General features: G+C 39.5%; 46 protein-coding genes, 1 pseudogene and 1 CRISPR repeat array (2 of these 48 running past the window's edge). Of the genes and pseudogenes, 13 read left to right on the forward strand and 34 right to left on the reverse strand.

Going from position 1 to position 57,671, the window contains the following annotated elements; genetic code table 11:
- From MSVAZ_RS03040 to MSVAZ_RS03070, 7 genes are all read right to left on the reverse strand, one after another.
- A protein-coding gene (locus tag MSVAZ_RS03040; RefSeq protein WP_048117896.1) for a tryptophan--tRNA ligase crosses the window boundary here: on the reverse strand, positions 1-36 show its start. Its footprint begins 1,440 nt before the window's first position; 36 of the gene's 1,476 nt are visible here — the first part of the coding sequence; the start codon lies at positions 34-36; the stop codon falls past the left edge of the window.
- Positions 29-241 (reverse strand): hypothetical protein, encoded by a 213-nt coding sequence (locus MSVAZ_RS03045; protein ID WP_048117899.1) that lies wholly within the window; start codon positions 239-241, stop codon positions 29-31. Before MSVAZ_RS03045 ends, MSVAZ_RS03040 begins: the two co-directional genes overlap by 8 nt.
- Before the next feature lie 93 nt (positions 242-334).
- Complete coding sequence (locus MSVAZ_RS03050) at positions 335-1,561, reverse strand: radical SAM protein (RefSeq protein ID WP_048117902.1); 1,227 nt, start codon at positions 1,559-1,561, stop codon at positions 335-337.
- Positions 1,562-1,962: 401 nt separating this feature from the next.
- Positions 1,963-2,574 (reverse strand): translation initiation factor IF-2 subunit beta, encoded by a 612-nt coding sequence (locus MSVAZ_RS03055; protein ID WP_048117905.1) that lies wholly within the window; start codon positions 2,572-2,574, stop codon positions 1,963-1,965.
- Positions 2,575-2,609: 35 nt separating this feature from the next.
- Complete coding sequence (locus MSVAZ_RS03060; protein ID WP_048117907.1) at positions 2,610-3,131, reverse strand: 50S ribosomal protein L16; 522 nt, start codon at positions 3,129-3,131, stop codon at positions 2,610-2,612.
- Positions 3,132-3,531: 400 nt separating this feature from the next.
- A complete protein-coding gene (locus MSVAZ_RS03065; RefSeq protein WP_048117909.1) occupies positions 3,532-4,668 on the reverse strand; it encodes a DUF1786 domain-containing protein in 1,137 nt (378 codons plus the stop codon).
- 547 nt (positions 4,669-5,215) lie between these two features.
- The gene (locus tag MSVAZ_RS03070) at positions 5,216-7,195 is read right to left on the reverse strand and encodes an amylo-alpha-1,6-glucosidase (protein ID WP_048117912.1); all 1,980 of its coding nucleotides are present in this window, start codon (positions 7,193-7,195) and stop codon (positions 5,216-5,218) included.
- 520 nt (positions 7,196-7,715) lie between these two features.
- Here MSVAZ_RS03070 and MSVAZ_RS03075 point away from each other — a divergent pair.
- Together MSVAZ_RS03075 and MSVAZ_RS03080 are read left to right on the forward strand one after the other, a co-directional pair.
- Positions 7,716-8,897 carry a glycosyltransferase family 4 protein gene (locus tag MSVAZ_RS03075; RefSeq protein ID WP_048117915.1) on the forward strand — a complete coding sequence of 394 codons (1,182 nt, stop codon included), beginning with the start codon at positions 7,716-7,718 and terminating at the stop codon, positions 8,895-8,897.
- A gap of 282 nt (positions 8,898-9,179) precedes the next feature.
- Positions 9,180-9,719 carry a MogA/MoaB family molybdenum cofactor biosynthesis protein gene (locus MSVAZ_RS03080; protein ID WP_048117918.1) on the forward strand — a complete coding sequence of 180 codons (540 nt, stop codon included), beginning with the start codon at positions 9,180-9,182 and terminating at the stop codon, positions 9,717-9,719.
- Positions 9,720-9,800: 81 nt separating this feature from the next.
- Here the strand turns inward: MSVAZ_RS03080 and MSVAZ_RS20710 are convergent, their stop codons facing one another.
- The gene (locus MSVAZ_RS20710) at positions 9,801-12,404 is read right to left on the reverse strand and encodes a tetratricopeptide repeat protein (protein WP_052727861.1); all 2,604 of its coding nucleotides are present in this window, start codon (positions 12,402-12,404) and stop codon (positions 9,801-9,803) included.
- Positions 12,405-12,781: 377 nt separating this feature from the next.
- Positions 12,782-13,483 (reverse strand): putative Ig domain-containing protein, encoded by a 702-nt coding sequence (locus MSVAZ_RS03090; protein ID WP_048117921.1) that lies wholly within the window; start codon positions 13,481-13,483, stop codon positions 12,782-12,784.
- Between the two features lie 809 nt (positions 13,484-14,292).
- On the opposite strand from MSVAZ_RS03090, the gene MSVAZ_RS03095 reads away from it, so the two are divergent.
- From MSVAZ_RS03095 to MSVAZ_RS03105, 3 genes are all read left to right on the forward strand, one after another.
- Positions 14,293-14,814, forward strand: a complete 522-nt coding sequence (locus MSVAZ_RS03095; RefSeq protein ID WP_048117924.1) for a cob(I)yrinic acid a,c-diamide adenosyltransferase — start codon at positions 14,293-14,295, stop codon at positions 14,812-14,814.
- A 427-nt stretch (positions 14,815-15,241) separates the two neighbouring features.
- Positions 15,242-18,553 carry a DEAD/DEAH box helicase gene (locus MSVAZ_RS03100; RefSeq protein WP_048117927.1) on the forward strand — a complete coding sequence of 1,104 codons (3,312 nt, stop codon included), beginning with the start codon at positions 15,242-15,244 and terminating at the stop codon, positions 18,551-18,553.
- A gap of 1 nt (position 18,554) precedes the next feature.
- On the forward strand, positions 18,555-19,505 hold the full coding sequence (locus MSVAZ_RS03105; protein WP_048117930.1) for an SWIM zinc finger family protein: 951 nt from the start codon (positions 18,555-18,557) through the stop codon (positions 19,503-19,505).
- A gap of 158 nt (positions 19,506-19,663) precedes the next feature.
- On the opposite strand, the gene MSVAZ_RS03110 is transcribed toward MSVAZ_RS03105, so the two are convergent.
- Genes MSVAZ_RS03110 through MSVAZ_RS21480 form a run of 4 tightly spaced genes read right to left on the reverse strand, consistent with a single transcriptional unit; the run spans position 19,664 to position 22,449 of the window.
- Complete coding sequence (locus tag MSVAZ_RS03110) at positions 19,664-19,915, reverse strand: FeoA family protein (protein ID WP_048117933.1); 252 nt, start codon at positions 19,913-19,915, stop codon at positions 19,664-19,666.
- Positions 19,909-20,076: a toprim domain-containing protein gene (locus MSVAZ_RS20715; protein ID WP_198146783.1), complete on the reverse strand. Its 168-nt coding sequence runs from the start codon at positions 20,074-20,076 to the stop codon at positions 19,909-19,911. The genes MSVAZ_RS03110 and MSVAZ_RS20715 overlap by 7 nt, the downstream gene beginning before the upstream one ends.
- Positions 20,073-22,271, reverse strand: coding sequence for a ferrous iron transport protein B (gene feoB, locus MSVAZ_RS03115; protein WP_048117941.1), 2,199 nt, complete (start codon positions 22,269-22,271; stop codon positions 20,073-20,075). Before feoB ends, MSVAZ_RS20715 begins: the two co-directional genes overlap by 4 nt.
- A 49-nt stretch (positions 22,272-22,320) precedes the next feature.
- A complete protein-coding gene (locus MSVAZ_RS21480) occupies positions 22,321-22,449 on the reverse strand; it encodes a hypothetical protein (protein ID WP_269746807.1) in 129 nt (42 codons plus the stop codon).
- Between the two features lie 488 nt (positions 22,450-22,937).
- On the opposite strand from MSVAZ_RS21480, the gene MSVAZ_RS03120 reads away from it, so the two are divergent.
- The 7 genes and pseudogenes from MSVAZ_RS03120 (at position 22,938) to MSVAZ_RS03150 (ending at position 34,671) form a co-directional block, all read left to right on the forward strand.
- On the forward strand, positions 22,938-23,483 hold the full coding sequence (locus MSVAZ_RS03120; RefSeq protein ID WP_232316199.1) for a cupin domain-containing protein: 546 nt from the start codon (positions 22,938-22,940) through the stop codon (positions 23,481-23,483).
- 1,124 nt (positions 23,484-24,607) lie between these two features.
- The gene (locus tag MSVAZ_RS03125) at positions 24,608-25,336 is read left to right on the forward strand and encodes a GAF domain-containing protein (RefSeq protein ID WP_048117944.1); all 729 of its coding nucleotides are present in this window, start codon (positions 24,608-24,610) and stop codon (positions 25,334-25,336) included.
- Positions 25,337-25,848: 512 nt separating this feature from the next.
- A complete protein-coding gene (locus MSVAZ_RS18670) occupies positions 25,849-28,596 on the forward strand; it encodes a histidine kinase dimerization/phosphoacceptor domain -containing protein (protein WP_198146784.1) in 2,748 nt (915 codons plus the stop codon).
- A gap of 382 nt (positions 28,597-28,978) precedes the next feature.
- A pseudogene (locus tag MSVAZ_RS03135) lies at positions 28,979-29,884 on the forward strand (cation diffusion facilitator family transporter).
- A gap of 5 nt (positions 29,885-29,889) precedes the next feature.
- Positions 29,890-30,987, forward strand: a complete 1,098-nt coding sequence (aroC, locus tag MSVAZ_RS03140) for a chorismate synthase (RefSeq protein WP_048117947.1) — start codon at positions 29,890-29,892, stop codon at positions 30,985-30,987.
- A gap of 668 nt (positions 30,988-31,655) precedes the next feature.
- A complete protein-coding gene (locus MSVAZ_RS03145) occupies positions 31,656-33,953 on the forward strand; it encodes a DUF3160 domain-containing protein (protein WP_048123614.1) in 2,298 nt (765 codons plus the stop codon).
- A gap of 181 nt (positions 33,954-34,134) precedes the next feature.
- Positions 34,135-34,671: a hypothetical protein gene (locus MSVAZ_RS03150; protein ID WP_197078815.1), complete on the forward strand. Its 537-nt coding sequence runs from the start codon at positions 34,135-34,137 to the stop codon at positions 34,669-34,671.
- A 129-nt stretch (positions 34,672-34,800) separates the two neighbouring features.
- Here the strand turns inward: MSVAZ_RS03150 and MSVAZ_RS19975 are convergent, their stop codons facing one another.
- From MSVAZ_RS19975 to MSVAZ_RS03160, 3 genes are all read right to left on the reverse strand, one after another.
- A complete protein-coding gene (locus MSVAZ_RS19975) occupies positions 34,801-34,986 on the reverse strand; it encodes a hypothetical protein (protein ID WP_048153613.1) in 186 nt (61 codons plus the stop codon).
- The gene (locus tag MSVAZ_RS03155) at positions 34,983-35,186 is read right to left on the reverse strand and encodes a hypothetical protein (protein WP_048117950.1); all 204 of its coding nucleotides are present in this window, start codon (positions 35,184-35,186) and stop codon (positions 34,983-34,985) included. The genes MSVAZ_RS19975 and MSVAZ_RS03155 overlap by 4 nt, the downstream gene beginning before the upstream one ends.
- A gap of 474 nt (positions 35,187-35,660) precedes the next feature.
- Positions 35,661-36,017 (reverse strand): hypothetical protein, encoded by a 357-nt coding sequence (locus tag MSVAZ_RS03160; protein WP_232316200.1) that lies wholly within the window; start codon positions 36,015-36,017, stop codon positions 35,661-35,663.
- Positions 36,018-37,051: 1,034 nt separating this feature from the next.
- Between MSVAZ_RS03160 and MSVAZ_RS03170 the strand changes: the two genes are divergently transcribed.
- On the forward strand, positions 37,052-37,450 hold the full coding sequence (locus MSVAZ_RS03170) for a cupin domain-containing protein (RefSeq protein WP_048117956.1): 399 nt from the start codon (positions 37,052-37,054) through the stop codon (positions 37,448-37,450).
- A gap of 226 nt (positions 37,451-37,676) precedes the next feature.
- On the opposite strand, the gene MSVAZ_RS03175 is transcribed toward MSVAZ_RS03170, so the two are convergent.
- The 18 genes from MSVAZ_RS03175 to MSVAZ_RS03260 form a co-directional block, all read right to left on the reverse strand.
- A complete protein-coding gene (locus MSVAZ_RS03175) occupies positions 37,677-38,633 on the reverse strand; it encodes an Acg family FMN-binding oxidoreductase (RefSeq protein WP_048123621.1) in 957 nt (318 codons plus the stop codon).
- 228 nt (positions 38,634-38,861) lie between these two features.
- Positions 38,862-39,713, reverse strand: coding sequence for a UbiA family prenyltransferase (locus MSVAZ_RS03180; protein ID WP_048117957.1), 852 nt, complete (start codon positions 39,711-39,713; stop codon positions 38,862-38,864).
- Positions 39,714-40,005: 292 nt separating this feature from the next.
- Positions 40,006-40,641, reverse strand: a complete 636-nt coding sequence (locus MSVAZ_RS03185; protein ID WP_048117959.1) for a class I SAM-dependent methyltransferase — start codon at positions 40,639-40,641, stop codon at positions 40,006-40,008.
- A gap of 233 nt (positions 40,642-40,874) precedes the next feature.
- Complete coding sequence (locus tag MSVAZ_RS03190; RefSeq protein ID WP_048117962.1) at positions 40,875-41,690, reverse strand: class I SAM-dependent methyltransferase; 816 nt, start codon at positions 41,688-41,690, stop codon at positions 40,875-40,877.
- A gap of 660 nt (positions 41,691-42,350) precedes the next feature.
- Positions 42,351-42,479: a class I SAM-dependent methyltransferase gene (locus tag MSVAZ_RS21010; protein WP_231592396.1), complete on the reverse strand. Its 129-nt coding sequence runs from the start codon at positions 42,477-42,479 to the stop codon at positions 42,351-42,353.
- A gap of 348 nt (positions 42,480-42,827) precedes the next feature.
- The gene (locus MSVAZ_RS03200) at positions 42,828-43,394 is read right to left on the reverse strand and encodes a GNAT family N-acetyltransferase (protein WP_048117966.1); all 567 of its coding nucleotides are present in this window, start codon (positions 43,392-43,394) and stop codon (positions 42,828-42,830) included.
- Positions 43,395-43,443: 49 nt separating this feature from the next.
- Positions 43,444-43,737, reverse strand: coding sequence for a DUF1330 domain-containing protein (locus MSVAZ_RS03205; RefSeq protein WP_048117969.1), 294 nt, complete (start codon positions 43,735-43,737; stop codon positions 43,444-43,446).
- Positions 43,738-43,796: 59 nt separating this feature from the next.
- The gene (locus tag MSVAZ_RS03210) at positions 43,797-44,183 is read right to left on the reverse strand and encodes a hypothetical protein (RefSeq protein ID WP_157205999.1); all 387 of its coding nucleotides are present in this window, start codon (positions 44,181-44,183) and stop codon (positions 43,797-43,799) included.
- Positions 44,184-44,385: 202 nt separating this feature from the next.
- Complete coding sequence (locus MSVAZ_RS03215; RefSeq protein ID WP_048117975.1) at positions 44,386-44,796, reverse strand: type II toxin-antitoxin system death-on-curing family toxin; 411 nt, start codon at positions 44,794-44,796, stop codon at positions 44,386-44,388.
- Position 44,797: 1 nt separating this feature from the next.
- On the reverse strand, positions 44,798-45,049 hold the full coding sequence (locus tag MSVAZ_RS03220; protein ID WP_048109045.1) for a DUF7557 family protein: 252 nt from the start codon (positions 45,047-45,049) through the stop codon (positions 44,798-44,800).
- A 313-nt stretch (positions 45,050-45,362) separates the two neighbouring features.
- A CRISPR array of direct repeats spans positions 45,363-50,088; the repeat unit is 37 nt; unit sequence GTTTCAATCCTTGTTTTAGTGGATCTTGCTCTCGAAT.
- Positions 50,089-50,201: 113 nt separating this feature from the next.
- Positions 50,202-50,957, reverse strand: a complete 756-nt coding sequence (gene cas4 / locus MSVAZ_RS03225) for a CRISPR-associated protein Cas4 (protein WP_231592401.1) — start codon at positions 50,955-50,957, stop codon at positions 50,202-50,204.
- 14 nt (positions 50,958-50,971) lie between these two features.
- On the reverse strand, positions 50,972-51,262 hold the full coding sequence (cas2, locus tag MSVAZ_RS03230; protein ID WP_048109044.1) for a CRISPR-associated endonuclease Cas2: 291 nt from the start codon (positions 51,260-51,262) through the stop codon (positions 50,972-50,974).
- Between the two features lie 102 nt (positions 51,263-51,364).
- Positions 51,365-52,336: a CRISPR-associated endonuclease Cas1 gene (gene cas1 / locus MSVAZ_RS03235; RefSeq protein ID WP_048117978.1), complete on the reverse strand. Its 972-nt coding sequence runs from the start codon at positions 52,334-52,336 to the stop codon at positions 51,365-51,367.
- On the reverse strand, positions 52,324-52,983 hold the full coding sequence (locus tag MSVAZ_RS03240) for a CRISPR-associated endonuclease Cas6 (protein ID WP_048117981.1): 660 nt from the start codon (positions 52,981-52,983) through the stop codon (positions 52,324-52,326). The genes cas1 and MSVAZ_RS03240 overlap by 13 nt, the downstream gene beginning before the upstream one ends.
- Before the next feature lies 1 nt (position 52,984).
- Positions 52,985-55,417 (reverse strand): CRISPR-associated helicase/endonuclease Cas3, encoded by a 2,433-nt coding sequence (locus MSVAZ_RS03245; RefSeq protein ID WP_048117984.1) that lies wholly within the window; start codon positions 55,415-55,417, stop codon positions 52,985-52,987.
- Positions 55,392-56,093, reverse strand: coding sequence for a type I-B CRISPR-associated protein Cas5b (gene cas5b / locus MSVAZ_RS03250; RefSeq protein ID WP_048117987.1), 702 nt, complete (start codon positions 56,091-56,093; stop codon positions 55,392-55,394). Before cas5b ends, MSVAZ_RS03245 begins: the two co-directional genes overlap by 26 nt.
- Positions 56,094-56,102: 9 nt before the next feature.
- Positions 56,103-57,086, reverse strand: coding sequence for a type I-B CRISPR-associated protein Cas7/Csh2 (cas7b, locus tag MSVAZ_RS03255; protein ID WP_048117990.1), 984 nt, complete (start codon positions 57,084-57,086; stop codon positions 56,103-56,105).
- Positions 57,079-57,671: the end of a TIGR02556 family CRISPR-associated protein gene (locus tag MSVAZ_RS03260; protein WP_048117993.1), read on the reverse strand. Its footprint extends 1,276 nt past the window's final position; 593 of the gene's 1,869 nt are visible here — the last part of the coding sequence; its start codon lies beyond the right edge, outside the window; the stop codon is at positions 57,079-57,081. Before MSVAZ_RS03260 ends, cas7b begins: the two co-directional genes overlap by 8 nt.

Raw genomic sequence — 57,671 nt, forward strand, 5'->3', positions numbered from 1 at the left:
CTCGCTTGAACTCCATGGGTCAAGTTTCTCAGTCATAAAGTCCCTCGTTGGCTGCCGATTTTCTGGGAAAAGCCTCAGGCAGGCAGCTTTCTCTTGCTGAATAATTTAAGATATGAACGCAGTTCCAGCTAAACTGCTCTTTAAAAATACGTGCTAATATGTAAATGTTTATCTTCGGGCAGGCAGTTCCAGACTCATACTGGCTTTCCAGAGGTACGAGGCTTTTAATTCTGGTCTGCATATCCCGACTAAAAGCAGGTTTAAAAAATATAAATGTATCAGAGAGACTCTAGAGAAAAATACTGTAAAGGGACATCCTGCAACTTATTCCTTTTTACTTTTCGCAAACCTTTTCAAAAGGATAAGGCAGCTTTGCTCCTTTGGGAATCCTGTCAACAAACTCCATAAATTCCGGGTCGTGCATAGGGGCCAGATTTTTCTGCTTCTGGAAATAAGAGTAACTCCTGATTTTCTGCCAGGCCTCTTTTAAAGATTCCTCTTTTATATTCCCAAAACTGAAAGGCGGATAAGGGCCGGCTTTTGCATCTCCGTCTACCGTTATATGCATCCAGCGCCTGCCTTCCATTGCACCCATCATCTGACCTTCAAAATAAGTATTTGCAAACATCCGCGGGCCGTCCGGGCTGGAATTTATCCTGTGGTACATCTCAAGGATGCTTTTCCTATCTTCGTCAGTGATTACAGGCTCATCCCTGGTTTTGGGCATTGCTTCCCAGACTGAAAATTCATGGACTCCGAGTTCTGATGCAAGGTTATAGAGCGCAGGCAGTTCCTGTATATTTGAGGGAGACGCATGTGTTGTCATTACAACCATGAGCCCGGCTTCAAGTGCCAGTTTTATGGCAGAAACCGCCCTTTCGTATGCTCCACTGGAATTTCGGGCAGCGTCGTGTTTTTCAGGATCAGGTGAGTAAATCCCTACCATAAGGGAATGGAGCCCGGCGTCTTTCAGGCGGGAAGCTGTTTCTGCTGAAAAGTCCGTACCCCAGGTGGAACAGTTTACTATAGCCCGCTTTTTGTCCACATACTTTATCAGCTCAAAGACTTCTTCCCTCAGGAGAGGATCATTTTCAGTAAATGTGATAATGAAACTGCCGGATTCAAGGGCTTCATCAATTATTCTTTTTAATGTGCCGGTATCCAGCTCATCTGCAATCGTTCCTGGTGGATATCTCGAACTGTTCTGGCGAGTAAGTTCAATGGATACGGTTTCAGGAATGTATTTTCCGAGAGCTATCTGTATTTCCGCAAAAATAAGACGTTTAAAGGCCGGGCTTGGGATCGGAGGGAGCCAGGCTGAGGCAATAACCTTGTCCTCCTCTACAAGGGCTAGTTTTTCCTCTCTCAGGCGGGAATTCATCTTTTTCAGGATAGGGTTGAAAGCTACTTTCAGGGTCCCGTTTGCCGTAAGCTCCAGAATGTCCCCGGCATTCCTGAGGTTTACTGACAGCCCGGGCATTGAGAAAATTTCTATCTTTTTTTCCTCTGCCTGAACTTTTCTCAATGAAACTTCCGGTGTATCCTTTTTTTCAGAAGTCATTCTTTCTTCACAGGTTCCTGATTTGCTTGCTGGATATTTAAAATCAACCCTTTTTAAAACAATCCTTTTTAAAACAACCTTTTTTAAAATAACCCTTTTTTAAAACAATCCTTTTTTAAAATAATCCTTTTTTAAAATAATCCTTTTTTAAAACAATCCTTTTTTAAAATAATCCTTTTTTAAAACAATCCTTTTTAAAACAACCTTTTTTAAAATAACCCTTTTTAAAATAACCCTTTTGAAAAAAGACTTGGCCAAAAAACAAGTCGTCCCTGGATTTTCTGGAGGCTTAACTCTGGAGTGCAAGCTTAAATCTAAAAGAAAAATTTAGGCTACCCAGGCACGAAAATATAAGTAATCGACCTGAGCTGCTTTTTAAGATATTTAAAAAAGCTTAAACCTCAGGCTGCTCTCTCTGAGAAAGCGAGGTTTCCGCTGATTTTCTTTATTTTTACTTTGACCACGTCGCCTTTTGAGGCTCCGGGCACGAAAACCGTATACTTATCTATCTTTGCAATTCCATCGCCTTTGGACCCGACTGCATCGATCCGGAGTTCGTAAGTTCCTCCTTCTTCGATGGCATCCCTGACAACCACATTGCTTACCTTTCTCTTTTTGACGGGTCTGTGAGCTCCGCACGCAGAACATCTCAGGATAAGTACTCTGTCCACCCTGACAAGCTGGGTGTCCGGGCGTCCGCATTCCGAACACATAACGTATTCGTCCACATAAGCCTGAATGTTATCAGAGATCTGGGCTCTCGTAAACCTTCCCTGGAAGACTGCGCGTGTGCCTTCTATTTTCCCTGCAGTCCCAAGTTCCCTTGTGAGATATTTCATCAAGTGGTCAGGGTCCCGGTTAAGGATATCTGCAATATTTCCGAAGTTCTCAAGAATTGTAGTCTTTCCTTCGGAAAAAATTCTGGGCTCAGGGATTACGAATCGAGCATCCGTAGTCTCGGTGTCAGGCATTTTTGCCATTGCACGGTTCAAAAGCTCTTCGTAATCGTACATAATATTACTCCTTTTGATGTTAACGGTTTAACTGGTTACTGTACCAGTTCTGCCCCTTCATCGATAACGACTCTACAGGGAGTTGGCAGCTTCTGTCCTGCGTGCCAGAGAGCTTTCTTTGCGGCTGCAAAGTTCTGCTTTTCAACAGCAACTGTGAAGATCTTCTGGAATGGGTTTACTCTTGCTGCAGTACCTACGTTCTTTCCAAAAGCCCTGCGCATTCCACTGGATACACGGTCAGCACCCGCGCCGGTTGCCTGCTTGTTTTCCCTGAGGACTTCGTGGGGATAGACACGGAGCTTCATGTAATAGCCCATCTTCCCTGTATCTTCAGTCAGGTGCCTGTTTGCTGTAATACGGGCTGCTTCAAGAGCAACGTGCCTTATCTGACATTTTTCTTCTACAAGCAGGGAGACTTTAATCGGGAAGGAGGTGTTTGCTTTGTCTCCCATATCATAGTGAATAATCTGGCTGCCTGGAACACCGCCCATATATTTTCTTCTGGTAAATGAGCGCTGCCTCACGTTTCTGTACATACTTCCTGGCTTTCGTACCATAAGCTTGATTCTCCTGAAAGATAATGAGTTTAATTTAGCTTGATTTAACTTAGTTAACTTAATTTAGCTTAGTTCAGCTTGCTTAATTTAACTTGATTTAGCCTGATTAGTTTAATTTAATTTCGCTAAAGCTTGTTGTTACGGATTCCTTTTCGGTTCCTTTCCGCATATAAATGTTTGCAGTAAGTTCGTGAAAAACCATCTAGCAAACGATTCAGTATGAGATATGTGCATATAGAGATACCTGCCTGTATTTACATTTATCTGTAAACCTGCCCTGGTGGACTTCAGCAAGCAGCTACTGTATTTTCCTGGCTCCCTGATAGGGATTCGGAATTAAATTTTCATAACCCCTGAAAATTTGTATATCCTGGGCTTAAGCGACTTACTCCCTAACTACTTAGTGGTTTATAAGGTTTATTGATGGTTCAGGGTACTTCTCCAGAAATCCTGCAAGTAGCCCAAAACAGCCTGAAAGCATCATACTCCCGAAAGGTGCGGCAAAATGCAGTTTGTTTGATATCTCCTTCCTGATTTCGGATTCAGAAAGCTTTTCAAGAATTTCTCTTTTTGGACCCGTAACTAATATAGATCTAACCTGCTCAAACCCAATTTGTTCAAAGCCCGGAGTTTCCCTTCTATATGCTCCATGCCCTCCGTCTTCGAAAACTTCGTCAAAACCGAGTTTTCCGTCGGCAAGCTTTATGATGTATTCCTGGAGTTTTTCAGGGTCCATGAGGAAAGTGTGATGCTCAAAAACGGCCATGATCCTGTTTTCATTCACAAGCGCTCCCAGAGTATGACCGTTTCCAATGTTAACCACAACAGATGGCTGTACAGCCGCAGGATCAGTAAGTGCTCCAAAGATGGCTGCTGGTCCGGTATCCATGAAAACGGCTTTGGTTTTCCGGTTCCCTGCAGCTTTGAGAAGATAATCTGCCTGGGCTTTCATACGGGTAAAAGCCTCAGGAATTTCCTCGGGCCTGTAGACGAAGTTCTCAAGTTCTCCTCCCTTATCAATGAGTTCTCGAAGCAGTTCAAAACGGTAGATCCTGTTGCTCTTCTCAGGAGCATTCCCATGATCCTGTACTGCCACGGCAAAATTTGCAGGCATCTGAACCTCAAAGGCAGAAAGCGCAGTCGAAGTCGATACCGGATCGAAATCCTGCATAACAATTTCCTGTGCATTCTCTTCAGATGCAAGTTTTTTTGCTTCCGCTTCGGAAATGATTTGAATCCCGAAAGCCTTCACTTTTTCAATATTATCATTGATAGTCAGACCAGCCTGTTCAGTAGCATACACCGAAAAACCTGCCTTTAGATGAGCCCTGATAGCAAACGTAGAAGGGCCTCCTCCCATTATGTTTCCGGTAAATACTATTGTCTTTCCTTTTTTGGTCGCTTTCCGTACCTTTTTCGCAATAATCTGAGTGGGAGCGGGCATGACCATAAGCAGGCTGTTTTCCACTTCTTTTTCTGAATTGAAGAGTAGAATATCCTGCGTACCTGTTCCTACATCCGCTGCAAGTATAAGCATACCTGTGCATTGGCTAATAAATTATTAAAATATAAGCAAACAGGTGGGAAATATAAGCAAATAAGTGGGAGTAAGCAGGTCACTGGAGAGCAGAACCCTATATGAAATTGGTCAGAATACTGAGTTAATCAGGATACTGAGTTAGCTCAGATGCTTAGTGCATCGATTCTCAAATAAGTACATAATAAGGAAATAATTACGGCTTACGACTCAAATATTATTTTCAAGTCACATGGAATTTTGTAACACGGAAAACGCAGTCTGTCGCATAGTGATTCAATCTGGATATTACAACCACGGAAAACACGGAAAGCACGGAAGAAACACGTCTTTACTACTGATTTCCGTGTCTTCCGTGCTTTCAGTGGTTTTCAAAAAATTCATTTCGGACATACTTTGGAATCGATGCACTAGTTGGTCAGAAGTCAACAGTCAAGTGCCGAACCAAAATCATAATTTCCTGAATTATATAATTAGGAGTGCTTTTATGCAAGTTTTCACTGTTTTTTGACTATCAAAAGTAAAGGCTATACACACAACCCCGTTTTCAAGGTTTAATCCCAAGTACATCCTCTACATATGCCCGCAAAATTTCCGCGACGCTCCAGGCCTGGGCGATACAACCTCCGGGGGAGTGTGGATAGTCGCCGTCAAATACTTCAGAAATGGAACCGATGCCTGCTGTTTCAAGCTGAATATCAAAGCCCTTGAGAAGAGTCCGCATATTCTCCACGCTATCTTCCGAATAATTATTGACTTTCCTGTAGGCTTTCACATAAGCTCCAAGAAGCCAGGGCCAGGCGGTCCCATTGTGGTAGGCTGTATCTCTGGTTAAGGCATCTCCATGATATTGTCCTTTATATAAGGGGTGGTCTTTCGAGAGAGTCCTGAGGCCAAAGGGGGTCAAAAGGTCTTTTTCAACTCTGTCCACAACTGCTTTTTCTTTATCAGGGGGGAGCATGGTATAAGGTAGAGATACGGCAAAGATCTGATTAGGTCGGATAGCAGGGTCTTTAACCTCGTTTCCTGTTTCATCCTTATATACGAGGTCAAAGAGACAGTTGGTTTCAGGGTTCCAGAAAGTGTTCTCAAAACTCGAGACAACACCGGTTGCAAGAGTTTCGTATGGAGAAACCTCTTCACCGAGAAGCGTGCCAAGGTAAGAAGCGGTTTTCAGGGCGTTATACCAGAGAGCATTTATCTCACAGGCTTTACCTGCTCTTGGGGTCACTGCCCATTCTCCGATTTTTGCATCCATCCAGGTTAGCTGGGGTCCATGCTGGATGAGATAATCTGAATCCATGCCGATTCCAAAATCTGTGCCTGTAAAATAATGATCTATAATGTTAACTACTGTGTCCCATATATCCGAGAGGAAAAGGAAATCGTTTGTATATGCAAAATAGCGGCTAAGGGAATGAATAAACCAGAGAGGAGCATCCACTGTATTGTAAATTGGTTCCCCTCCGAAAGCCGGGAAAGTGTTAGGGATTAAGCCTCTCCGACAGTACCTGGCAAAATAATTGAGAATGGTTCTTGCTTCCTCGAAACGATAAGGAACTAAAAGCAAGCCAGGCAGAGAGATCATGGTATCCCTTCCCCAGTCAGAATACCAGTGATACCCTGCAATTACCGTATCCTCATCTGAAATATGGCTTCTCACTACGAAAGTATCAGTCGCCCTGGTAAGTTTAAGAGCAAAAGGATCAATAAGTTTCGAATCAAGGACAAGAAGGTTCTGCCGATTTGCTTCCCTGGTACGGAGTTTATCAACTTGCTTGAGATTAAGAGAAGAAATATCTCTTGTTGAAGCAGCAACAAAAAAACGGAAATTTCCCAATCCGATCTCGCTTTCAAAATAACCCGGACTGAAGTTGTCTTCTTCCGAGTTAAGCCCTCTTTCCTTCTCAGCGTCATACTCTAAGTTATAGTACCATGTGGGATCAGGATGATACTGGAGGTCGGATGAAAGCGAGAAAGTAAAACCATTAGAGCTTGCCAGTTCCACTCCAGCAGGAGTAGCTTCCTGGGTAAAGGAAAGGTATCCGGCGCGGGCAGTGATATTAAAGTCTCTTGAACTTACTAGAGGAATAATTCTTAGTAAAGCTTCCTCTCTTCTGGATTCTATATCATAGAGAACACAGGTTGTGTTACTGTTGCGCACCATGAAGACGGTTTTCTTTACGGTTAAATCGCCGGGATGGTAAACCCAGGTAGGAAATGGGTTTTGAAAGAATTCTGAAAGATAATTAAAACCCGTAGGAGAAATAATGCCTGGATATTTATGGGTTGCAAGTTTATAGGTTTCTTCGCTGGTAGAAATTTCCTCATCAAGGGACGAAAGTAGCAAATATCTACCTGGATAATTCTGTGGAGCTGCGACAAGCAGTCCGTGATAAGTCCTTGTTCTTGCGTTAATTACTGTAGAGGAAGCAAATCCTCCAAGACCATTTCCTATAATCCATTCTTTTTTTATTCCTTCGTCATATGTAGAAAGAAAATCTGCCCCAAGCCTGATCCCACTCATGTATACTTAATTTGAGTCGAGTCATTAAATATCTGTGTGTTTGAAAAAAAGTAATGCGTTGCTGTAAACAATTAATTCATTTTTATGTACCTGTGAATTCTATACTTTTCGCGCGGTCTGCTGTTGTATCGTGTATTGAACTTCCAAATGGTTTTGGATCTGCGAAATTATTCTGTGAAATTATTCTGTGAAATTATTCTGTGAAATTATTCTGTGAAATTATTCTGTGAAATTATTCTGTGAAATTATTCTGTGAAATTATTCTGCGAAATTATTTCAGGATACAACGACTTGAAATCTTTTTCTTATTAAGATATTCTTAATATTCTGATTCTGGCTACCGTATGACAAATTACCTTGACCTATAACCTTGACCCATAACCTTGACCTTAAGCTCCTTTATATTTTTATGGAAAATATTATAAATTTTGAACTATATTATTAACACATAACAGGCAATGGAAAGCCTGAATTCTTTGATACTTATTTCCTTAATTTTTCAAAAATGAGTAGTGGGTCTATGAAAATGATTAGAATAGGGATGTTTTCCTGGGAAAGTTTGTACTCAATACGTATAGGAGGAATTTCTCCCCATGTATCCGAACTCTCTGAGGCTCTTGCAGCAGAGGGACATGAGGTCCATCTCTTTACGCGAGGCCGTGGAGACGATAATGAAATAATCAACGGCGTCCATTATCACAGAGTCGCCTGTGACCAAAATGGGGGAATTGTTGAACAGATGGACCGGATGTGTGATGCTATGTACTACCGGTTCCTGGAAGTAAGAGAAAAAGCAGGTGAGTTTGACATCCTTCACGGGCATGACTGGCATCCGGTAAATGTTCTCTGCAGGATAAAAGCTCAGTTTGGGCTGCCCTTTGTGTTGACCTTCCACAGTACTGAATGGGGACGTAATGGAAATTGTTACGGAGACTGGTGGGAGACAAAGGAAATATCTCACAGAGAGTGGCTCGGAGGGTACGAATCCTCTGACGTGATTGTGACCTCGCCAATATTGAAGGAAGAAATCAAGCAAATTTACAAAATTCCCGATTATAAAATCTGGAAAATTCCTAACGGCATAAACGTGGGAAAGATAAAAAGAAATATTGACCCCGGAGACGTGAAGAGGCACTATGGCATTAACCCTTTCCTTCCGGTTGTGCTTTTCACGGGAAGGATGGCATATCAGAAAGGCCCTGACCTCCTAGTCGAAGCTGCGGCAAGAGTCCTGAAAAAAAGGGATGCCCGATTTGTACTTATCGGAGATGGGGGAATGCGCTCTCATTGTGAATACCAGGCTCAGAAACTTGGCATCGGGAACTCGTGCAATTTCCTTGGGTATGCCCCGGATAACACCGTAATAGACTGGTTTAACGCCTGCGACCTTGTATGCGTGCCCAGCCGGAACGAGCCCTTTGGAATCGTTGTTCTTGAAGCCTGGGATGCAAAAAAACCGGTAGTTGCAAGCGATGCAGTAGCTCTTGTGGAGAATTTCAAGACAGGTGTTGTTGCTTATAAAGAGCCCTCTTCTATTGCCTGGGGACTCAACTACGTCCTTGAGGGGCTTGGCCGTAACAGAATGGGGAAAAAAGGGCATGATGTTCTCAAAAAGAAATATAACTGGAAAAGAATAGCTGAAAAGACCCTTGAAGTATATGAAAAAGTAATTGAAAAAAAGCCTTATCATAAAAGTATGTGAAAACAGCAGAAGAATCTCACCGAATAAAATTTCACCTGAAAGAATAAGAATAAACAACTTATAGCTACTGAATAAACAGCTCCATAGAAATGCTATTCTGGTTCTGTAAAATCTTCGGGAAATTATAATTTACCCCAGCCAAATTGAACCTATATAGCTGTTCAGCCTCCGAAGATTTTACAAGTCCCTGTTATAGTCATGCCTTTAATTGCTGCAACAAAAAATACTTTATATCTCCTTGATTAGTTGCATTGTTTAGACTCGTGACTATAGGTGGTTTTCATGAAAGAATCTACACCGGAAATTCATAAAAAAGAAGCAAAAAAATTCTTTTCTTTTGCCTTAATCACAATTTCGACCTCAAGATATGAAAAATACGGAAATCCCGCCTCACCTGAAGATGCCGATGACATTTCAGGCAAAAATATGAAAGATCTTCTCGAAGCGGCCGGCCATAAAATTTCTTTCTACAGGCTGGTTTCCGACAAAAAAACCTCAATTACAGATGCAGTTCTTGCTGCTCTTGACAGCCCCGCAGATATTATAATTACTAGCGGAGGCACAGGGCTTGCACCAAAAGACATTACAATTGAGTCTGTTACCCCACTTTTTGAAAAAGAAATCTCAGGCTTTGGGGAACTTTTCAGGTACAAAAGCATTGAAGACATAGGAACGTCGGTAATCCTTACCAGAGCTGTAGCAGGCGTGATTAAAGGAAAAGCGGTATTCTGTCTCCCGGGGTCGCCAAATGCTGTGAAACTGGCAATTTCTGAGATTATAATTCCTGAAGCTGGGCACATTGTCAGGCATGTAAAGGAATAAACCTCTACATGTTTTAGTAAACGGGCTTCTTATACGAGATATCGCGTGGAGAAGTAATAATCCAAATCGTACTTTCAAAAATCATTTTTCTTCATCTCCTTCACTCATCTTTGAAAGAAGCAAATTATAATTGTTTTTTATTGTTACTGTATTGGGATGCTTCGGTCCCAACTTCTTTTCAATTATTTCCAGTGCCCTTTGATAAAGTGGGAGTGCTTTTTCGTATTCTCCCATACTTTCATAGAGTCCTGCGAGATTGTTTAGTGTTGTTGCAACAGATGGGTGTTGCGGCCCGAGCACCTTTTCACGAATGTCCAGTGCCCTTTGATAAAGTGGGAGTGCTTTTTCGTATTCTCCCATACTTTCATAGAGTCCTGCGAGATTGTTTAGTGTTGTTGCAACAGATGGGTGTTGCGGCCCGAGCACCTTTTCACTGATCTCTAGATCCCTTTGATAAAGTGGGAGTGCTTTTTCGTATTCTCCCATACTTTCATAGAGTCCTGCGAGATTGTTTAGTGTTGTTGCAACAGATGGGTGTTGCGGCCCGAGCACCTTTTCACGAATGTCCAGTGCCCTTTGATAAAGTGGGAGTGCTTTTTCGTATTCTCCCATACTTTCATAGAGTCCTGCGAGATTGTTTAGTGTTGTTGCAACATCTGGGTGTTGCGGCCCGAGCACCTTTTCAATTATTTCCAGTGCCCTTTGATAAAGTGGGAGTGCTTTTTCGTATTCTCCCATCTGACGATAGAGTCCTGCGAGATTGTTTAGTGTTGTTGCAACATCTGGGTGTTGCGGCCCGAGCACCTTTTCAATTATTTCCAGTGCCCTTTGATAAAGTGGGAGTGCTTTTTCGTATTCTCCCATCTGACGATAGAGTCCTGCGAGATTGTTTAGTGTTGTTGCAACATCTGGGTGTTGCGGCCCGAGCACCTTTTCACTGATCTCTAGATCCCTTTGATAAAGTGGGAGTGCTTTTTCGTATTCTCCCATCTGACGATAGAGTCCTGCGAGATTGTTTAGTGTTGTTGCAACATCTGGGTGTTGCGGCCCGAGCACCTTTTCACGAATGTCCAGTGCCCTTTGATAAAGTGGGAGTGCTTTTTCGTATTCTCCCATATTTGTATAAAGTATACCGAGATAATTCAAAGTAACTCCAACGAGCAAATGCTCAGGGCTGACATTTACTTCGAGTATCTGAAGAATTTCCTCATAAAAGGGAGAAATCAATTGCCAGAATGCTGCTCTATAAAACGGATCAGATACAGAAATAAACCATTCGCATAATTCTTCTGCTTCCAATGATTCTTTTGCATGGTAGAAGGCTTCGGTAAGGGCGGTTTCGTGTTCTGGAGTGATTGCCTTGATATCAATATTTTCTAGCTTTTTGCTGTAAAAATCAAGTAAATACTTATGGATATTCTTTCTATCTGTGGGATCATGGAATTCCTTAAGGCTTTTTCTCATCAGCTGGTGAACAGAACATTTTCCATCGGTATCTTTTTTGATAAAGGAAAACTTAATCAGTTCTGAAAATGCGCCAGCAGGATATCCTGAATCAAACTTTTTCATCAATATTTCGAAAAGGGCTCTGTCCCAGGAATTGGGTACTGAAAGCACTTTGAGGGCTCGAATTTCATTATCATTCAGGTATTTCACGAATGTATTGAATATCTCTTTCTGCGTCTTTCCGAAGTCCTCAGAGACTGGCTGCCTGTTCTTTCTAATTTTTTCATAGGTATCAACAGACAGGTTAAGGTAGTATGGAACTCCTTCACTGGCTTTAATAATTATATTCCGAATGTCCTTATTTTCAATACCACAATCTTCTAAAAATTCTTGACAATATTTCTCTGGAAGTTCATCTACCGGATGTTGTTCCAGATACATTTTCCAGTCTTCATCACAATCGGGAACCCATAATAATTCATCCCTTCCACAGATTACCCATGAAACTCCTTTCATGTTTGGGATCAGGTTTTCCCTTATCCACTCATCTTTTTCATGAAAACCGCCTTTCTCTCTCAGACCATCCCAGAGAGCTTCGTAAGTGTCAATAAATATGTAAGCTTTTGAATTCGTACCTAAATAACTTGTAAAATCTGCAGCAAAAAAGCCAGGCAATAATTTTTCTATTTCAGGGGCTTCCATAGAAACAAGTTTATTGATGTCTATGGCTTGTTCTTTATAATATCTCTTTATGTTGTCTGGTGCATTATTTATAATATCCCAGATCAATCTTGTAGGCCCAAATTCATTAAGGACATCTATTATTTTACTGAAAAATTTTCCTTCTTTAATCACAGGATAGTTCTCTTCTAGCAGGGGAATTTCAGGGTGTAGTTTTTTCCAGTATATGGCATGAGCAATGTTGAAAAGGTAAAACTTAGCTTTGTATTTCTCCTGAATCTTGTTTCTCAGGGCGATTAAAAAAGTTCCGACTTCTCTATAAGTTTTTGTGTTCAGATCAATAGCTGCCCAGAATATTTCGGGATACTCTTCATCCAGTATCTTTTGCAATTCTTTCTGCAGCTTGCTTTTCCCGATTCCGGCAATTCCGTGATAAAATAGTACGTTATATTCTAGATTTCCCGAATTCTGGATATTTTCTCTGAAAGTCTGAATGCAGGCTTCCCTATCAACAAATACTCTCTCTTTCCCAAAGTACGTTGTAGGACCGATGGGCATGTATATCTCCACAGGCCAGTTTTCCGATCAACTAAGCTTCCGACCTGTTGAACTATTATTCAACTCGTCCTATATTACAGTACTGAAATCTTTCAATTAATTTCAAAAATCCAATACATGAAGCCCATCAACATTCAGAAAAAAAGATAGCAGAAATAATTATGGGAATTGAAAGGACATCTGCGGAAATCCAGGTGAAAACTTGAATTTATTCTTTAATATCCCTGAACTCGTAACAAAGAAGATTTAGTCTGTAATTTTTAATATTGGCTCTTCGCCATTCTTTATGGATAAAATGATTTTCAATTCAAGACCGCATTGGTTTTTATGAGGACGTTATGAAGATCTCCACACAAAACAACGAAGAGCCTTAATATTTATCTAGAGACTTCGTGATGAGCAACCGCTTTTTTGTAAAGCTCAGATGGTAGACTCGAGGATCCATGAAGTTCAGGTGGTTTATAGTTCTTTGGGACAAGGAATGCAGCGACTTTTGTTGCGTATACATCTCTTCCGCCCGTATCTATATCGCACTTCCATTTACCATTGCAGTTAATTGTTGTTAATGGTTGAGCCCAGGTGGGTTTATTCCACCATCCTAAATTTGGAACGTATATAAAGACAGCAACCCTATAGGCTGAATTACTTACACCTTTAACTGTGCCTGAAGCGTATCCTGAGGTTCCATAACGTGACACGGAAGTAATTTTTATTTTTGGATTCTCAGCTAATACTGTTATTTTTACTTTCTCAGAGTCTTTTAGACCTTTGGCTTTCGCGCTGAATGTTACAATATAGTTTCCCTTCTGACCAACGGCAGGTGTCCAGGTAAACTTGCCAGTGCTCGCAACCAACCTGGCTCCACGTGGTAGACCTGTAGCAGAGTATGTTACTTTATCGCCATCAGGGTCTTTTGCTGTGAGAGTAAAGCTTAACGTTTTCCCTTCATAAACTGTTTTACTGCCTATAGGATTAAGTACTGGAGGATGGTCAACAGAAGCTGAGGTAATTCCTGTTGTCATCAACATGAAACACATTAGTATTGCAAAGAAAAACGGTCTATTCAACTTAGTCTTCATTTAACCACTCCTATACATCACGTATAACACAATTTATAACACAAATTTTCGGTTTATGATGTCCGCGCTCATAATTGAGGTTTCTAGCATTGCGATATTTCCTCAACGCTCGAATCTAAATCTTCATTATGGGGTTTCGATTCCAAAATTAGTTCCTTATTCTGGAAAAATCATTGATCTTCGGATATATTAAAAAGTTAAGTTTTGTGAACACATATTTCAGAATCGCTTCCGAATGCAGTACTAGAAGAATTTTTAGAAAATTAAGATTCGTGTCTGAAAATATTGTGGCTCTTTTTATTCAGTTGATACTATATTATCCGCCTACTATTTTGTTGATCTTTTACCAATAATGCTCTTAATAAAAAACAAAACAACAGTAACAAATATCATCTATATCGCTCAAATACTTATATTTATTCATTATATACAACGAAAAATGACTAAATATTTCATAAAAAGTAGGCTTTCGGCAAATCAAGTACTTGAATTATATTATTGAACAGGATCACAGATCAGTAAAGCGGATAATTTATCTAATGTAAGGCTTTCAGTCTTTTTATATATCCATTGTTCCGGACCTCAATGAAACTGGAACTGATTTGTATTCCTTGCACAAAAACGCAATCATTTGTCATACTGAATTTTTAATCATGGCAATGTCAACTATGTAAAAATGGACAACCAAAAGCCCTTTTATGGAGAAAAACTAATTTTTTATGGGTTATGGAGACCCTGATACAAAAATAACATATTCCTGCAACTACACTCTTTTTTTGGGGAGAAAGTACACTTTCTGAGGGGTTAAATTGGTTAAAGGCCTGGTTTATCTTTACACGGGGGAAGGAGAAGGAAAGACCACAAACGCCTTTGGACTGGCTCTCAGGGCTGTAGGCCACGGGTACAGTGTAATAATAATCCAGTTCATGAAGGGCAGGAAGTACATAGGTGAGTACAAAATAAAGGACAGGCTAGCTCCGGAATACGAGATCTACCAGTTTGGAAGGGAAGATTTCATAGACTTCAAGAATCCCGTGCCTCTGGATTATGAACTGGCGAGAAAGGGCCTCGAATTTGCAAAAAAAGCCCTGAAAAGGAAGCCCAGGCTCCTGATACTGGACGAGATAAATCTTGCAGCCCACTTTGGCATTGTGAAAACCGAAGATCTCCTCAAACTGCTGGATGATATACCGGAAGAAACTACAGTTGTCCTGACAGGGAGGAGGGCTCCTGGAAAACTGATAGAAAGAGCAGACCTGGTAACGGAGATGAGGCTTATAAAGCACCCTTTCGAGAAAAACTTCCCGGCAAGGGAAGGGCTTGAATATTAACTTCTAAACTATATTTTCCCCAAAATATACGTTTCATCGGGTGTATATTCGAGAATGATATAGGAGAATGATATAGGAGAATGATGTAGGAGAATTACACGTTGTTATCAAACTTGCGAGTTAGGCAGTTAAAGGTTTAATGTTATTGATTTTCAGTTCAAGCGTGTAAGTTCTGAAGCGAGTAAGTTCTGAAGCGTGTATGTTCTGAAGCGTGTATGTTCTGAAGCGTATAAGTTCTGAAGCGTATAAGTTCTGAAGCGTATAAGTTCTGAAGCGTATAAGTCCTGCAATCGTGGAAAATAATTATGGAAATATTAACTATGTAACAGTGGAAGACTTTTTTATAATATATGCCGAAGAACAAATGGAGTTTTCACGCAGCTCATTCCGATTCCTTTTTATATTTCTTTGCTAATATACAATATCCATGATAATTCTTCATGCAGGCAGAATTGGAAAACAGTTCTTCTTATGGGGTGAAAGCCCGGCTGAAAACGAAATTCAGGGTGCCCGGCGGGGGAGAAAACCTAAAAATCTGACGGCAAAGCCTTATCCTTATGATTCGAGTTTTGAAAACCTGTTTTCTGCTCTTGAGCTATTGCTGGGTAGTCCTGACCGAAAAGAGGGCAAGAAAATCAACGTCTGGATGCCGACTATAGGCGGGAATCCTATTCCTTCCAGCTCTCTGATTGCTGAAATTCCGGATTCGAAAGCCGAACTTTCCCTGGCTCCCTGGACGGTTAATGCATACTCTCTGGAAGCTGAAGAAACTCTTGTTCTTCTCTGCGCCTGCATGGGAAAACGAGTTTTAGCCCCTGGCATCATTTCAGGAAGTGACCTACTCTGGTGGGCAGACGCCCTTAAATTTGCAGGTTCGCTGGTCGCAGGACAGAAATACCTGCCTGGAGTCAGGGAAGAAGAAGGAGAGTACAGGGCTTTCTGGGAACCCGTATTTTCCGGAGAAAATGCAGAAGAGCTGGCAAAGCTGGCAAAGCAAATGCCTCCTGCTTCCAGGGCTCTTGCTCCTGAATCCTCTGCCGTGCCGCCTGAAATGCCTGCAACTTTAGTGGCAAGGCAGTTTATTGAAGCCTCTCTTGACTGGATAGTCCGATCCGAAATAGGAGAAGGGTTTGTAAAAGAGACGCGCAAAAGAAAGTCCTTTGATAGTATCCATGATGCCTGGGTTTCTGCCCTGAAAAGCCCGGACGGGCTGATCTCTGGAGATGATACCGAACTTATTCAGCTTGAGGCTCGGGCCCGTGAATGGCAGCGTCCCCTCACAATACTTACTACTTCACCTTTCAGGTTCTGTTTTCGGCTGGAAGAACCAGTTGAGGACGAAGAAATCGAAGAAACCACAGAACTCGAAAAAATCACAGAAAACAAAAGAAGCCGGGAAGAGATAGCTGATATCGAAATTCCCAAAGGGCTGTGGTACGTCCGCTACCTGCTTCAGTCTTACGAGGACCCAAGCCTTCTGATCCCTGTAAAAGAAGCCTGGAAGCCAAAAAAGGGCAGCCCGTTGAAAAAATATGATGTGAAAAACATTCGTCAATTTCTGTTATCTTCCCTCGGGCAGGCTGCCGGTATTAATGCAGGAATCGCTTCCAGCCTTGAGGCTCCCAACCCAGCCGGATATTCCCTTGATACGAAAGAGGCTTACCGTTTCCTGACTGAAAATGCAGTGAACTTAAGCCAGGCCGGGTTTGGAATACTTCTTCCTGGCTGGTGGACTCGCAAGGGTACAAAAACTCACTTAAAAGCCCAGGCAAAGGTTAAGGGCAAGAAGTTACAGGCCGGAAACGGGCTTACCCTCGACAAAATCGTCAGCTTTGACTGGGAAATTGCCCTTGGGGACAGGGTGTTAACAGCCAAAGAGTTGCGGGCTCTTGCAAAACTCAAAGCTCCACTTGTGAAGGTTCGCGGGCAGTGGGTTGAGGTAAACGATGCTGAAATCAAGGCTGCTCTTGAGTTCTGGAAGAAGAACCCCCATGGAGAAGCAAACCTGCGCGAGGTTCTAAAGCTTGCTGTGGGCGTATCCGAAAACGCCGAAGGTCTGGATTTTGAAGGGATCAATGCAGAAGGCTGGATTGGAGAATTAATCAGTCGCTTAAAGGACAAAACCGGATTTGAAGAACTTCCGGCTCCCAATGGTTTTTCAGGAACTCTTCGGCCTTATCAATTCCGAGGTTACTCATGGCTCTCTTTTTTGAGGCAATTAGGCATAGGAGCCTGCCTTGCAGACGACATGGGGCTTGGAAAAACCATCCAGACGCTTGCTCTTATCCAGTATGACCTGGAACAGGTTGAAGAAGGGGCAGCCGGACGTGAAGATTCAAAACTCATTAGCGTCCCTAACGTTTCTACTGCTCCTACTGCTCCTAACGTTTCTAACGCTTCTACTGCTTCTAATGTTTCTACTGCTCCTAACGCCGCAAAACCTGTAGCCACAAAACCGGTCCTTCTGGTCTGTCCGACTTCGGTTATCAATAACTGGAAAAAAGAGGCTGCTCGCTTTACACCTGAACTTTCGGTAATGGTACACCACGGCACCAGCCGGAAAAAAGAAGAGGAATTCAAAAAAGAAGCTATGAAACATAGTATTGTTATCTCAAGCTATGGGCTTTTGCAGAGGGATGCTACGTTCTTAAAAGGTGTTCCCTGGGCTGGAGTGGTACTTGATGAAGCCCAGAATATCAAAAACCCTGAAACTAAACAGGCAAAAGCTGCCAGGGCTCTGGAAGCCGATTACCGCATAGCTCTTACAGGGACTCCGGTTGAAAATAATGTAGGCGACCTCTGGTCCATCATGGAGTTTTTAAATCCCGGCTTCCTCGGCAGTCAGGCCGGCTTCAAGCGGAACTTCTTTATCCCCATTCAGGCCGAAAGAGACCCGGAAGCTGCAAGAAGGTTAAAAGAAATTACAAGTCCCTTCATCCTGCGTCGCCTGAAGACTGACAGTTCTATTATCTCTGACCTGCCGGAAAAAATGGAGATGAAGACCTATTGTACGCTGACAAAAGAACAGGCCTCACTCTATGCGGCAGTCCTCGAAGATATCGAAGAGGCAATTGAAGAAGCTGATGAAGAGGGAATCCAGAGAAAAGGAATAATTCTATCTGCCCTTTCCAGGCTCAAGCAGGTCTGCAACCATCCAGCACAGTTTTTGAAGGACAACTCCGGAATTCCAGGACGGTCAGGAAAACTCGAAAGGATTACCGAAATGCTGGACGTGGTTCTGGAAAACGGAGAAAAAGCCCTTGTTTTCACCCAGTTTGCGGAAATGGGAAAAATACTAAAAGAGCACCTGCAGGCAAGCTTCGGCTGTGAAGTCCTTTTCCTGCACGGCGGGGTTCCCAGAACGCAGCGGGACCGGATGCTTGAGCGTTTCCAGGAGGGAAAAGAGTATCTCCCGATTTTTGTCCTCTCTCTTAAAGCCGGAGGCACGGGGCTTAACCTTACTGGGGCCAACCATGTATTCCATTTCGACCGCTGGTGGAACCCGGCTGTTGAAAATCAGGCAACTGACAGGGCATTCCGTATAGGCCAAACAAAAAACGTTGAGGTGCACAAGTTCATCTGCGCGGGTACGCTTGAAGAAAAGATCGATGAGATTATTGAGCATAAAGTGCAGGTCGCAGAGAACGTTGTCGGGACAGGGGAATCCTGGCTGACAGAACTTTCCAATGAGGAATTAAAGGATATTTTCACTCTTAGAGAAGAAGCGGTAGGTGAATAATATGGCAGCTTACTGGGATGGCTATGGTTATTATGAACCCTCAAAGCCAATTGAGGTCAAAGGTGGAATCAAAGCAAAATCCAAACGTGGGAGCTTTGTCCAGAGCTGGTGGGCAAAACGCTGGATCAAAACCCTTGAAAGCTTTAACCTTGGGGCGAGGTTAACCCGCGGAAAAACTTATGCTCGTAAAGGTCAGGTAACTTCCATAAAAATAGAAACAGGTCTTGTAAGAGCCAAAGTCCAGGGTTCAAGCCCCAAACCCTACTCGGTAACAATCAAAGTCCGTACACTGAACGGTTCCGAATGGGAACGTCTTGCAGAAAGGCTTACCTTAAAGCCTATATTTGCAGCCAAGCTCCTCGCAGGAGAAATGCCGGAAGATATCGACTCTGCATTCCAGGAAATAGGTCTCTCCCTTTTCCCTGAAAAGCTCGAAGACCTTGAAACCGACTGTTCCTGTCCTGACTGGTCAAACCCCTGCAAGCATATTGCAGCCGTCTACTATCTGCTCGGGGAAGAATTTGATAGGGACCCTTTCCTTATCTTTAAGCTAAGGGGAGTAGATATGGACGATTTTATGTCCATTCTCGGAAAGGGTTCGGGCCCGGAAAACCAGAACCTTGTTGCAGAAGCCAGAAGATTCCTGGAAGAGCCGGATGTTGAGATCGGAACCGAAACCGGAGCCAAAAATAAAGAAGGAATATCTCCTTTTTCTCCGGAGCCTCTGCCACTTGATCCTGAAACTTTCTGGGGTAAGCTTCCTGAAAATCCAGAAGAAGGAAAAAGCCTATCCCTCGAGGTTCATATCCCTCCGGCTGCAGCAGTTCTTCCAAAAAGGCTTGGAAAATTCCCCTTCTGGCGGGGCGAAGAGGATTTGCTTGAAGTACTGGAGGGTATTTACAAAGAAGTTTCACCTTCAGGGATGATGATCTTCCTTGGAGAACGTAAATGAATTAACGTAAATGAATTAACGTAAATGAATTTTGGAGGTCATAATTGAGTACTCTTATAAGTAATCATTCATGAATACTTTTGTATATTTTTTAAAATTAGTGATCTGGCAGACCTTCTCTCCTATGCAACCTTCATTGTCTCTTCATTGGAGGCAAATCAATAGCTAACGTAAATATTATTCGCAATTTCCTTATCAACAGCATACCTGGTCTGGTCAACCTCAAAAAGATACGAAGGTGACCTTCTGAGTAGGGTAATAGGCATACCAGGCAGGATACCCATAGCTATTAACTTCTGTAGAATTCCCGGGTTCTTCGTTTCAAGGTGGTCAATTTTTCCGGTTTTTCTGGGTTCCATTGCGCAGAGAGTTATAGTTTTCAGATTAAAATGTGAGTTTTTAGTTACCATTTGAAAAACTTCCTTATGGACTGAATAATCTTTGCTTCCTGTACAAGTTCATATCCGCAGTTCGGGCAGCACTGTTTGTTACATCTATGAAGTTTCCCGCAGCCGGTGCATTTCGTTTCATCAGCTTTCTCAAATTCGTTTCCGCAGAGTGGGCATTTCACAGGTTAACCCCCAGCAGTTTTAACAGGTTATTTACAATGAAGCCTGTAAGGAATGCAAACGGGAAAATGAAACCCGAAATTGTAAGGGCTGTTTTTAAACCTCTTTCTTTTATCGTCATCATGAACTGAGCTATACATGGCATGAAAAGGGTAAGAGTAATGGCTGCAACTACGAGCTGCACACCTGTTAGTAATCCTGAGTCATGCATTCCATAAAGTCCAGCTGCCCCAAAATCTCTCCTGAAGAAACCGAAAAGGAAGACATCAGCTGCATCAGGAGGCAGGCCTATCCAGACTGTTGGATATTCTATGATTTTCAGGGCAAGGGCAAAAAGTCCTGTTAGCCTGCCTATCCAGATCAGAACACTCGCCAGTACAAATAGGGGCAGAACTTCCAGAAAATACCAGTGCATTCTGGAGTAAGTTTTAACCATTATGTTCGAAAGCTTCGGTTTCCTGAGAGGGGGCATTTCAAGTATGAAGGTAGGGGCTTCTCCTGGCAGGACTCTGGAAGCCAGGAAACCTATCAGGATAAATTCCAGTATTATTACTACAGCCCAGATAAGCAGGCTTTCAGGGTTTCCCGAGAGGACTGAAATAATAATGCCTAGCTGTGCCGAGCAGGGGATTGCAAGAGCCAGCAGGATATTTGCAATGAGCCTTTCCCTTTTTGTTTCAAGGGTGCGGGTGACCATTGTAGCCATTGTAGAACAGCCAAACCCGAGTACCATTGGAATTACTGCCCTTCCGCTGAGCCCTATTTTCTTGAACATGCCATCCAGGAGCAGGCCCAGCCTTGGAAGATAACCCGTGTCTTCTATGATGGAAAACACAAGGAAAAAGGCTCCCACTATCGGAAGGATAAGGGCAATTGCATATGTTACGGCCTGGGTAAAAATTCCGTATTCTCCCACAAAAAGGTCTTGCAGAGCTGGATAGGGTACAAGCGACGTGAACTTTGCAGTTACAAGGGGGTTTATGTATCCTCCAAAGACCGTATTTTCCAGAAAATCAACAACTGTTCCTGCTGCAAATACGCCTACAAACAGATAGAGCCCGAAGTACAGGATTAAAAACAACACAGGTATCCCAAGCACAGGATGGATGAGAATACTGTCAATTTTCTCGGAAAAACCGAGATTTCGAGTCTGTGTTTTACTTTTATTTATTCCAGTATCTTCTTCTGCTCTTCTTTTTTCGGTTTTCCCACTACTTTTTCTCTCGATTTTCTCAGGCGTTTTCATTACCTGTTCTACGATTTCGTTTACATGTTCCTGGCGCTTCAGGGTGAACAGGTAGGAAAGAGGGACTTCAGATATCTTTGATGCAGCTTCTGCAAGTTTCTGGATTTCTTCGGAGCGTTTTCCGCGACTTTTTCCCTCACAATTTGGGGTTTTTTCAGCCCTTTGCAGGTATTCAAGGGCTGTCCGATCTTCCTGCAGCAGCAGGAGTGAGATCGCTCTTTTTGAGATTCCGGCTGAGATTCCGGCTGAGATTTCGGTTGAGATTTCGGTTGAGATTTCGGTTGAGATTTCGGCTTTTTTTGCGGGGTCAAGCAAACCTTCAACTTTTTCGATATATGGCTCAATTTCTGTACCATAGTCAAGTTTTTGCCTAAATTTTTGAATGTTGTTTCCAGGAGTAAACTCCGAAATTGTAGCTTTAAGTTCCTCTACCCCTTTTCCTTCACTTGAAACCGTTCCAACAACCGGGATTCCCAGGTAATGGCTGAGTTCAGATATATCGATTTCAATCCCTCTTTCTTCAGCCTCATCCATCATGTTCAGGACAAGAATAAGAGGAATCTCGGCTTCAAGTAGCTGCAGGGTGAAAGAAAGCATCCGCCTGAGGTTTCGGGCATCTATTACATGGAGGTAAACTGAAGCCTCTTCCTCAAAAAGCAGAAGTTGAGAGACCCTTTCTTCCTCACTTACAGGGAGCAGGGAGTACATCCCGGGCGTGTCTATGATTTCATATTCCCTATCTCCGATCCTTGCTTTTCCGTGGGTGATTTCAACTGAGGTCCCCGGATAATTGGAGACCAGTGTATAACTTCCGGAGAGGGCATTGAAAAGGCTGCTTTTTCCCACGTTAGGGTTTCCTATAAGTATGATTTTCGGAAGCCCTTTTCCTGGTGTGCATCTCGTTTTTCCGCAACAGCATTCTCTTTCAGGGCAGATAACTGGTAGTTTCATATTTTTGCTCTTATATTTAGGCAGACCTAATTTTTTAATTTGTCCATATTTAGGCAAACCTAATATTTAAGGCTAATGCACAAGGCAAAATTACCTCAAGTTTATTGTCTAAAAACAGGGTTTCAAAGAGTTTTGAATCAAAAAAGCCTTTTGCCTGAATCTTTAATTCAAGTTTCAATTTGCAAGCTTATCAAAAAACCAATTTTCAGTTTCACTCAGTAAGATTTTCGGGAACATATTTCAGGATCAGAAACTCGATTTTTCCCGGTTATCTAAATATGCATGAGTCCACGTTCCAAACTTGGCAAACCAATGACAAAGCTGTCCTTTGAAGAAGAAATAATGAAAAATATAAACATTGTGAATATTCTTGGGAAAGTTCTATGTAAAAAATCAATTTGTAGTCGGCATTTTTATTCATTTAATATTTATATTTCTGCTTATATTATATTCCTCGGATATAATTATTCTATTGCGTGTGTTTGAAATCGCCTTTGCTGGCAAGTTCCATGATATAAAATGAGGATAGAATTTACTACTGTTAGTATCCTCATCAAAATACATTGGACAATTTATTAATGATGAATATCTCTGCCAGCATGGGTGAATTGAATAACTAAACACTGCAAAATTGATTAAGTTGAAACAGGTTGGGGGAGTCAACAAATGAGTCTTAAAAAGACACTGGGCATTTTGCTGGCAGTTTGTTTTCTACTATCAATTACCGTAGCGGCAGTAAGCGCTAAAGAACTTCCCAGTATGGCGGGAAAGGAGACATGCAAGACAGTAGAAAAGGCAAAAAATCAAATGAAAGGGTTTTCTACCAATATCGAAAATGTCACATTGGAAAATAACTATTTCCGGAAGGTACTCTATACTGCAAAGCATAACCAACTATCGATTATGAGCCTCAAACCAGGGGAAGATATCGGAATGGAAGTGCATGAGAAAACCGACCAGTTTCTCCGCTTTGAGGAAGGACAGGGAAAGTGCATAATTAACGGTAACGAATATGAAGTCGGTAGCGGATCTGCAGTGGTTGTGCCGGCAGGTGCCCAGCACAATGTCATCAACACTTTGAAAACAGGTTCTTTAAAATTCTATACGATCTATTCACCGCCTGTTCACAAGGACGACATTGTACGCGCCACAAAGGCCGAAGCCGAAGCTAATCCAGAGGAATTTGATGGCGTGACTACGGAATGTAACTAAGGGATAAGGTCATTAAGAAGTAGGAATAAACGCTTTATATTCATAAAGCACTTTTCTTTTTTATATTTTTAAATAAATGCCTGAATCTCCTCGAAAACGTTCGTTAGCAGCAATGATGGCTGTGATTGGTTTTGTATCCCAAGTTTTTGATCTTTTTTTAGGGAGCTTGTACGAGAGATTCAAAAGTCAAATTTTGATTTTTGAGATAGGCTCAGTATTCTGTGTCTCAGTATTCTGTGTCTCAGTATTCTGTATCTCAGTATTCTGTATCTCAGTATTCTGTATCTCAGTATTCTGTGTTTTAATATTCTACGTTTCAGCCTGAGTCTGACAGTTATATAAAAATAAGTGCGCGTTGTGTTTATTCATTCGATCAAATGAATAAAAATACAAAACAAAGAGCTTTTCCTGCACATTCCGAATCCCTGTCAATTTGGGATAATAATCGCCTGTGTTTTTTGTAATCATCTATCCGAATTTTGATCTTTTCTTTTGGTTCTTCGTCATTCTCTATGTAATACTATTTTCAATTAAAGAACGCGCTGGATTTTATGAGAATATTATGAGAATATTATGAGAATATTATGAGGATATCCACACAAGACAACGAAGAGCCTTTCTTTTTCCAACCACACTCATTAAAAATAGTTCATAAGTATATTAATGTGTTAATATGTTTGTCGCCTAAAGTAGGTATTAAATAATACAACTTATCTATATATCTAATAATTAAAGAATGATTATTACTAGTTACCAATATAAATATGAAAATTATTCATCTATCTATATATATTTTTTAATTTAAGTTAATATTTTTATTTTAATTCATTTTCTAATATGTAAAATCCGCTTCCTATTTTTATATCTGGTAACTATAATTAAAAATAAAGATCATCGGATAGCCTCAAAAACTAAATTTGATTGTACAAGTGGGATGCAAAATTCGACTTAAAGGTAAATATACGCCGGAGTTTCAGAAAAATTTCCGATTCTAATTTAAACTAAACAATATCCAGTTATCCATTGTATAAATGAATTGAGTTTTTAGATAGCCTGTAATACAAATTATATAGAAAACTCAAAATTTCGAGGATTAAACATATTATTTATGGAGAGTGGAAAGCATGAACTCTAGATATACTACAAGTCAAGAATCCACAATGTATCAGGCACTATTGGATGAGAATAAATTACTGGCAGATGAAAACAATGCATTAAAGGAAGAGGTACAGCGTCTAAGAGCATGTCTGGCACAGGCTGAAGGACTTGAACAGACTACAGGTAAAATTGATCAGGATTACAAAAAGGTAGAGACAACCTATAGTGAGCGCGAAAAACAGTTGATTTTTGACCTCGATGCAATGACTAGACTGTATAAAATCAGCATTTTATTCGTTCGCGAAGGCAGTCTTGAACCTGTTCTTGTCGAAATAGTCGATGCTGCAATTGCAATTTCTGGCGCTGACTTTGGCAATATCCAATTATTGGACCCTGAATCATCTGAACTTAAGATTGTAGCTTCTCGTGGATTTCCTAAATGGTGGCTGGACTTCTGGAATAGTGTATCTGTGGGAAAAGGAACTTGTGGTACGGCGCTTGGACGCAAAGAGAGGGTGATTGTCGAGGATGTTGAACAAAGCCCAATTTTTGTAGGTACTCCTGCTCTGGAAATCCAGCTTAAAGCTGGAATACGAGCGGTACAATCTACACCAATTGTGAGCCGGTCAGGAAAACCACTTGGCATGTTTTCAACACAATATAAAAAACCACATAAGCCAGACAAAGATACACTTCAAATGTTGGATCTTCTAGCTCTCAGTGCAGCCGATATCATCGAAAGAGCAAGTATCTAAAAAAAGCATCAAGTACTGACAGTGCGAATAAAACCTCTGAAGAAATACAATTTTTGTTCGATTATCTCTATTTTCAAACGTTATATTCTCTTGATATGTCCCGATGCAAGAGTATATAACGTTTGAAAAAAAACTTTCCTTATAAATCTACAACGCTATAAGCGTCTCAAGCATGGGAGCAGGCTATCAAAATAACTAATATTAGGACTTACGCACTTGAGGAACAAAATCAATTACAACAAAGACTGTGGATTAAAGTAATGTTTTAGACAGTTTGCTGTCTAATGCTGTTGATTCTTCAGTTCAACTGCGTAAGTCCTATAATATAATATCTGTCAAACTAATATAATATCTGTCAAGCGAAATATCTCAAAAAACAGTGTCAAAAAAAGTAGAAACTATCATCCGATCTACAAAATATTGGGGATGTTAATCAAATATTAAAGTAAAAAATGATTTCAGAGAACCTAATCAGCAAGATCGAATTAATCTTAAAAGGTCAGTATAAAAATATGACTACCAAACATACTGATGGCTGGGAGCCTATAACATGTCAAGCATTATTAGATGAGAATAAGCTACTGGTGGATGAAAACCGTGCCTTAAAAGACAAAATACAGAGCCTAAAAGCATATTTGAAGCAGAATGAAGAACCTGAGCATGATATTGATAAACTGGATCTGGAGATAAGGCAAGCACATCTTCTGGTAAAAGCCGACCTGGAAGCACTGACTCAAATACATGAGCTGAGTACAAAACTTTTGGGAGCTGAAGGGATTCAACCATTATTAAAAGAAATAATGGACGCAGCAATCTCTATTGTGGAAGCAAAAATGGGTACCTTGCAACTCCTTGAGGATGATTCGTTACATATTGTTGCCCATTATGGTCACGAACAGCCTTTCTTGGACTATTTTGCATCTGCTGAGAACATGGCTTCAGTTTGTGGAAAGGTGATGCAAAATGGAGAGCGTATTGTTATTGAGGATGTTGAAACAAGTTCTATATTTGCCGGGACACCTTCCCTGACTGTGATGCGTGAGGCCGGAGTACGAGCGATTCAGTCCACACCGATGTTAAGCCGGACGGGTAAGCTTCTTGGTATCCTTACGACTCAATGGGATTTTCCTTATTCTCCAAACGAGCATGATCTCTGGAGGCTTGACTTGCTAGCGCGGCAGGCAGCTGACCTGATAGAGCAGGCCAGGTCAGAGAAAGCATTGAATAATCACAAAAAATATCTACTGTCCGACCTTAATGCCATGACCAGGCTGCATAAGATCGGTACACTGTTTGTTCGAGAAGGTAATCTTGAACCTGTTCTTGTCGAAATAGTCGATGCTGCAATTGCAATTTCTGATGCTGACTTTGGCAATATCCAATTACTGGACTCTGAATCTTCTGAACTTAAGATTGTAGCCTCTCGTGGATTTCCTAAATGGTGGCTGGACTTCTGGAACAGTGTATCTGTGGGAAGTGGAACTTGTGGTACGGCGCTTGGATCTAAAGGGAGGGTAATTGTCGAGGATGTTGAACAAAGCCCAATTTTTGTAGGTACTCCTGCTCTGGAAATCCAGCTTAAAGCTGGAATACGAGCGGTACAATCTACACCAATTGTGAGCCGATCAGGAAGATTACTCGGCATGTTCTCAACGCATTATAAAAAACCACATAAACCACAGGACCATGACCTTCAGCTAATTGACCTGCTAGCTCAGCAGGCGGCAGAGATTATAGAGAGAGCACAAATAGAAGAAATGTTACGTAAGTCCGAAGAGTGTTTCCGTATTGCTTTGCAGGGATCTTCTGTTGTTATTTCCAGTCAAGACCGTGATCTGAGATATACTTGGGCTTATAATCCTTCGCTTGGTTTTAAACTCGAAGATCTTCTGGGTAAGAATGATTATGATGTATATCAATTAGATGACGCCGAGATATTTGTCTCCATCAAAAAGCAGGTTTTGGCTAGTGGTGTTAGCAGATGTGATGAAGTGGTTATCCATAGGCCTGTTTCCGCTGGCGGAGATTTATTCCATGAGATGACCACTGAGTCATTGCGCGATGCTACAGGAACCATCGTTGGAGTCATCTGTATTGCAGTTGACATTACCGAGCGCAAAAGAGCTGAAGAAGCATTAAAAAAAGTAAATGATACTTTAGAAGAAAAAATAAAAGAGCGTACAGTTGAACTTGAAGAAGCTTATAACTCATTACTTGAAAATAAAATGAGGTTAAGTGAAGCTCAAAAAATAGCCCATCTCGGAAATTGGGACTGGAATCTGGTGACTGATGAATTCTACTGGTCAGATGAAATATACAATATTTTCGGACTTGACTCTCTAAAATTCGATGAGACTTATGATTCATATGAGACTTATAATGCATTTTTTAATCTTGTTTTTCCAGAGGATAGAGAATCTGTGAATAATGCTTTTAAAGAAGCTTTTTACGGGAAATCTTTTGAAATTGATTTTAGAGTTATCTCAGCTAATGGAGAAGAACGCATACTCTATGCACAAGGACAAGTAATTTTCAATGAAAAAAACACTCCTATTAGAGTTAGAGGAATAGTTCAGGATATAACTGAACGTAAAAAAACAGAAGAAGCTCTGGTAAAACTCGAAAAAGTCCGCATAAAAGAGATTCACCACAGAATCAAAAATAACTTGCAGGTAATCTCTTCTCTTTTGGATCTCCAGGCCGAAAAGTTTGAGGATAAGAAAGTCAAGCAAGCTTTCAGTGAAAGTCAGAACCGGGTACTTTCAATGTCTCTAATTCACGAAGAACTCTACAAAGGAGGTCAGGCAGAAAAACTGAACTTTTCAGCATATCTTACAAAGTTAGCTGATAACCTGTTGATGACTTATGGACTTAGCAGCATAAATATCCGCTTGAATATGGATCTGGAAGAGAATACATTTCTTGATATGGATACTGCTGTTCCTTTAGGCATTATTGTCAATGAACTAATTTCTAATTCTCTCAAACATGCATTTACTGGAAAGAAAGAAGGAGAAATTGGAATTCAACTTCGCAGGCATGGAGAGACAATTAATGGAATTAACAAGTCCGAGTTCTGTCTGGTAGTTTCAGATAATGGAAACGGAATTCCTGAAGGTCTGAAGTTAGAAAGTATCGAGTCACTTGGCATGCAATTAATAAACATTTTAGTAAATCAGTTAGACGGAGAGCTTAAATTAAAAAGGAACAAAGGTACTGAGTTTACTGTAAAGTTCAAGGTATTAGAAAAAAACACTTAAGTAGCGACAAACAAGTTTGCTCTTCGCCATTCCCTGTGGATAATTATGGATAAGATGGTTTCCAATTCAAGACCGCATATCAATAATATCACCTATCACCTAATTTATTTGATCACCTAATTTATTTGGGCAGCGGAATTGCCTAAAAGGCCAATTTAGTGTCCGTGATCAAAGTCACACTTGAGACTTCGATGGCAATTCACTGATTAGTTTTCTGACGGTTTTGAAAAACCAAAATTGGGACAACCTTACTGCCTAAGTTAAAGAATTAAAGTCAAAAAAAGATAAAGTGAACAGTACTTTCATTTAGTTGTGCATGTCATTCAAAGAATATCATGTACGTTTTCTTAATTGTTTATTATGCGCCGTCTGTTTTTCGGTTTTGAACATTCGATGTAGGGGGGTCAGATCAACGTTACAGAGATTCAAAAAAGTACAGCAAGTCCTTATCTATGTACTATTTCTGAACCTTGGAGTTGCGTTTGCTAAAATCATTTACGGGACATTGACCAGCACATTGAGTATGACTGCGGACGGCTATCACTCCCTTTTTGATGGTCTATCCAATATTGTAGGACTGGCTGGAAGTTTTATTGGAGACCGCCCGCCTGATGTCGAGCATCCTTAAGGACATCGAAAGTATGAAACTGTAGCCTCTATTTTTATCGCTTTACTTTTGATCTTTGTAGGCATTGAAATTTTGCAAAGCGCTCTCAACCGTTTCCTTGCCCCGAGCGTGCCAGAGGTCACAGCTATAAGTTTTCTCATAATTCTCGGGACGATGTGTATTAACTATCTGGTAACACGATACGAATATAACCAGGGCGAATCTCTCAGAAGCCAGGTACTTATAGCAGACTCCATGCACACAAAAAGTGACATTTATGTCTCTCTCTCGGTTGTAGTAAGTCTTGCTGCCGTAGTGCTCGTTTTCCCTCTCATGGACCCTTTAATAGCCATAGTAATTGCTTTTATTATTTTCAGGGCCGGGTACAGGATTATTAAAGAAGGTTCCAGAATTGAAGAGGAAGAAATTTGCAACCTGGTTATGACAGTTGAAGGCGTAAAGGGATGCCATAAAATCCGGACTCGTGGGAGCATGGGAGATATCAAGATTGATATGCATCTGCTTGTCCAGTCGGATATACCACTTGAAGATGCACACCTTATCGCTCATAAAGTCAGCAAAAAGCTGAAGAGTGAATACAAAGATGTCTCTGATGTGGTTGTACATCTTGAACCCTCCTCTCAGCGACCCCAAGGATCAAATAGCAAAAAAACCAGTTAAGATGCATGGCTGGAAACGTTTTCGGGCAGATGTTTCGAATTACTACATGGGGCGAATCCCACGGCAGGGCTGTAGGTGTTGTGGTAGACGGACTGCCTGCAGGGCTTCCTTTCTCCGAGGCTGATATTCAGAAAGAACTGGACAGGAGGCGTCCGGGACAGAGTGAGGTTTCAACTCCGAGGCACGAGGCTGACAGGGTTGAAATCCTTTCGGGAATTTTTGAAGGGATGAGTACAGGCACGCCTGTTTCTATGCTTGTCTGGAACTCAGATGCCAGGTCTTCGGCTTATGATGCCATTAAAGACACTCCCAGGCCCGGACATGCCGATTTTACCTATATGGCACGCTACGGAATCAGGGACCACCGCGGGGGCGGCAGGTCTTCAGCCCGGGAAACAATAGGCAGAGTCGCAGGTGGAGCCCTTGCAAAACTCCTGCTTTCCAGGTTCGGAATACAAATTGCTGGACATGTGCTTGAACTTGGAGCTATCCGCGCAAAGCCTCTGTCTTTTGAAGAAATTCTTGAAAATGTAGAAAAAACTCCTGTGCGCTGTGCCGATCTTGAAGCTGCAGGAAAAATGCTTGAGAAAGTTGCGGCCCTTCGTCAGGAAGGAGACAGTATCGGAGGCATTGTCGAGCTTATTATAAGAGGTGTGCCTGCCGGCCTTGGAGAGCCTGTCTTTGACAGACTGGATGCGGACCTTGCAAAAGCTCTAATGAGTATTCCTGCCGTCAAGGGCTTTGAAATCGGAGCCGGATTTGAAGCTGCCCGCCTGCGCGGAAGTGAAATGAATGATCCTTTCCGAATAGAGGAGGGAAAAATAACCACTTCGAGCAATAACGCAGGCGGGATTCTAGGAGGAATTTCAACCGGACTGGACATTGTCTGCAGGGCAGCAGTAAAGCCAACTCCGTCCATAGGAAAAGTTCAGCAGACAGTTGACCTCAAAACCCTGGAAAATACTGAAATTGCAATAAAGGGCCGGCATGATCCCACAATTCCTCCGCGAATGGTTCCGGTTGCTGAAGCCATGATCGCTCTTGTGCTTGCAGACCATATGCTCAGGAGCGGCTTTATTAATCCGAGAACTCTGCTGGAATAAAGAGGATGCAATGGAACTGTATCCAGATCCACTAAAATGTCCATTTTAGCTGATGCCATCCAACTGATGCCAAATTGTCAGAGATTCTCAGAATAGTTTCCAACATAATAAGGGATCTTTACATTTCCCCATGTTTTTTGTGACTCTTCACTTTAAAGTTCACTCTGACAATGAGCATTCTCCTTCGAAAATCTTCTTTCAACTTTTTCCATCGCAAGTTCTTTTCAACTTTTTCCATCTCTAATTCTTTTCAACTTTTTCCATCTCTAATTCTTTTCAACTTTCTATACCTCAAATTCTTTTGTTGAATTTTCCTGTCTTTTCCAAACCTGAGTCCTAAAAATATCTGAACTAAATTCCAACTTTTTCATATTGGTAGAACTGCCGTGTAAAAGACCATAAAATTGTGAGGCTGCAATTTCTATCACATAAAATAGCTACGGTCTGTATCGTCATATAAGCATTCTGTGTAAAGTCTCTAGTAATCAAAGATCAAGGAATGGTTATAATTTGAAGACGGTATGAAATAAATAAGTTTGAAGATTTGGTTAGAAAAACTTATAAAGTACGCGCTTAACTTAAATTATAGAGTTCAATTTATTCATTTTAAATTGTTAGTTATTGAATTTTTGTTTATTTTTGCAGTTTCGAGGGGATCTTAGTTGAAAATGAGGACATTGATAATTATTTGCTTGCTTATAGTATCACTGATATCTGGATCAGGTTGCATTGGCAGCAGCAGTGAGCCAGTTAATGAAACAAGTTCAGTTAATGAAACAAACTTTGAGGACGAAACAGACAATCAGACTAGTTCATTTAATTCCACCGAAGAAGACGTTTTTATAGAGAACTCTTCTGAAAAGACCAGTAATACCCTTAAACTTGAGGGGCAAAGCTCCTTTTCCAAATATTACAATAAAGAAAATCTGCAGTTCGAGGCTACAGTTCCCACTTATTCTTTACCTCTGCAGGATTCCGAGATTGCAAATTATTATCAGTTCACCCAAAATATTCCCCTGACGGACGAAAACAGGGATTTAGTATGCAAAAATGGTTTTATTGTAATTGAAAATGGAACTTCTGAATACCCACTTACAGTAGGGCAGACTCTTGTAAATGAAACATACAAAGATCTGAAAGTGGCCGATATTCCTATTTTCATTACATCCGATTCTCTTCTTCACCTTTACCACATCCAGTTTGATGAGACGCTAAAAAGGGTAGAAACTGAGGAATTTTACGACGACCTGTGGAAACTTGACAAAGCTCTCCTTAAAGAATCCATAGAAGATTATGACAGCGCGTCAGGAGCAGAAAAAGAAGCTGCAAGAAGAAATGTTGCATACTTTGCCGTTGCTTTAAGCCTTCTTGAACCAAAATCTGAACAGACAACTGAAAATGCAAACGTTGCAGTGGAAACTACGCCCTTCAATTCTAGGGACGTAAATGACTACAGTGTAGAAGTTCCTTCTTTTGTAAAAGATGACGTTGAAGCCGAACTGAACCTGATAGAAGCTCACGAAGGATTTGCGTCTTCTCCGATCTTCAAGTATAGTGAAGATTACTCTCAGTACATGCCACGGGGACACTACACAAACTCAGAGAAACTGAAGAACTACTTTAAAGCCATGATGTGGCACGGTAGAATAAGTATGTTCCTTCAGTCAGACGCGATTGCTGCAGAAAGTTCTGAAAATGACGCGAAAATTCAGACCATTCAGGCTCTTTTAATTTCGGACCATTTTGGCAGGGACAAAGACATTCAAGCTAGATGGAACAGAATCTACAGCGTGACGGCGTTCTATGCCGGTTTTTCCGACGACCTCGGTCCCTATGAGTATGCAAAAGTTCTGGATACTGTTTTTGGGAATGATAGAAAAGGAGTAAGTTTCGACAACGAAAGTCTTACAGCACTGAAAACTGAACTTGAAAAATATGAAAGCCCAAAAATCTACGGTGGAACAGGGGGAATAATTCAGACAGGCTCTGAAACTGAAAATGAAACTCTTGAGACTACAAAAGGATTCAGATTCATGGGCCAGCGCTACACTCCAGATTCCTATGTCCTCCAGAAGCTCCATCCTCCTGCCCTGAACATTATGGATCTCCTCGGTTCCGAAAGGGCCGGAGAACACCTGAAAAGCTTGAATATTTCCGAAAATGAAGGATACGAGAAAGCTCACACTTCTCTTGAAAATGAATTTGGAGCGTTTGATGAAGAGGACTGGAATAAAAATCTTTACTGGGCTCAACTGTACGCTTTAAAGCCTCTTCTTGTAAGCTATCCTGAGGGTTATCCCACCTTCATGCAGACTGAAGCCTGGGAAGATAAACAGCTTAACACGGCCCTTTCTTCCTGGACCGAGCTCAGGCACGATACTATCCTCTATGCAAAGCAGGAGTACTTTCTAGGTCCTCCCCAGGTGCCACCAGAAGAAAAACCTGTTCAGGGCTATGTGGAGCCAGTTCCCGAATTTTATGCCAGAATGCTTGCCCTTACAAAAATGGCACATACCGGGCTGGCTGAAATGGAAGTTCTTGATGAGCAGTCGGATAAAGACTTTACAACTCTAGAAAACACCCTTGAAAAGTTGCTGGAAATCTCGATTAAAGAGCTCGAAAATAAAGAGCTGACAGAAGAAGAGTATGAGTTCATCAGGAATTTCGATCAAAGCATATCTCCAATGCTTGAGAATGTAGATATAAAGTCCCAGAACTCCATTCTGGTTGCAGATGTCTATACTTCTCCTGCTGGAGTTCTGGAAGAAGGAACCGGTAAACTGAATCTGATAGTAGTGGCCTATAAACAGCCCGATGGCAGGATTGTGCTTGGAGCAGGACCTGTAATGAGCTATTATGAGTTTTGGCAGCCCTCAGGACAGAGGTTGACAGATGAAGAATGGAGAGATATGCTAGAAAATAATCCTCCCGAAAGGCCGAAGTGGGCAAAGTCTTTTAAGATGTAAAATATGCTGCGTGTAAAAGATGTTACGTGTAAAAGATGCCATTCTGGATAGCTTATCTTTTCCGTTTTTTGTTTTAAGGGCGCACCTGCGTAGTTCAGAAAAAATCGGTAATGTGCCAGATTTCTAAAACTCGAAAAGTAAGGTACAGAATGTTAAAGGCAAATGTCAAAGAGGAATAATCTTGGATGGAAATAAATGGTTTTCGCTGATAATTATCGGTTTATTCTCGGCAATTTTTCTTTTATCCCTCTATGAATCCGGCGATTTGTCCCTGGGTATGAATGATACTGGCAACAGTGGAGAAATGGACAGATTAGACCCCGCAGTAACAATGCAGAGAATATATGAAAATGATAGCGATTTTCAAAACTTAACAAAAGGAAACTATTCAGGCACAGGTTCCATCTTCAATGAAACAGGGGAATCTGTAGCATATATCCAGATTAACGGCTGGTATATTCACGAAGTAACTGTTGAGCTGCAAAACGGTACATTAAAAAACCTTGGACCGGATGTTTCCGAGGAAAAGCTCTGTAAAGAAGCTGATTTCCTAAACGGGACCGTAATATCCACTTATTCACAAATGACCGGTGGAGAATTTTATATGATAACTATTGACACGCCAAATGAGACCGTGAAATCGATTGAAAAGGTGGATGAATTGCCTGAATGGACTACAGAAACTACAATTACAGAAGTTTCGGAAGATGAACCTTAAGGTGTATTCTGAATCGTGGTTTTCAGGAAAAAACATCTATAAAGTCTCAAGGTACTTTTTTCTCCTTGAAAATACTGACAGCAATTAAACATAAATTGTTGTATCCTCTTCAAATTGAGTGGAAATCTCTCACCTTCCACTCAACGAGCTTTTTTCTCTGATTAGTTGAGATAAAGATGGAATCTCGAATATGTTGTCGACTCTATCACATATGTACCGATATGCGTTTACACCCAGTTTCTTTGCTGTCTGAACAATCGTCATAAATGTGTCATTTGCTTTTGTTTCTTCCTCTGTTATGGTTTGAAGGCTCACATCCCATTTTCTTCTCTTTGATCTCTCGCCGCCAGTTTCCCTGAATTGTTATGCAGCGGAACTTCTATACTTTGATGATATGCTGCAATTGCACAGATTTCAGGAACCTTCTTCCTAGTAGTTTTATATCCACTAAGTGAGAAAACACAATCCAGTTTTCGACGCATTTCGTCGTCACTGAATATTTTGTTTTTAAACATACATGAAATTCTTCGAATTACAGGCACAAAGAAATGAAAGTGCTTTTCACCTCACCCTTTTTTGACTATCGATTTCGTCATTACCTTAGTAGTAAGGTTGTCCTAACTATGGTTTTTCAAACCATTGCTAAACTAATCAGTAAATTGACATAGAAGGCTTAAATTTGAATAAGGAACCGAAAATTAAAAAGAGCATCGGAATCCAGTTTTGTTCCGTACTTTCATGCTAATAAGTGTTTCTCAATGACTTTTCCAGTTTTGTTGGGTAGTATATAGAGAAAACTGTAATTTTGAGCAGGGAAAAAGTGAAAAATCACTAGATTATGGAACTGAGTCTACTCAGCTCAATAAAAATAAAGGTTTAAGGCTCAAGAATAAAGAAGTAGAGATTTTAAGTTCAATAAAATAAAAATAGAACCTTTAATTTCCTCAAAGATATAGAGCTCTTAAACTTAATTATAGTCATAAGGTTTTTTATGTGTTTTCCAGGGGAAATGATTCGGTTATGAATTCTTTAAATATTTTTTTAGATTTTTCAAATCCGGTATACACTCCATCCAGGCGCTGCTCCGAGATATTCGGCTTTTTTGACAGGGTGATGCCGTCTAAGAGCTGGTTAAAGTTATTCTCCAGGCCTCTTATCTTTTCAGCCGGATTGTCGTCCAGGTCAGAAAGAGAAAGTTTTTCCAGATTATCCTCGAAAGTGTATTTAGCTATATCCAGGCCTTTATTAACTCCTTCTTTAAAGTCTGAATAAGCCTGATAGTCTTTATTCCTTTCAATGCAGACATTAAATTTCCTGATGAGATCCTTCATTTTTTGAGTATCCAAAATCTTCGCTTCTTTTTTTTAAGTGACTTTGATTTGTGAAATCTTTTTTAGATTGGATATGTAAGAGTTTCAAATTTGTAGAAACGCTAAATTATGAATTTAAACTATGATTTATGAATTCTAATAATATTCATCATTTATAATATTAATTATTCCATAATAATTGCATAAAGCGCTTTCATGCTTTATATACTAAATGTATACAGTGTTAATATAATATTTAAGATATAATATACAAAAATAGCATTTACAAGTATATTAATCTTTTGATATAATTTATCAGACGGTAAATTGTTAAATTGGGCTAAATAATGGAAACATTTCATTGAGTTTTTAGATATTCCTTTTATTGTTCACAGAATTTCAAGCATCAGAAACCAGCTTATGACAAACCTGACCAATCCGTAGATATAATTTTTAAAATTTTGCAAAGTTAATTATGAGATACGCAAAAGAAGACATTCCACATAGGAAAAACACTATTAATGCGGTTCTTGCCTGAGATTTAGTTTTAAATTTTAACTCGAAAGGCCCATCAATACTTATATCTTTTTTTAATATTATCGATTCTGTTCCAAAATCTAGTGATTTTTGCATTTTTGGATTGAAAATCTGAATTCGCAAGAAGAATCCAGTTATCATCAAAACCAATATTCGATATCTAAAGACTTCAATTCTTAAGTCGTATCACAAGGATTGTGACTAATTACAAGGTCCAATGATTTTGAACTTTACATTCATCACTAGATTTTGGTACTGAGTCATATTATCGTTTGTTTTTTTAATATTATCGTTTGTTTTTTTGATATTATCGTTTGTTTTCTTGGTACACCAGCAAAAGGAGATGTGCTTTTGTTAAACTCTGAACTCTATTACTTTTTTAATATCGATTTTAAGGAATTTTATTCAGGAACATAAATAAGAAATTTAGGTTAAAGTTATGCAAATGATATTTTTAATCTCTTACAAGGTATATATTTAGTAAACCTTGCTCTCAAATACTCTTATATACAAATAACTATAAATGAAAATATATGAAAGGATTTTCTATAAATATCGAAGAAGCCACTCTGGAAAACAGTAATTTCCGCAAGGTACTCTATACCTCAAAACACAGCCAGCTGGTACTTATGAGCCTCAAGCCCGGGGAAGAAATCGGGATGGAAGTGCATGAGGAAAACGACCAGTTTTTCCGTTTTGAGCAGGGGAAGGGGAAGTGCATAATTGACGGTAACGAATACGAACTAAGTGACGGCGTTGCAGTAGTTGTGCCGGCCGGTGCTCAGCACAATGTCATCAATACTTCGGAAACAGAGGAGCTGAAACTCTATACAATCTATTCACCGGCGCACCACAAGGACGGAATCGTGCGTGCGACAAAAGAAGAAGCCGAAGCCAATGAAGCGGAATTCGATGGAGTAACTACGGAATAACAGTTTATTCTGCAGTGGCCATTGATAATCGAATCTAAAATACTTTGTTTTTTATAAAAATTGTATTTTTTTCTCTTTTTTGTTAATCTCTTTTTTGAACATTCACTTACTTTATGTGAGGTTTAATGCTGGTTAACGTGTGGCTCAACTCTACCGACACATCTTGAAAATGAAATGTCGATCTGCCGAAAGTCGGCTCGAACATTACCTATTAACCGGGCGATATTCAGATTATAACCTCGGACACAGGTCTTCTCAGAGATCTGGGAAGAGACTCTGCATATCCCAGGCGTAGTAAAAGCTGGGGGTGCATGTTGCCTGCGGACAATAGCTTTTGTAACGTCTTTTTGAGTTCCGGCACTTCACACGGCTGATTTATGTGGGCGTTTTTGATACCAAGAGCTGTGGCACATAATGCCAGCCTTTCAAAACTTCGCCCTGTATTGATCCAGGAGTTGATATCATCGTTTTCCGACAGTAAGACCATCAACACAGACGAGCTTCTGATGTGTTTTTCATCCTTTTTCGATTGGCCCTTAGCATTCAAAAAGAATTTCATGAATAGTTTCCCTATGAAGCGAGGCGATGACGGGTTTCCCATGGCCTTTGAGCTAAGACCATCACGATATCTGTTTGCTTCGGCCTCGTTGAATCTTATCCATGAAATCAGTTCCTGCATAAAATCCCGGTCATTCATCTGTATGCTGTTGCCTTCCTTAACAAGCTCTATTATCCCTTCTATTTTTTCCGGTTCAGTCACAAAAAGCACCGACACTCCCTGCTCTAATGGCAGTGATGCAAGCCTTTCCATATCAGCTCCAGGAATAGGTCTTCCATCATATTGTCTTCGAGTACTCTGCTTTATAGGGATAGCATTGAAAAGCCAGTCATTATTGGCTTTACCTTCTGCAAGCTCTAGATTTACAGAAATAGCCCCGTCCTCAAAAGAGTATCCCACCAGTGCTCTGTACCCTTCATGCTCGGCAGCTATTACCAGATTCTCCAGTGCACATCCGAGGCTTATATATAGCTCCCTTTCCAGGGGGTCAACAACCGGGAGTCTCCTTGAGATCTCTGGATAAATAAAAATTGTATTCTCTTTTATCCTGAACTTCCAGGGCTGTGTATTGTGCCCCGAAGGAGCCATAACTGCGTGATGTAGAAGTGCTGTCATATCTGGCATCGGTTCACCTGCAATGGTGTATAAGATATTTATAAAGAGGGGTTTAACTATTTTTATATTTCTTCCAGCAATGATGAAAAGGGAAAGATAAACGGAAAAGAAAAATGGGAAAAACCACCAGATGCCTAATTTACGGCTGGGGCAGAATCCCCGGTTTGTGGGCAAATTTTCGTAATTCTCCGGTGAGTGCGGTGTTTAGAGGCTTGGAATCAAACTTCCGCAATACTTTCACTTTACCATCCGAATGATTATGAAAATTATGAATGCTATTAATCCAGTCAGGTATATCCAGCGAATATAAATTCGCCGGTTTGCGGTTTTTGAGTCTAACAATTTACCTGTTGAGTACAGAATTACTATATCTATTAGTAAAATGGGAAACAGATAAATCCGCTCTAGCCAGCCCAGAAAAAACGGCAAGCTGCTTGCAAAAACCACCAGTAAGAAAACCGCTCCGCTTATTTTCAATGCTTTTTCGCGGCCAAGTTCCAGGGCTAAGGAATGAGATCCTGCCTGACTATCGCCTTCAATATCCATAGCGTCTGCCGCGATCTCTTCTCCTAAATCTACAAGCATTACTATAACCGCAAAAAACCAGACTATTATTTCAAATGGTTTGTTTACTGCTATACCACCAAAAATAAAAGTCATGCCTACTGAAAAGCTGACCATCAGATTTCCAATAAGACCCGCTTTTTTGAACCGCCAGTTGTAAAGCAAACCAACTGCCCAGACCAGAATGGCTACTAATAAGGCCTCTAAGCTAATCAGGTAGCTTGTGATAAGTCCAAGTATTGCCACAACAATGGAGAGTAAAACGACTTCTTGCTCAGTAACAAGACCTGCTGGAAGTGGTCTTTCTGGCGCATTTATTCTGTCAATTTCAAGATCAAAGTAGTCATTAAGGATGAGAGCCGTAGCCGAAATGAAAAAAATGCTTAGAAACCCCAATACAATTTCAGTTGTGGTAGGAAGTGCACCTAATGCCAGTAACTCCCCCAGTATCACGCACACTCCAGCAGTAAATGGCAGTTCAAAACGGAATAAGCGGAATAGCCCCAGAATTTTTGGCCTAAGCATAAAGGTATTATAAGTAGTGTAATGTTTTAATTTTTTTTGAGTGGATTTTTAATTTTTTTTGTTTACATGTACAAGATAATGTGAAGGCATTTGGAGAAAGGCTATTCTCAAAAATCAAAAAATTTTTAATAATTATGTGTTAAAGAATATGGGTCTTCTAATTATAGGCTCTTCTAATTATAGGCTCTTCTAATTATAGGCTCTTCTAATTATAGGCTCTTCTAATTATAGGCTCTTCTAATTATAGGCTCTTCTAATTATAGGCTCTATCCATCCGGCGCACTACAAGGCATTAGCTACTTTTTTCTCCTATACAGCACATCCAGTTTTTATTTTCTACCAGATGTATTTGTATATTTACGTATCCGGCCTTTTTTAATAACTCCTCCAGTTCTTGAGGTGTATGTAGTTTAAGATTGCCAGCCTTTACATACGGGTCATTTCTGTCCTTAAAGTTCTGGCTGGCATACATTTCGTTAATTATCATAATCCTGCCAGAAGGTTTTAAAACCCTTTTAATTTCAGATAAGTTTTGAAGAAGGTTCGGCCAGAAATAAACAGTTTCAACCGCCAGTGCCCAATCAAATTTGTTATCCTCAAAAGGAATTTTTTCTACACTTGCGTTATGTATCTCAACCTTACCGCTGTCTATTAATCCTTTGTTAAATTCGATAGACCAGTTTACACAGTCATTAGAATAATCAATTCCAAAAACTTTTCCTTCAGGTGCAAGTAAGGCCAACCTGTTTACTGTTCTACCCCCGCCGCACCCAATATCTAAAATTATACTATCCTGCTTAATATCTATTTTCCCCAAACCCCAGCTTGTCAGCTCATAATGGTTGATATTCATTTCATCCGCAACCAATTTACCTGCCTCTCCGGCAGGCTTTCTGCATTGATTCATCTTTCTAGAAAGTTCGCTCATAACTAACTCCTTATAAGTCCAAATAGATAAATTTTATACTAATCTCTATTAATTCAAAAAATCTGTGTATTGTTTCAATTTGATTTAGTGGATCTTGATTGCGAATTTTTGGCTGTTAAATGTAAACGGTCTTGATAGTCAATGGTTTCAATCCTTGTTTTAGTGTATCTTGCTTTCGAATAGCCCTTTCACTGCTTTTTTAAGCTCAGATCCAGCTTTTTATATAATATCTTTCAGGACTCACTTCTCCTTCCAATATAGAGCATATGCTCACAACTGCCCCATGTCATCGGGTTTGTGGATAGTTTCATAGAAAGCTCGATAAATGCATTAAAGCAATCCTCCGGCAGGCTATTTATTGTTCTCTCGTTCGACGACAACATTCCTTCGATTGCAGTAATAACTAATTTCTCAAGTGGATACTTTTTCATAATATCTTCTATATTTGCTGGATTTTCAAACCACGCATCTGTGAATCCGGGATTTTCCTCAGAAACAATATTGGTCCCATCCTTCAGGTAATCTAATAATCTGTCTTTTGTATCCAGAATCATATGTGGGTTTCCTCTTATCATGTCAATTATAGGTGCAAATGCGGAAATGAATGATACAAAAAGGATACCTCCAGGTTTCAGAACATTTACGCACTTATCGATTACGATATGTCTTTGAACCTCATCAGTAAGGTGATAAAAAGGCCCCATACAAAGAACGGCATCAAACTGACCTTTTATGTGGTGATTAAGTTCAAGCGCATTACAGTGGATAAAACTCTCTAACTGTATGCCTTGTTCTTCAGCTTTTGTCTTTGCAAGTAAAATGTTCTTTGAAGAAAGGTCCAGAAGTGTAACATTATGCCCCTGTGAAGCCAGATATATAGAATATCTTCCGGGTCCTCCCCCTACATCGAGTATTCTTGATTCTTCGGGTATGTAAATATCCAGATATCTGCGTGTTATTTCATATTCGATCCGGTGTCTCTCTAGCCTCTGCCATTCATATTCCACATTATCATCATAAAATGCTTCCACTGTCCTGTATATCTCCATCCTTAAAACCTTCCTTTTAAATTTTAAAGGGACTGATCCCTCATCTCAGAGTGTGTCTCCTATCCTGAAACAAAAAACCCTGAGGAATCAGATATGTGACTCCACAAGGTAACATAACAGACCTCAGTTCTCCTTGTAGCAATTATCAATGTTGTTATCATATCCGGCCTTCACTCAATCATCTTCTATGCCGGCTTTCAACATCCCTTGATCACATACCCAACCTTTGTATACAAGTACTATGACCAATTTTGATATTGAATCAAATAAATGAGAAAAAACGTTTTACTTAGTCTTATTTCAGCTACAAAATGATAATCTTTTTTGTTAAAGATATGGCCTATTTTCAACAAGAAAACAAAATCTGTATAGCAGTTTCAATCCTTATTTTAGTGGATCTTGCTCTCGAATGGTTATTAGGAGGAAGAAATGAACAGATATTATCTTGATTTCAATTCTTATTTTAGTGGAAACTACCTATGGCTCAGGAAAAATTTCTTCGAAAAGGAGGAAATGCAAAGTTTCAATCCTTATTTTAGTGGAAGCTACCTCTTGACAGGTTCGTTTTTCCTTATTTTCAGCAAATTCTCAGTAACTTCAACTCTGAAAAACAGTATTATGCGGCTATATTAAGCGGATATTTTTTGCAAAGGAAACGTGTCAGGTGTCAAAATCAAGTCCTGTTATTTTAATGTTGGGAAGATATTGCTTTAACTTATGACAGAACACACCTCCGGCACATCCGACCTCAAGAATATTCTGGCCATCCTGTGCTCCAATTGCGTTCATTCAAAGATACTTATTTCTGTCAGTAAAACGCATTTCACGGCTGCGATAAGGCTCCAGGGTTGTCTGCACACACCGCGACCATGTATTGTTCAAAACTGTTCACCCTGCATTTATTTTCTTCTCGTAACCAAAAAGATAAAACCCTGTATCGTCCAGTTTAGATTCCCCAATTTTTGTAAAGCTTAACTTCTCATAAAAATTATATTTCTATACTATCACAATTTTCAGGGCCATGTCCGTATAGCTTTATTTCATCCATCCATGCATCTGCTTTTGTTTCGTTGCTTCCGGGATAAGTCATTGTATTACGAATCATGTGAAAACAGCCGATGGTTTCATGTTTTGTTTCTAATTTCCGGCAGAGAGAAATTCATTTTTCAGCAGGCTATACACCTCAATATCGGTGAAGCGGTTCCCGGTTAGCAGTTCTCCGTCCCGTTCGATGCCTTCAAAACGGAAGCCGAGGCGTTGAGGTATGCTTTTGCTGGGAAAGTTCCCCACCGCACATCTTATTTGAACCCGGTTGATATTCATTTCTTCAAAGGCAAAACGCATCACGGCTGTAACCGAACTGGTGATGATACCTTTTTTTTGACACGGTTCCGAAAGCCAGTACCCGATTTCCGCTTTACGGTTCAGTTTATCGGTATTCTTGAAGCCGATCAACCCGGCAAAATCCCCCTTATACCGGATTACAAATACAAAATCCCCTTTTTCGGCAGGGACAGCAAGCACCGAACGGATATAATCCTCCGAGTCCGACACATCTATGGTAAACGCAACAAACGGCAGCCATTTACCCAGGTAATCCCGCTGCCTGTCGATGGTAGTGAACATCTCGTTGGCATCCGAAAGTTCCAGTTGCTTAAGCCGTATATCTTCCGTTACGATGATGGTTTTTACAAGTTCTGTCATGATTCTTTTTTAGTATGTTGATCCGTAAGAAAAATGTTTTCCTGACAGGTTAATCGTTGTCTATAAAAAAGGCACTGGATACTGTGCTGTCTTCTCGCAGATGCTTGACAGCTCTGTATTCGGGAGAATTAAAACAATTTTCAGCCTGTGCAAGAGAGTCAAAGCCGATGACGATAGAACGTTCCGGCTTAATGGTGCCACAAAAAGCGGTGATTTTGTTACTGCGTGCTATATATTCGCCTCCGTGCTGCTCCACAATGTCCTTAACCGCTGCAATATATTCGGCATAGCGGACAGGGTCGTGCACAGATTCGATCAGAATAACCATTACTGTTTTTTTCATCGTCTCCTCCTTTTGTTAAAGCAGTAAAAGTTTCACTCCTTTTTTAGTGGATCTTACTCTCAAATCCACATGAGCTTCCTATATTCAAGATAGAAAGTATATAGTAATGGTGCTGCCGCAAACAAACCAAGTAATCTAATCAGGTCCCATGCAACCAAAATGTCCTCGATTTCCGGTACCAAATCCATTGCACCCATCAAAAGAAGTATGATTCCAGTCATCAACCAGAAGGTAGAGAGGATTCCGGCGTAGGCAATTCCAGGAACATAGTCACAATTTGAATTCAAGACTGACAGTGTCACAAACACCATCGCGATTGAAGCGAGTAACAGGATAGCTGGCAGCGCGTTTCCCAGAAAATGAAACGGAAGGATGACTGATAGTATTGCGTAGATGAGGTATTTTAGAGAGAAAGAGGTGGGTCTCAGCTTGTCCATTTCAGTCACTTGATTTAGTGGATTTTGTTTTCAAGTAAGAAAATTACACAGTACAGGATATATACTTTTCGAGTTTCAATCCTTTTTTTAGCGGATCTTGCTCTCGAATCACAGGCTTGAGTTCGACCACAATGTACCAAATCTCGGTTTCAACCCTTGTTTTCGTGGCTCTTGGTCACGAATATTATTTTCAGGCATGAAATGATACGGGTCAATTAAATAGATAATCTTTTGGATTATTTTTGATGGTATGATTAATAATCCATTCTTCAATTTCAGCTGGCTTCATCTCATTTTCAGTCGCTGCAATCTTGACTATAAATTCTATCGTTTCTTGTGGAGTAGATGTAAGTGTATACCCACTATCCTCAAGAACAAAATTCATTGCTTCGTATCCCGTTCTTTTATTTCCGTTAAAAAACGGATGTCTTGAGACAATGGCATAAACTACAATTGCAGCATTTTGAAAAACGGTATTATATTCCTTTATCATATATTCAAACATTAACTCTAATGTAGCAAGAGATCTAATTGCAGGTGTATAATCGTCAGGATTCTCTTCTTTGTCATAGTCAATCACTCGTTGATGAATTTTTAAGACATCAATTAAGCTAATCAACATATCACTTTCTTCCGAGTGCGTCTAAGATCTCTTTGTCTTCTATGAGTTTCCTATCCAACCATGCATCGAAATCTTTGACATGTGATTCTCTTCGTTCAGTGTTCTCTTCTTTTGGGAACATTGGTTTATACTCTGCAGTTTCTTTAACTTTAACAATGAGCCGTTTGATAATGGAATTATAAGACTCGTTTTCTGTGATCTTAAATTCTTTAAGTGATTCCTTTACATCTGGGTCAATGGCTATGGTAGACATATATTATAATATGTTATAACAGCATATTAACATATCTAACTTAACATAGGATCGACTCTAATAGAATTTAATGCGTCTTCGGTTAAGGGGGGAATCGTGAAAAATTGTACCGATTTCCTCAACATCTATTAAATAATTTAATAAGTTGTGGGCTGGAATAGGGTATCGATTTCACGTAAATAGCCCAAAATTTAAGGACGGCTTCTAATGCAAAATCGATAGTTTTCAAACAAGAAAATTCCTTAACCGATGACCAATGAATAGAATTTACTAAAAATGTTTGTTAGTATTCTTTGTAAGTATGCGTTCATTTGTTTCAATCCTTATTTTAGTGGATCTTGCTCTCGAATCATTATAGACTTGACAATGTACATTGCAGACTTCGAAGTTTCAATCCTTGTTTTAGTGGATCTTGCTCTCGAATTTAAGAACTTCTTCGAACTGATACCAGAAATCTGGTTTCAATCCTTGTTTTAGTGGATCTTGCTCTCGAATCGTTATCTAGACGATGGCTGTTCCGGTACTGGATGTAGTTTCAATCCTTGTTTTAGTGGATCTTGCTCTCGAATTTGAGCAAAAGCTCTTTGATGAACAATACGAGATGATGTTTCAATCCTTGTTTTAGTGGATCTTGCTCTCGAATAGTAGCAGAAGAACTTAAAAAACAATTTGGAGAACCGTTTCAATCCTTGTTTTAGTGGATCTTGCTCTCGAATTTCAAAATTAAGGTAGTTCAGAAATGAATTTTTTAAGTTTCAATCCTTGTTTTAGTGGATCTTGCTCTCGAATAGGAACAAAATATGGATATCAAAGAAATATATATTTGTTTCAATCCTTGTTTTAGTGGATCTTGCTCTCGAATAAAAATATTGAGCTTCCAAGAGATGCAGTCATCGAGTTTCAATCCTTGTTTTAGTGGATCTTGCTCTCGAATTTACTCCCTTTATTTTTACCGATTTGTCATAGGTTAGTTTCAATCCTTGTTTTAGTGGATCTTGCTCTCGAATTAAACGCAGAACCTACTATGTGCCCTGCCTTGCCTTTGTTTCAATCCTTGTTTTAGTGGATCTTGCTCTCGAATAAGATCCATTGAATTTTATTCCTCCTGGCTAAAAAGCCGTTTCAATCCTTGTTTTAGTGGATCTTGCTCTCGAATTCCTGAGAATCCATAGTAGTATTAACTTTAAAGAGGTTTCAATCCTTGTTTTAGTGGATCTTGCTCTCGAATAAAAATTACAACAGATCAAGGAATCCGCAAAAACAAGTTTCAATCCTTGTTTTAGTGGATCTTGCTCTCGAATCAAAAAACAGGAGCTACAGCAGGATATTATGATATTAAGTTTCAATCCTTGTTTTAGTGGATCTTGCTCTCGAATTACAGAATTTTGGTTCACCACCAAGTTTTGCAATAGTTTCAATCCTTGTTTTAGTGGATCTTGCTCTCGAATCTGCCTGGGGGTGGTCTAAATGCCCCTCATTAGGTGGTTTCAATCCTTGTTTTAGTGGATCTTGCTCTCGAATTTGAAAAACAAGTTCTATCCTTATTGTTTCTCGGATGTTTCAATCCTTGTTTTAGTGGATCTTGCTCTCGAATTCATGTTCCCCATACGTCTTATGATAGCCAAAGGGAGTTTCAATCCTTGTTTTAGTGGATCTTGCTCTCGAATAAAAAAGAGAATGGGATGCAATTTTTGAGGAGACTATAGTTTCAATCCTTGTTTTAGTGGATCTTGCTCTCGAATCTTCGGCTTCGCCCATTGGATATGGGAAATCTGAAAGTTTCAATCCTTGTTTTAGTGGATCTTGCTCTCGAATATCATCTCAAAAATTGAGGAAATTCATGGTATCGGCGGTTTCAATCCTTGTTTTAGTGGATCTTGCTCTCGAATTTTCGGTTCTGCCGCGTTTTCTGCTGAAGCACCGGTTTCAATCCTTGTTTTAGTGGATCTTGCTCTCGAATCGGTATATACGCCGCATCGGTCGGAATAGATGCTGGAAGTTTCAATCCTTGTTTTAGTGGATCTTGCTCTCGAATCAGGTTCGAATCCTGATAGGAGTTTTTGCTCATCTAAGTTTCAATCCTTGTTTTAGTGGATCTTGCTCTCGAATCAAGAAGTAATGGAACAATTGAAATGTGAATTAGTGTTTCAATCCTTGTTTTAGTGGATCTTGCTCTCGAATCCTGAATATACTCCCCGTTCTCCCCCTTCTACGCCAGTTTCAATCCTTGTTTTAGTGGATCTTGCTCTCGAATATCCCACCTCTAGCAAGTGAAACATTAAGACCATTATGTTTCAATCCTTGTTTTAGTGGATCTTGCTCTCGAATAATTTATAAAATTCAGCATCTCCAGATTCATTAACTTGTTTCAATCCTTGTTTTAGTGGATCTTGCTCTCGAATAATCTGGTTGAAGAGGCTGCTGCTGTCTACTTCTCCGTTTCAATCCTTGTTTTAGTGGATCTTGCTCTCGAATGATATCGAAGTAGATCCAAATGGGCACTATGTTTACAGTTTCAATCCTTGTTTTAGTGGATCTTGCTCTCGAATCACACAGCAAACACAGCAGGAACAACAGCAGGCTTGTTTCAATCCTTGTTTTAGTGGATCTTGCTCTCGAATAATGTAATGTCTGAATATAAAGTAAACGTGTATGAGTTTCAATCCTTGTTTTAGTGGATCTTGCTCTCGAATGTGTATGCCAAAAAGGATGAAAGTTACCAATCTAGTTTCAATCCTTGTTTTAGTGGATCTTGCTCTCGAATGATTCCGTAGGCTTTTAGTTTAATTGTGGCATCCATGTTTCAATCCTTGTTTTAGTGGATCTTGCTCTCGAATGCGATTATACATGCGATGGAACGCATGACGAAGTTGAAAGTTTCAATCCTTGTTTTAGTGGATCTTGCTCTCGAATAGTCTCAGAGGCACAATCTGAATATGAAGATGCAGTTAAGTTTCAATCCTTGTTTTAGTGGATCTTGCTCTCGAATGCGATATAATATGGTGTTGTAATATGAGAGATCGGTTTCAATCCTTGTTTTAGTGGATCTTGCTCTCGAATGGCCTTATCAAAAACCTCAAAATAGATAGGAGAACCGTTTCAATCCTTGTTTTAGTGGATCTTGCTCTCGAATCCATTAAGCAACGAAACCGAACCATTTGCGTCTTCAGTTTCAATCCTTGTTTTAGTGGATCTTGCTCTCGAATACGCCGGCAAGTTTTAGAAAGTCAATTGGATAGTGGTTTCAATCCTTGTTTTAGTGGATCTTGCTCTCGAATACAATGCAGATACACGGAAGCGTTTGCAGATTTGTAAGTTTCAATCCTTGTTTTAGTGGATCTTGCTCTCGAATTCAGCGAAAACATTGTTACACACCTCAATATTATTTGGTTTCAATCCTTGTTTTAGTGGATCTTGCTCTCGAATGACAAAGCCGCGATGGAACGCGGAACTTCTTTTGATGTTTCAATCCTTGTTTTAGTGGATCTTGCTCTCGAATAGCTCTAATGTCTGAAGATAAGTTTTATACTTCAGAGTTTCAATCCTTGTTTTAGTGGATCTTGCTCTCGAATATATAGTTATCTTAGAGGTAAGAGTATAAAATAAAAAGTTTCAATCCTTGTTTTAGTGGATCTTGCTCTCGAATCATCCGGGACCGGTACGCTGTCCAGATCAAGCCCTTGTTTCAATCCTTGTTTTAGTGGATCTTGCTCTCGAATATGAATATGACCTTACTAAAATTCAGAATCTTATTGAGTTTCAATCCTTGTTTTAGTGGATCTTGCTCTCGAATAAAATGGTTAAAGTAAATTAAATTCGAATGTGTGCACGTTTCAATCCTTGTTTTAGTGGATCTTGCTCTCGAATCAGGCCAAAAGTAGTGTGATAGCGGTTCTCAACGTAAGTTTCAATCCTTGTTTTAGTGGATCTTGCTCTCGAATTACAGATAGGTCTTGTGTCAAATTAATCAATGAAAAGTTTCAATCCTTGTTTTAGTGGATCTTGCTCTCGAATACACATCTCTTCTAGATACAGTTTTATCAAAACTAAGTGTTTTGTTTCAATCCTTGTTTTAGTGGATCTTGCTCTCGAATTAGTATTCAGGACTAATAGATGAGGACACGTACCAAAGTTTCAATCCTTGTTTTAGTGGATCTTGCTCTCGAATGAAAACAGGGAGTACTAAGATGTTAAATGTATGTGAGTTTCAATCCTTGTTTTAGTGGATCTTGCTCTCGAATATCAATACCAGTAGGCGGTCACACGTTAGAAGGCAGTTTCAATCCTTGTTTTAGTGGATCTTGCTCTCGAATTTCAAACTCATACATGGTAAGGCGGTTTAAATGGGTTTCAATCCTTGTTTTAGTGGATCTTGCTCTCGAATGAAGCTGAGAATGTCATTTTTTACACTAATTCATTGTTTCAATCCTTGTTTTAGTGGATCTTGCTCTCGAATTGATTCGATGAAGCTACATGGTAAAGGAGGGTAGTTTCAATCCTTGTTTTAGTGGATCTTGCTCTCGAATGAAACGCAAATGTAACAAATTCACCGGCTCTCCCCGTTTCAATCCTTGTTTTAGTGGATCTTGCTCTCGAATTTTCCATGCTTCTCCACCCAACAATTTAATTTATTTCTGTTTCAATCCTTGTTTTAGTGGATCTTGCTCTCGAATATTGACAGATGAAGAAGCATGGAACCTGATTGAACAATAGTTTCAATCCTTGTTTTAGTGGATCTTGCTCTCGAATTAAGATATTACCCCTCTCATCCTTGACACCAGTATGTTTCAATCCTTGTTTTAGTGGATCTTGCTCTCGAATGCGCAAAAAACGAAAATCTAACAGAACAGACACTAAAGTTTCAATCCTTGTTTTAGTGGATCTTGCTCTCGAATAGCATTCTAAACAGAATATAATGTATCCTGTATGGAGTTTCAATCCTTGTTTTAGTGGATCTTGCTCTCGAATGTAAGATAAATATGCTCAGACGCTGCTGTCCAGAGTTTCAATCCTTGTTTTAGTGGATCTTGCTCTCGAATAGGGCAAAAATTTCCGTTATTTGGCTAGAAAAGCCCTGAAATGAGCCCTTTTTTGGGGCTAAAATTCTTGCTGGAAAATTATCAAACCCTTTATAAATACAAGAAAAATCTCTTCATACGCAGATATTCCTGTAACAGCAATCTACGCATTTTCTAGAAGAGATAGTGGTTTTGGGATATAAGCCTTTTTGAACGATATCGAGTATTTCCTCAATAATTTTCTCAGCTTTTTTGAAATCAGAAGTAGTAATTTCCATTTCTTTAACCAGGCTGTTGCTTCGGGTGAAACAGATATAAGCACGGTTTACTTCAATACTGTAATTTTCTCGGATCAAAAGAGCCTGTAAAACCAATTGAAACTTATAGGTTTTAAAAATCTTGTCTTTATACTCGGCAAATTTGTACTCAAGAGGAGCAGCAGTCCCGTCTTCAAGAAAAAGCACCTCATCAACTATTCCCTTTATATGGTGCTGTTTTGAAGCAATGAATACGTCGCTATCTTTCCTCATGCAGTTAAGTTTCTTTCTCACGTAATCCCTGTTGGTTAGTTTCCTTGTTTCATGGACCTCGCGTCCTTTAATAACCTTGAACCTTTTCTCTTCATGCTGGGGAATGTCGAGACAGTACATATAGTAGATAAAACGGGAGCAAAAAAGGTATTCAAGAACGTCTGAAATTCGGATTATTGATCCTGAATCGTTTTCAGAATTAGGCTCAATGTATGTTCCTTCTTCATTATCAGGATCATTTTCAGGATCATTTTCAGGATCATTTTTAGGAGTTATATCTTTTTCACAACCGGTTTCAGCCCGCTGCTCAATTACCGCACACTCAGAAGAGCTACCTTCTTTGAGAGCAAAATTCGTCATACTTACCTCAAAACTCAGAAGAATTTGGTAATCACTTCATCACTGACAAGCTCCTTATCAAAAGCCTGGCCGAGAAGCTGGACTTTCTTGAATGACTGTTCATCCATCGGAAAAATATACACAGAATCACGTTCGGTGTCAATCAGTTCTTCGCATTCAAGTCCCAGAGAGTCTCTGTCATTCGTATTTAAGTCTCCCAGAAAAACACTTTTCTGAACCCTATAAAGCCCATAGCTCTTACAGCGGTCACTTACTTTCTGGCGAGTCCTGTTATCCGTAATGTCATATATTACCCAGACAAGCAAACCCAGTCCCCCATTCTTATTTTTATAAAATCTTTATTTTTCAAATCATTCTTTTATCGAATCGTTGCGTTACTGTTTCACAAACTTATCGTGTTAAAAGCTTTATTTCCCGATCAAGCTGTTTGCAATCCTATGACAGTCAAACTGGATTGTATTTCCAATTTTTATGTTCCTTCCCTTGTAGCTTATTTCTTTATCAAAAGTTTCATTGACAGCCTGGATGAGTACAGCTTTACCCTCTTTGTTGAGAGTCATTCCATTAGGGATTTCATCAAAAAAGCTGTCTGAAACCTGCTTTTTCGAAAAAAGATTGAAAACTGTCCTGTCAATGTGGATGCGGTACATTTCTATCAGATCAAACACAAACGACTTTTTGTTATAATCATCTGTGTGGTTAAAACCGACATAAGGATCAAGCCCTGCTATAATACACGCCTTTTCCACCCTTGAATATAAAACCCCATATCCATAATTCAAAAGGCAGTTGAACTCGTCCTTTGCAGGGTTCCGGCTCCTGCCATTGAATTTCCACCTGTCAGGCAAAAGAAAACTCAGAGCTTGAAAATAGTACCTGGAAGCCATCCCCTCAAGGCCCATTATTTTTCCCCGCATCTCGTCAAGTTTCCCCTCAAGGGCTTCAAGCTGAGCTTTCATGTCTTCCATTCCAGAAATATAATCGTCAAGTTCGTCCTTCTGGTCAGGTCTGTTCTTTTTGAGGTCTTTCAAAAAAAGGATCTGGCTGTCAATCTTCTGCTCAATCCAGCCTTTTGCAAGCCTGAACCCTTTGGGCTCGTCCGAAATTTCAAGCTGCCTTCTTCTTATGTAAGTTGTGCTTCCGAGTTTTGAGTGCCACACTCGTCCGTAAGGGTCTCCAAAATTATCCAGAAAAACGATATCAATATTGTTTTCTACTGCAAATTTGATGGCATCGGTTGTTATGGTTGCAGAAGTTGTAATCAAAATGCTGTCAACTTTCTTTTCAGAGACCTCGAAGGTTTTGTCGTCAACTTTTACAAAAAAGCAGTTGTTTTGCTTTTTCAGGAATGAACCGCGGGTGTTGATTACAAGCTGCATCTTTTCACCGTTCCAAAACCGCGAGATACGGATTTTCCAATACCGAAATAGTCGGGGATAAGGAAATTTGTGATAAAAGACCCTTTGAACGTAGCAATTTCCACTCCTTTCATTTTACTGCTACCGGGATGCAAATTTATCTCACATTTTATTTGCTCTGGAACAGTATACCCAAGGGACTTGGACATTGAAAGTATATTTCCGACTAGGGTCTTTTGAAGGAGTTCTTTTTGTTCGGCGGTTCCTATTTTCTTGTATCGATCTGTAAAATTTTCCTGATTGAGGGCAAACCAGGGAGTCTCAAATCTATAGGTGTGAAATTTGTCTGAAATGCCGAAATCCTGTTCTTTAAGAGATATCTTCTTTTCCAGGATTTCATATGTTGATTCGCCTAGCTCTATTTTTTCATATTTATTGAAAATTTCCTGAAGGACTTCTAAACCCTCGTTTATCCCGAAAACTAGAGGAATTCCTTTCAAAATTTTATATTGAACCAGGGGATACATATAGATAACTTTATCACAGTTATGTTGATGCAAAAGTGTATACTCATTAAACCGGGTAGCGAAAAAACCTCGAAGTTTTGAGGCGTTTGTTCCTACTTTTCGGTCAGGAACAAGGGTTAGAGTCAGCGTTTTGACTTTCATATCAATCACACATCATGGTGGACTTTAATTCAAAAACAAAACCGGTTTCAGGATCATAATAATGTTTTATTTGTTCAAAAGGAATATATCCTATATTGAGATCCTCTAGTTCTTCACAGGAAAAGTCTTTTTTAGGCACCGAAATGATGTATTCATTGAATTGTTTCCTGATGGACAAGAATTTCTCTTTTCTATCCAGTGGATTTTTAAGTGATTTCATTACGAGGTATTCTTTCCAGATTTCAGTAGCTTCTTTATCATTTTCTACAAACACATCTATTTTTTCGTATCCTGCTTTGTCATCTATTAACCTGAAATCGGATGTAAGCATTTTGAATTTAAGCTCATTTATGTATGAGAGTAGCTCTTTGGACTCATCTTCACTTGAAGTATCTTTAACTTTCCTGAAATAGTTGTTATTTAAAAAGAGCAGGTCTTTTTCATAAATTTCAGAGGGAAACTCTTTCAACACTTCTTTTGTTTTGTCAATAAGAAAACTCGAATATATATATCGATGAAACTCTTTCCTTTCATCTTTCAGAACCACAATATTTACTTGTCCTCGAGAACTCTTAGAAGAATTCCTGTTACATCTCCCTGAAACCTGATTTATTGAGTCAATTGTGGCAAAATCTCTGTAAACAATATCCACGTCTATATCTACTCCGGCTTCTATAAGCTGTGTGCTAACAATAATTTTTCTTTTTTCCGATTTTTCTTTAATCATCTTAATTTTCTTAAGCCTCTCTTTTGGAATAATGTTAGTAGAAAGATAATAATAATCACTATTTTCAAGTTTTAAATTCTTTAAATGGTTAAATACCTCCAGAGACGATTTAACAGTGTTCAATACAAACAAAAAGTCCTTTTCTGGATTCTTTTTGACTTCTGATTCAATTATTTCCTTGAAATGATCCATGCCCATTTGATTCAGATTTATTTCTAACTTAACTCGATCAAATTCCCTGAAATACGTATCTTTATTTTTTACCAGCTCAACAATTTCCCCTTTTTCAGGATCAAAAATGAGAGGTTGAGTTGCGGTTACAAAAATGAAGTATGTATTAAAATATTCTGCAAAACCCGAAATGATCTGTTTTAACAGTAGCCAGTACTTATGAGGAATTGACTGGATTTCATCAAGTATTACAATCGAATTTGCAATTGTATGAAATTTCCTGAGGGAGCGATTTTTATTAGATACAATTGTGTGGAAAAACTGGACAAATGTGGTTACGACTATCTCAGCGTTCCACCCCTCGATTAAAAATAAACCTTTAAGCCCTTCAAATTCTTCATCGTCTTGCGTTCTATAAAATATATCTGCAAGGTGATGATGTTTAAGTAGCACCTCCTCAGAAGGATTTGCGATCTCAACTGTCTTAAAAACATCTTCAAAAACATCGTAATTCTGGTCTATGATACTCAAGAAAGGTAGAGAATAAATTATTTTTGCCTTGATTCTCTTTTCCTCTCTTAATCTTGCTTTCAATTTTAATGCAAAAGAAAGTGATGTGAGAGTTTTTCCCGAACCTGTAGGGACACTTATCGAATATATTTTTTTATTAAGATCAAGTTTCTCAATACTTTCTGTAACTTCCTCATAAATCTCGTTACGCACTTTATTCATTATACCTTCATTATTTTGGAAACCCTTTTCTACCTTGTACTTATCCACAAGTTCAGGTGAAATTTCGATATCACTGGAAACATCGATAGAAGACGCATCTACCTTATCAGAGTTTATAAGAATTGAGTAAAGAGTTAATGTAATCAAATAATAACCTGTAAATTGCTCCTTCTTGAGCAATTTTATGAATTTCCTTCTATTTTTTAAAATTTCGTCAGTGATGGAACGGTGCTCATTGCAGAAAGTATCCATATCAAAAGAAATATTATACCCATCAAATAACGTTTCATATATTGTTTTCAATTCACCTGTATCTAATGACCTTATTTGAAGATCAATAATTTCAAGAGTATCTTCATCTAGTTCTAGTATTTCATCCTCAGCGTCTTTCAGGTTTCCATGATGCCTTTTTACAATAAGATATCCTATGATAGGAATATATTCCAGAATATTTTTATCATTAAGTGAATCTACATACTTTTTTAATATGTAATAGGTAAAAATAGCTGAGATCAAGCCATGATGATATTCTTTTTTATTTTTTAAGCTCCTCTGGATGGAAGGATTAGTCTCCAAAAGATACCTTTGAAAATACCCTGTGCCTTTCCCAAAATCGTGACAAACTCCTATAAGATATGTCATTTTTGAAAAAGTATTTTCATCAATTCCAAACTTTTCCAGTGATAAACTTTTCTCCTTACTGGTTGAGATTGATTTGTTTCCTACGTTGGATAAGTGTCTAAATAATAGTTTATCGGGATGGGAACGAAGATGGAAATCACATGAAGACAATTCCTTCTCCATTCTCAAGCCTCCAGAGATTACTTACATTAGCAAGAATGCATTTTGCATTTTTTTCAAACAAAATTTTGCCATATTCTGTAACTTCCCTATTTGGAAGCATTTCTATTGGAATAGTTTCTGAAAAATACTCTTTTCCTTCTTCAAAACTGATTTTTATTAGCTCTTTTTCAGGAATTACAGAATGGATTTCCCTTTCGGAATCTGAAAGTTCACTGACAGCTTCCATTTCTCCTATGAATTCATAATTAGCAATGTGTTCACTCAGACCGAGACACAGAGTATACACCGATTTGTGTTCTTTCAACATAGAATAAAGTTTGTTATATACTTCCTCAGAAGAATGAGAAAAATATATCCTGTATTTTACATCTTTCAATACTTCGAATCTGATCTGGGTTCTGGTCTTTATTCTGCTCATCATAGGAGCAATTTTAGTGTCGATTAAATTTTCTGAAATTCTGGTCTTTTTAATAGGATGACTTATTTTTACCGCAATATTTGCCTTTTCTTTAGAGAAATACTGCAGATACTCGTCTTTTCCAAACCCTTCTATAGCACCAATCATTCCTGCAATAGCCGTTCTAGGAGGAATAGAATATGTAAGGGGAGAAGTTGTAGTATAGTGTTTTCGGAAATGACCGAATTCTCCCCATACATCGAACACTAATACTTTCATGTTCTTAGCTCACATTGTTAGTATTTTAGTATTAATCCCGGCTTCCACAAGGCTTTTTTCAAAGTCAATCTCTTCTTCGTCATATGTAAACGTAATCGACTCATCCGAGCAAATCTGGGCATTTTCAATTTTATCTTTGTTTTTACCCAATACATCAATCAGCCTCTGGACCTCAATCTTTACCTGTGAAATATCCCGAATCTCTTCATCTATCAAATCAGACTTAAGACTGAAAAGGTTATTCAGATCTCCAATGTGATAATTTCCTTCTTTGTAATTTACTTTGAACAGGAGGCGGGGAACCTGGCCGACTTTTGACCTGGAAATAAGGTTCTTAGTTCCATTCCACATTCCATCAAGAAGCAGGTCTATATCTTCCTCTGAAAGTTTCGTATCCTTAGCCGCGTTTTCATTAATAATTCCGTAAAAACTTATCAAAGAATAAGGTAAGAAATCTTCTTCACGAAACGTTTTTTGACTGGCTCCTTCCTTCGAAGCAAAAGCTCCCGTTCCACGGAAATGTTTCATGAAGACCTTATGCATTGATCTGCCTATCTTAAACTGTACAGGACCAGTATGAGTTATTGAACCGGTTTCATTTTTATTTCCCTTTTTGACTTTAAGTTCAAGTGGGACAGTTCCTCCAAATAAACGAACGTCAATACAATCAGCCAGAAGTTTCTCATTAATGGCGTTTTTACCAGTTTCGAATGAATCAAGAGGCTCGTCAATTGCCAAAAAATCTTTTGCCCTCATTTTTGCATCCTGAATAGAACCGTTTTCAGCTGAGATTTCCCTAACAAAAATTTCCTTACCTCTAAACTTGTAGAGATGATCACGTATTGTTCTCTTAAGCCTGACATCTGTTACAAGGTTTATTCCTGTTTCTTCATCAATACGTGGTTTATTTTCATCAAGTGGATCTCCGTTTGGATTTCCATCTTTTATATCATACAAAAATACAATTTCAGATCTTCTGTTTACTTCAGTCATTTTTAATCTCCTTTTCAGGTTTAGGTGACTTTAAAAGGTTTGATAGATTCATACCAAGAACAAAATAAAAACTGATTTCATCGTTTGACATTTTCCAATTATTGCCAGACTGAATCATATATTTTGAGATCAGAGATTCAAGTTCTTTATAATAATTAGCATCATACTCTTCTAGTTTATTTATGATTTCAGGGAAGAGCCTTTTTATATAACGCTCATCAAGATTCAGGCCTCGAAGTTTAGTTCTGAAAGGAGCGCTTCCACGCTGAAATTTTTGAATATTTAGTAAATACTGAACAAGTGTGCCTTCTAAAAAAATAGCCTTCTTTGCATCGGTATTGAAAAAATGTTCAAATTCCGAAAAGACAACATTTGCTCGCTCCTCATAACCATTGTTTTCCTTTGGTGCCATGTCCCCTAATAAAGTAGATAAATTCGTAGAATTCACACAATTACCTCCTGTATAATTTCCAAGCAAACATAAATTACTTAAAAAGTCTAACATTTGGAATCCTAAAAATAGAGAATACCTTATTGGATTTTCATTTCTGAAATCTTTTCGAATACGCCGCATAATATACTTTA

This window comes from Methanosarcina vacuolata Z-761 (assembly GCF_000969905.1).
Lineage (GTDB): Archaea > Halobacteriota > Methanosarcinia > Methanosarcinales > Methanosarcinaceae > Methanosarcina > Methanosarcina vacuolata.

Bases quoted from the DNA above. Each gene is read 5' to 3' on its own strand.
- MSVAZ_RS03055 (WP_048117905.1), bottom strand. From the start codon at position 2,574: ATGTACGATTACGAAGAGCTTTTGAACCGTGCAATGGCAAAAATGCCT.
- aroC (WP_048117947.1), top strand. From the start codon at position 29,890: ATGGCTGGAAACGTTTTCGGGCAGATGTTTCGAATTACTACATGGGGC.
- MSVAZ_RS03075 (WP_048117915.1), top strand. From the start codon at position 7,716: ATGAAAATGATTAGAATAGGGATGTTTTCCTGGGAAAGTTTGTACTCA.
- MSVAZ_RS03070 (WP_048117912.1), bottom strand. From the start codon at position 7,195: ATGAGTGGGATCAGGCTTGGGGCAGATTTTCTTTCTACATATGACGAA.
- MSVAZ_RS03060 (WP_048117907.1), bottom strand. From the start codon at position 3,131: ATGGTACGAAAGCCAGGAAGTATGTACAGAAACGTGAGGCAGCGCTCA.
- MSVAZ_RS03105 (WP_048117930.1), top strand. From the start codon at position 18,555: ATGGCAGCTTACTGGGATGGCTATGGTTATTATGAACCCTCAAAGCCA.
- MSVAZ_RS03100 (WP_048117927.1), top strand. From the start codon at position 15,242: ATGATAATTCTTCATGCAGGCAGAATTGGAAAACAGTTCTTCTTATGG.
- MSVAZ_RS03185 (WP_048117959.1), bottom strand. From the start codon at position 40,641: ATGAGCGAACTTTCTAGAAAGATGAATCAATGCAGAAAGCCTGCCGGA.
- MSVAZ_RS03050 (WP_048117902.1), bottom strand. From the start codon at position 1,561: ATGACTTCTGAAAAAAAGGATACACCGGAAGTTTCATTGAGAAAAGTT.
- cas5b (WP_048117987.1), bottom strand. From the start codon at position 56,093: ATGAAAGTATTAGTGTTCGATGTATGGGGAGAATTCGGTCATTTCCGA.
- MSVAZ_RS21010 (WP_231592396.1), bottom strand. From the start codon at position 42,479: ATGAACGCAATTGGAGCACAGGATGGCCAGAATATTCTTGAGGTCGGA.
- MSVAZ_RS03220 (WP_048109045.1), bottom strand. From the start codon at position 45,049: ATGTCTACCATAGCCATTGACCCAGATGTAAAGGAATCACTTAAAGAA.
- MSVAZ_RS03215 (WP_048117975.1), bottom strand. From the start codon at position 44,796: ATGTTGATTAGCTTAATTGATGTCTTAAAAATTCATCAACGAGTGATT.
- MSVAZ_RS03080 (WP_048117918.1), top strand. From the start codon at position 9,180: ATGAAAGAATCTACACCGGAAATTCATAAAAAAGAAGCAAAAAAATTC.
- cas4 (WP_231592401.1), bottom strand. From the start codon at position 50,957: ATGACGAATTTTGCTCTCAAAGAAGGTAGCTCTTCTGAGTGTGCGGTA.
- MSVAZ_RS03190 (WP_048117962.1), bottom strand. From the start codon at position 41,690: ATGGAGATATACAGGACAGTGGAAGCATTTTATGATGATAATGTGGAA.
- MSVAZ_RS03125 (WP_048117944.1), top strand. From the start codon at position 24,608: ATGAACTCTAGATATACTACAAGTCAAGAATCCACAATGTATCAGGCA.
- MSVAZ_RS03120 (WP_232316199.1), top strand. From the start codon at position 22,938: ATGAGTCTTAAAAAGACACTGGGCATTTTGCTGGCAGTTTGTTTTCTA.
- MSVAZ_RS03090 (WP_048117921.1), bottom strand. From the start codon at position 13,483: ATGAAGACTAAGTTGAATAGACCGTTTTTCTTTGCAATACTAATGTGT.
- MSVAZ_RS03200 (WP_048117966.1), bottom strand. From the start codon at position 43,394: ATGACAGAACTTGTAAAAACCATCATCGTAACGGAAGATATACGGCTT.
- MSVAZ_RS03170 (WP_048117956.1), top strand. From the start codon at position 37,052: ATGAAAGGATTTTCTATAAATATCGAAGAAGCCACTCTGGAAAACAGT.
- MSVAZ_RS03065 (WP_048117909.1), bottom strand. From the start codon at position 4,668: ATGCTTATACTTGCAGCGGATGTAGGAACAGGTACGCAGGATATTCTA.
- MSVAZ_RS03110 (WP_048117933.1), bottom strand. From the start codon at position 19,915: ATGGTAACTAAAAACTCACATTTTAATCTGAAAACTATAACTCTCTGC.
- MSVAZ_RS03145 (WP_048123614.1), top strand. From the start codon at position 31,656: ATGAGGACATTGATAATTATTTGCTTGCTTATAGTATCACTGATATCT.
- MSVAZ_RS03205 (WP_048117969.1), bottom strand. From the start codon at position 43,737: ATGAAAAAAACAGTAATGGTTATTCTGATCGAATCTGTGCACGACCCT.
- MSVAZ_RS03045 (WP_048117899.1), bottom strand. From the start codon at position 241: ATGCAGACCAGAATTAAAAGCCTCGTACCTCTGGAAAGCCAGTATGAG.
- MSVAZ_RS03240 (WP_048117981.1), bottom strand. From the start codon at position 52,983: ATGAAAGTCAAAACGCTGACTCTAACCCTTGTTCCTGACCGAAAAGTA.
- cas7b (WP_048117990.1), bottom strand. From the start codon at position 57,086: ATGACTGAAGTAAACAGAAGATCTGAAATTGTATTTTTGTATGATATA.
- MSVAZ_RS03155 (WP_048117950.1), bottom strand. From the start codon at position 35,186: ATGTTTAAAAACAAAATATTCAGTGACGACGAAATGCGTCGAAAACTG.
- cas1 (WP_048117978.1), bottom strand. From the start codon at position 52,336: ATGCAGCTTGTAATCAACACCCGCGGTTCATTCCTGAAAAAGCAAAAC.
- MSVAZ_RS20710 (WP_052727861.1), bottom strand. From the start codon at position 12,404: ATGCCCATCGGTCCTACAACGTACTTTGGGAAAGAGAGAGTATTTGTT.
- MSVAZ_RS03180 (WP_048117957.1), bottom strand. From the start codon at position 39,713: ATGCTTAGGCCAAAAATTCTGGGGCTATTCCGCTTATTCCGTTTTGAA.
- MSVAZ_RS18670 (WP_198146784.1), top strand. From the start codon at position 25,849: ATGACTACCAAACATACTGATGGCTGGGAGCCTATAACATGTCAAGCA.
- MSVAZ_RS03245 (WP_048117984.1), bottom strand. From the start codon at position 55,417: ATGGAGAAGGAATTGTCTTCATGTGATTTCCATCTTCGTTCCCATCCC.
- feoB (WP_048117941.1), bottom strand. From the start codon at position 22,271: ATGAAACTACCAGTTATCTGCCCTGAAAGAGAATGCTGTTGCGGAAAA.
- MSVAZ_RS03175 (WP_048123621.1), bottom strand. From the start codon at position 38,633: ATGCCAGATATGACAGCACTTCTACATCACGCAGTTATGGCTCCTTCG.